General features: G+C 56.4%; 52 protein-coding genes and 1 other annotated feature (2 of these 53 only partly in view). Of the genes, 43 read left to right on the plus strand and 9 right to left on the minus strand.

Annotated features, from left to right (window positions below):
- From aroA to ptsP, 3 genes are all read left to right on the plus strand, one after another.
- Positions 1 to 420 carry the 3' portion of a 3-phosphoshikimate 1-carboxyvinyltransferase gene (gene aroA, locus ACQ4N8_RS04275; protein ID WP_430703103.1) on the plus strand. 873 nt of this gene lie to the left of the window's left edge, so only the last 420 of its 1,293 coding nucleotides appear in the window; the start codon falls outside the window, past its left edge; the stop codon is at positions 418 to 420.
- A gap of 55 nt (positions 421 to 475) precedes the next feature.
- On the plus strand, positions 476 to 904 hold the full coding sequence (locus ACQ4N8_RS04280; protein ID WP_430703104.1) for a CoA-binding protein: 429 nt from the start codon (positions 476 to 478) through the stop codon (positions 902 to 904).
- Positions 905 to 1,088: 184 nt separating this feature from the next.
- Positions 1,089 to 2,831, plus strand: coding sequence for a phosphoenolpyruvate--protein phosphotransferase (ptsP, locus tag ACQ4N8_RS04285; protein ID WP_430703105.1), 1,743 nt, complete (start codon positions 1,089 to 1,091; stop codon positions 2,829 to 2,831).
- 117 nt (positions 2,832 to 2,948) lie between these two features.
- On the opposite strand, the gene ACQ4N8_RS04290 is transcribed toward ptsP, so the two are convergent.
- Positions 2,949 to 3,482, minus strand: coding sequence for a type 1 glutamine amidotransferase domain-containing protein (locus ACQ4N8_RS04290; protein ID WP_430703106.1), 534 nt, complete (start codon positions 3,480 to 3,482; stop codon positions 2,949 to 2,951).
- A gap of 299 nt (positions 3,483 to 3,781) precedes the next feature.
- Between ACQ4N8_RS04290 and ACQ4N8_RS04295 the strand changes: the two genes are divergently transcribed.
- From ACQ4N8_RS04295 to ACQ4N8_RS04310, 4 genes are all read left to right on the plus strand, one after another.
- Positions 3,782 to 4,225 (plus strand): hypothetical protein, encoded by a 444-nt coding sequence (locus ACQ4N8_RS04295; RefSeq protein WP_430703107.1) that lies wholly within the window; start codon positions 3,782 to 3,784, stop codon positions 4,223 to 4,225.
- A gap of 121 nt (positions 4,226 to 4,346) precedes the next feature.
- Entirely contained in the window at positions 4,347 to 4,688 is a 342-nt protein-coding gene (gene ytxJ, locus ACQ4N8_RS04300) for a bacillithiol system redox-active protein YtxJ (RefSeq protein WP_430703108.1), read from the plus strand.
- A 112-nt stretch (positions 4,689 to 4,800) separates the two neighbouring features.
- Positions 4,801 to 5,805 carry a catabolite control protein A gene (ccpA, locus tag ACQ4N8_RS04305; RefSeq protein WP_430703109.1) on the plus strand — a complete coding sequence of 335 codons (1,005 nt, stop codon included), beginning with the start codon at positions 4,801 to 4,803 and terminating at the stop codon, positions 5,803 to 5,805.
- A gap of 172 nt (positions 5,806 to 5,977) precedes the next feature.
- Complete coding sequence (locus tag ACQ4N8_RS04310; protein WP_430703110.1) at positions 5,978 to 6,688, plus strand: 5'-methylthioadenosine/adenosylhomocysteine nucleosidase; 711 nt, start codon at positions 5,978 to 5,980, stop codon at positions 6,686 to 6,688.
- Positions 6,689 to 6,699: 11 nt separating this feature from the next.
- Here the strand turns inward: ACQ4N8_RS04310 and ACQ4N8_RS04315 are convergent, their stop codons facing one another.
- A complete protein-coding gene (locus ACQ4N8_RS04315; protein ID WP_430703111.1) occupies positions 6,700 to 7,878 on the minus strand; it encodes an acetoin utilization protein AcuC in 1,179 nt (392 codons plus the stop codon).
- A 60-nt stretch (positions 7,879 to 7,938) separates the two neighbouring features.
- Entirely contained in the window at positions 7,939 to 8,571 is a 633-nt protein-coding gene (locus ACQ4N8_RS04320; protein ID WP_430703112.1) for a GNAT family N-acetyltransferase, read from the minus strand.
- A gap of 311 nt (positions 8,572 to 8,882) precedes the next feature.
- Between ACQ4N8_RS04320 and acsA the strand changes: the two genes are divergently transcribed.
- From acsA to ACQ4N8_RS04340, 4 genes are all read left to right on the plus strand, one after another.
- On the plus strand, positions 8,883 to 10,607 hold the full coding sequence (gene acsA / locus ACQ4N8_RS04325) for an acetate--CoA ligase (RefSeq protein ID WP_430703113.1): 1,725 nt from the start codon (positions 8,883 to 8,885) through the stop codon (positions 10,605 to 10,607).
- Between the two features lie 460 nt (positions 10,608 to 11,067).
- Entirely contained in the window at positions 11,068 to 11,580 is a 513-nt protein-coding gene (locus tag ACQ4N8_RS04330) for a hypothetical protein (RefSeq protein WP_430703114.1), read from the plus strand.
- A 33-nt stretch (positions 11,581 to 11,613) separates the two neighbouring features.
- Positions 11,614 to 11,772, plus strand: coding sequence for a hypothetical protein (locus tag ACQ4N8_RS04335; protein ID WP_430703115.1), 159 nt, complete (start codon positions 11,614 to 11,616; stop codon positions 11,770 to 11,772).
- A gap of 607 nt (positions 11,773 to 12,379) precedes the next feature.
- Entirely contained in the window at positions 12,380 to 12,706 is a 327-nt protein-coding gene (locus ACQ4N8_RS04340) for a MazG-like protein (RefSeq protein WP_430703116.1), read from the plus strand.
- Between the two features lie 116 nt (positions 12,707 to 12,822).
- Here ACQ4N8_RS04340 and ACQ4N8_RS04345 read toward each other — a convergent pair whose 3' ends face one another.
- Positions 12,823 to 15,930: a transglycosylase domain-containing protein gene (locus ACQ4N8_RS04345; RefSeq protein WP_430703117.1), complete on the minus strand. Its 3,108-nt coding sequence runs from the start codon at positions 15,928 to 15,930 to the stop codon at positions 12,823 to 12,825.
- A 216-nt stretch (positions 15,931 to 16,146) separates the two neighbouring features.
- Positions 16,147 to 16,420, plus strand: a binding site (T-box leader).
- A 67-nt stretch (positions 16,421 to 16,487) separates the two neighbouring features.
- On the opposite strand from ACQ4N8_RS04345, the gene tyrS reads away from it, so the two are divergent.
- The 3 genes from tyrS to ACQ4N8_RS04360 all read left to right on the plus strand — a co-directional run bounded on the left by tyrS (position 16,488) and on the right by ACQ4N8_RS04360 (position 19,056).
- Positions 16,488 to 17,744, plus strand: coding sequence for a tyrosine--tRNA ligase (tyrS, locus tag ACQ4N8_RS04350; protein WP_430703118.1), 1,257 nt, complete (start codon positions 16,488 to 16,490; stop codon positions 17,742 to 17,744).
- A 144-nt stretch (positions 17,745 to 17,888) separates the two neighbouring features.
- Positions 17,889 to 18,560 carry a 7-cyano-7-deazaguanine synthase gene (locus ACQ4N8_RS04355; protein ID WP_430703119.1) on the plus strand — a complete coding sequence of 224 codons (672 nt, stop codon included), beginning with the start codon at positions 17,889 to 17,891 and terminating at the stop codon, positions 18,558 to 18,560.
- Positions 18,561 to 18,615: 55 nt separating this feature from the next.
- Positions 18,616 to 19,056: an HIT family protein gene (locus tag ACQ4N8_RS04360; RefSeq protein ID WP_430703120.1), complete on the plus strand. Its 441-nt coding sequence runs from the start codon at positions 18,616 to 18,618 to the stop codon at positions 19,054 to 19,056.
- A 28-nt stretch (positions 19,057 to 19,084) separates the two neighbouring features.
- Here ACQ4N8_RS04360 and rpsD read toward each other — a convergent pair whose 3' ends face one another.
- Entirely contained in the window at positions 19,085 to 19,684 is a 600-nt protein-coding gene (gene rpsD / locus ACQ4N8_RS04365) for a 30S ribosomal protein S4 (RefSeq protein WP_430703121.1), read from the minus strand.
- Between the two features lie 497 nt (positions 19,685 to 20,181).
- On the opposite strand from rpsD, the gene ACQ4N8_RS04370 reads away from it, so the two are divergent.
- The 5 genes from ACQ4N8_RS04370 (at position 20,182) to ACQ4N8_RS04390 (ending at position 25,242) form a co-directional block, all read left to right on the plus strand.
- Positions 20,182 to 22,143 (plus strand): diguanylate cyclase, encoded by a 1,962-nt coding sequence (locus tag ACQ4N8_RS04370; protein WP_430703122.1) that lies wholly within the window; start codon positions 20,182 to 20,184, stop codon positions 22,141 to 22,143.
- A 179-nt stretch (positions 22,144 to 22,322) separates the two neighbouring features.
- Positions 22,323 to 23,189, plus strand: coding sequence for a hypothetical protein (locus ACQ4N8_RS04375; RefSeq protein WP_430703123.1), 867 nt, complete (start codon positions 22,323 to 22,325; stop codon positions 23,187 to 23,189).
- 138 nt (positions 23,190 to 23,327) lie between these two features.
- Entirely contained in the window at positions 23,328 to 24,443 is a 1,116-nt protein-coding gene (locus ACQ4N8_RS04380) for an aminopeptidase (protein ID WP_430703124.1), read from the plus strand.
- 82 nt (positions 24,444 to 24,525) lie between these two features.
- Positions 24,526 to 24,771: an HPr family phosphocarrier protein gene (locus tag ACQ4N8_RS04385; RefSeq protein ID WP_430703125.1), complete on the plus strand. Its 246-nt coding sequence runs from the start codon at positions 24,526 to 24,528 to the stop codon at positions 24,769 to 24,771.
- Between the two features lie 183 nt (positions 24,772 to 24,954).
- Complete coding sequence (locus ACQ4N8_RS04390) at positions 24,955 to 25,242, plus strand: DUF1507 family protein (RefSeq protein WP_430703126.1); 288 nt, start codon at positions 24,955 to 24,957, stop codon at positions 25,240 to 25,242.
- Positions 25,243 to 25,314: 72 nt separating this feature from the next.
- On the opposite strand, the gene cax is transcribed toward ACQ4N8_RS04390, so the two are convergent.
- The gene (cax, locus tag ACQ4N8_RS04395; protein WP_430703127.1) at positions 25,315 to 26,385 is read right to left on the minus strand and encodes a calcium/proton exchanger; all 1,071 of its coding nucleotides are present in this window, start codon (positions 26,383 to 26,385) and stop codon (positions 25,315 to 25,317) included.
- A gap of 137 nt (positions 26,386 to 26,522) precedes the next feature.
- Between cax and ACQ4N8_RS04400 the strand changes: the two genes are divergently transcribed.
- A complete protein-coding gene (locus tag ACQ4N8_RS04400; protein ID WP_430703128.1) occupies positions 26,523 to 26,885 on the plus strand; it encodes an Asp23/Gls24 family envelope stress response protein in 363 nt (120 codons plus the stop codon).
- A gap of 115 nt (positions 26,886 to 27,000) precedes the next feature.
- On the opposite strand, the gene ftsW is transcribed toward ACQ4N8_RS04400, so the two are convergent.
- Both ftsW and ACQ4N8_RS04410 read right to left on the minus strand, forming a co-directional pair.
- Positions 27,001 to 28,251 (minus strand): putative lipid II flippase FtsW, encoded by a 1,251-nt coding sequence (gene ftsW, locus ACQ4N8_RS04405; protein WP_430703129.1) that lies wholly within the window; start codon positions 28,249 to 28,251, stop codon positions 27,001 to 27,003.
- Positions 28,252 to 28,262: 11 nt separating this feature from the next.
- Positions 28,263 to 28,604, minus strand: a complete 342-nt coding sequence (locus ACQ4N8_RS04410) for a YugN family protein (RefSeq protein WP_430703130.1) — start codon at positions 28,602 to 28,604, stop codon at positions 28,263 to 28,265.
- A gap of 424 nt (positions 28,605 to 29,028) precedes the next feature.
- On the opposite strand from ACQ4N8_RS04410, the gene ACQ4N8_RS04415 reads away from it, so the two are divergent.
- From ACQ4N8_RS04415 to ACQ4N8_RS04455, 9 genes are all read left to right on the plus strand, one after another.
- Positions 29,029 to 30,198, plus strand: coding sequence for a M20 family metallopeptidase (locus ACQ4N8_RS04415; protein WP_430703131.1), 1,170 nt, complete (start codon positions 29,029 to 29,031; stop codon positions 30,196 to 30,198).
- A gap of 46 nt (positions 30,199 to 30,244) precedes the next feature.
- Positions 30,245 to 30,667, plus strand: a complete 423-nt coding sequence (locus ACQ4N8_RS04420; RefSeq protein WP_430703132.1) for a CBS domain-containing protein — start codon at positions 30,245 to 30,247, stop codon at positions 30,665 to 30,667.
- Between the two features lie 95 nt (positions 30,668 to 30,762).
- Positions 30,763 to 32,460, plus strand: coding sequence for a DNA repair helicase XPB (locus ACQ4N8_RS04425; RefSeq protein ID WP_430703133.1), 1,698 nt, complete (start codon positions 30,763 to 30,765; stop codon positions 32,458 to 32,460).
- Positions 32,457 to 34,436 (plus strand): helicase-associated domain-containing protein, encoded by a 1,980-nt coding sequence (locus ACQ4N8_RS04430; RefSeq protein WP_430703134.1) that lies wholly within the window; start codon positions 32,457 to 32,459, stop codon positions 34,434 to 34,436. The genes ACQ4N8_RS04425 and ACQ4N8_RS04430 overlap by 4 nt, the downstream gene beginning before the upstream one ends.
- 110 nt (positions 34,437 to 34,546) lie before the next feature.
- Positions 34,547 to 34,984: a YlbF family regulator gene (locus ACQ4N8_RS04435; RefSeq protein WP_430703180.1), complete on the plus strand. Its 438-nt coding sequence runs from the start codon at positions 34,547 to 34,549 to the stop codon at positions 34,982 to 34,984.
- Positions 34,985 to 35,039: 55 nt separating this feature from the next.
- The gene (locus ACQ4N8_RS04440; protein WP_430703135.1) at positions 35,040 to 35,303 is read left to right on the plus strand and encodes a YlbG family protein; all 264 of its coding nucleotides are present in this window, start codon (positions 35,040 to 35,042) and stop codon (positions 35,301 to 35,303) included.
- A 246-nt stretch (positions 35,304 to 35,549) separates the two neighbouring features.
- Positions 35,550 to 35,987 carry a hypothetical protein gene (locus ACQ4N8_RS04445; protein ID WP_430703136.1) on the plus strand — a complete coding sequence of 146 codons (438 nt, stop codon included), beginning with the start codon at positions 35,550 to 35,552 and terminating at the stop codon, positions 35,985 to 35,987.
- A gap of 119 nt (positions 35,988 to 36,106) precedes the next feature.
- Positions 36,107 to 37,012, plus strand: a complete 906-nt coding sequence (locus tag ACQ4N8_RS04450) for a selenium metabolism-associated LysR family transcriptional regulator (protein ID WP_430703137.1) — start codon at positions 36,107 to 36,109, stop codon at positions 37,010 to 37,012.
- A 30-nt stretch (positions 37,013 to 37,042) separates the two neighbouring features.
- A complete protein-coding gene (locus tag ACQ4N8_RS04455; protein ID WP_430703138.1) occupies positions 37,043 to 37,918 on the plus strand; it encodes a PHP domain-containing protein in 876 nt (291 codons plus the stop codon).
- A 170-nt stretch (positions 37,919 to 38,088) separates the two neighbouring features.
- Here ACQ4N8_RS04455 and ACQ4N8_RS04460 read toward each other — a convergent pair whose 3' ends face one another.
- Positions 38,089 to 39,852: an Rqc2 family fibronectin-binding protein gene (locus ACQ4N8_RS04460; protein WP_430703139.1), complete on the minus strand. Its 1,764-nt coding sequence runs from the start codon at positions 39,850 to 39,852 to the stop codon at positions 38,089 to 38,091.
- 333 nt (positions 39,853 to 40,185) lie between these two features.
- On the opposite strand from ACQ4N8_RS04460, the gene ACQ4N8_RS04465 reads away from it, so the two are divergent.
- The 14 genes from ACQ4N8_RS04465 to ACQ4N8_RS04530 form a co-directional block, all read left to right on the plus strand.
- On the plus strand, positions 40,186 to 42,984 hold the full coding sequence (locus tag ACQ4N8_RS04465) for a calcium-translocating P-type ATPase, SERCA-type (protein WP_430703140.1): 2,799 nt from the start codon (positions 40,186 to 40,188) through the stop codon (positions 42,982 to 42,984).
- A gap of 299 nt (positions 42,985 to 43,283) precedes the next feature.
- Positions 43,284 to 44,120, plus strand: coding sequence for a diaminopimelate epimerase (dapF, locus tag ACQ4N8_RS04470; protein ID WP_430703141.1), 837 nt, complete (start codon positions 43,284 to 43,286; stop codon positions 44,118 to 44,120).
- A gap of 181 nt (positions 44,121 to 44,301) precedes the next feature.
- Positions 44,302 to 46,227, plus strand: coding sequence for a bifunctional homocysteine S-methyltransferase/methylenetetrahydrofolate reductase (locus ACQ4N8_RS04475; RefSeq protein ID WP_430703142.1), 1,926 nt, complete (start codon positions 44,302 to 44,304; stop codon positions 46,225 to 46,227).
- 32 nt (positions 46,228 to 46,259) lie between these two features.
- Entirely contained in the window at positions 46,260 to 47,147 is an 888-nt protein-coding gene (locus ACQ4N8_RS04480) for a YicC/YloC family endoribonuclease (protein ID WP_430703143.1), read from the plus strand.
- A gap of 56 nt (positions 47,148 to 47,203) precedes the next feature.
- On the plus strand, positions 47,204 to 47,464 hold the full coding sequence (gene remA / locus ACQ4N8_RS04485; protein ID WP_018751582.1) for an extracellular matrix/biofilm regulator RemA: 261 nt from the start codon (positions 47,204 to 47,206) through the stop codon (positions 47,462 to 47,464).
- A 13-nt stretch (positions 47,465 to 47,477) separates the two neighbouring features.
- Positions 47,478 to 48,062 carry a guanylate kinase gene (gene gmk, locus ACQ4N8_RS04490; protein ID WP_430703144.1) on the plus strand — a complete coding sequence of 195 codons (585 nt, stop codon included), beginning with the start codon at positions 47,478 to 47,480 and terminating at the stop codon, positions 48,060 to 48,062.
- 36 nt (positions 48,063 to 48,098) lie between these two features.
- A complete protein-coding gene (rpoZ, locus tag ACQ4N8_RS04495; RefSeq protein WP_430703145.1) occupies positions 48,099 to 48,326 on the plus strand; it encodes a DNA-directed RNA polymerase subunit omega in 228 nt (75 codons plus the stop codon).
- Between the two features lie 80 nt (positions 48,327 to 48,406).
- On the plus strand, positions 48,407 to 49,627 hold the full coding sequence (gene coaBC / locus ACQ4N8_RS04500; protein WP_430703146.1) for a bifunctional phosphopantothenoylcysteine decarboxylase/phosphopantothenate--cysteine ligase CoaBC: 1,221 nt from the start codon (positions 48,407 to 48,409) through the stop codon (positions 49,625 to 49,627).
- Positions 49,624 to 52,206 (plus strand): primosomal protein N', encoded by a 2,583-nt coding sequence (gene priA / locus ACQ4N8_RS04505; RefSeq protein WP_430703147.1) that lies wholly within the window; start codon positions 49,624 to 49,626, stop codon positions 52,204 to 52,206. The genes coaBC and priA overlap by 4 nt, the downstream gene beginning before the upstream one ends.
- 107 nt (positions 52,207 to 52,313) lie before the next feature.
- Entirely contained in the window at positions 52,314 to 52,796 is a 483-nt protein-coding gene (def, locus tag ACQ4N8_RS04510) for a peptide deformylase (RefSeq protein ID WP_430703148.1), read from the plus strand.
- Between the two features lie 9 nt (positions 52,797 to 52,805).
- Entirely contained in the window at positions 52,806 to 53,765 is a 960-nt protein-coding gene (gene fmt, locus ACQ4N8_RS04515) for a methionyl-tRNA formyltransferase (RefSeq protein ID WP_430703149.1), read from the plus strand.
- On the plus strand, positions 53,762 to 55,252 hold the full coding sequence (gene rsmB / locus ACQ4N8_RS04520) for a 16S rRNA (cytosine(967)-C(5))-methyltransferase RsmB (RefSeq protein ID WP_430703150.1): 1,491 nt from the start codon (positions 53,762 to 53,764) through the stop codon (positions 55,250 to 55,252). Before fmt ends, rsmB begins: the two co-directional genes overlap by 4 nt.
- A gap of 322 nt (positions 55,253 to 55,574) precedes the next feature.
- The gene (gene rlmN, locus ACQ4N8_RS04525; protein ID WP_430703151.1) at positions 55,575 to 56,621 is read left to right on the plus strand and encodes a 23S rRNA (adenine(2503)-C(2))-methyltransferase RlmN; all 1,047 of its coding nucleotides are present in this window, start codon (positions 55,575 to 55,577) and stop codon (positions 56,619 to 56,621) included.
- A 6-nt stretch (positions 56,622 to 56,627) separates the two neighbouring features.
- Positions 56,628 to 57,101, plus strand: the 5' portion of a protein-coding gene (locus ACQ4N8_RS04530) for a Stp1/IreP family PP2C-type Ser/Thr phosphatase (RefSeq protein ID WP_430703152.1). The gene runs 300 nt beyond the window's last position; the window shows 474 of its 774 coding nt (coding positions 1-474); its start codon is at positions 56,628 to 56,630; its stop codon lies off the right edge, out of view.

Here is a 57,101-nt window from a genome sequence, read left to right on the forward strand (position 1 = left end):
CAGGGGAACGGCCGGCTGCGGCCGGTCGAATTCGACGGGGACGCCGCGACGGACGCCGTGCTGGCGATGGTCGCCGCCGCCGTATTTGCCGAAGGCACGTCCCGGTTTTACAATGTGGAAAATTTGCGCTATAAGGAATGCGATCGCATTACCGACTATTTGACGGAACTGAAAAAAGCCGGGGCCGACGTCGAGGAACGCCAGGCGGAAATTATCGTGCACGGCCGTCCGTCCGGGCTGGAAGGCGGCGTGGAGATCAACGCCCATTACGACCACCGGGTCATTATGGCTTTGACCGTCGTGGGGTTGCGCTGCCGTCAGCCGCTGGTGATCAAGGACGCGCATCACGTCGCCAAGTCGTACCCGCAATTTTTCGACCATATCGCCGCGCTTGGCGCATCCGTGGAACGGGTAGAATAAACTTGTTATGAATAGCGAAGCGTAAAAATGTACGCTAGCAAAGGAGGAAATTGAGATGGCATTTGAGAATCCAAGCCGCGAGGAAATCAAGGAAATCCTGCTGAACGCCGGAAACATCGCGGTGGTGGGGTTGTCCGATAAAACCGACCGCACTTCGTATATGGTTGCGCAGGCATTGCAAAACAACGGTTATCGCATCATTCCCGTGAATCCGACGGTGACCGGGGAAATCCTTGGCGAGAAGGTGTATGCCTCCCTGTCGGACATCCCGGAGAAGGTCGATATCGTCAATGTGTTCCGCCGCAGTGAGCAAACGCCGCCGGTGGCGGAGGAAGCGGTGAAGATCGGAGCACGCGTGCTGTGGCTGCAGCTCGGAATCGTCAGCGAGGAAGCGTACGAGATCGCCTCGAAGGGCGGCCTTACGGTCATCATGGACCGATGCATCAAGGTAGAGGACAGCATTCTGATCGGAAAACGGAACTAACATTGCCAAGCCTAGGGGACCCGTCTCGTTTTGTGGGGCCCTTTTTGGCTTGCGCTTTTTCCTTTGACAAATTTGTCGGGCTGGGATTACGATAATGAAATAGATAGAGGGTATCCTAAAAGAGATACATTATAACGGGAACTTCGTAACAGGAACTCATAAGCAGGACATAGGGGGTCAATACATGATACAGGGGATCGGAGCAGCAGCGGGAGTAGCGATCGGCAAAGCTTTCGTACTGCCCGCCTGGGAATGGGACGTACCGGATCGCCGGATGGAGAAGGTGGATCTCGCCAAGGAATTCGAACGGTTATACGAAGGCATTCGCACGTCGAAGACCGAAATCGAAGTAATGAAGAACGAGATCAAGGAAACGGTAGGCGCGGAGGAGTCGGGCATTTTCGACGCCCATCTGGCGATATTGGAGGATCCCGTCTTTATGAGCGAGATCCAGGGGATTATCGAACGCCAGTATAAGGCGGCCGAAGTGGCCGTTAAGGAAGCGATCGATCATTTTGTGACGATGTTCGACCTGCTGGACGATGAATATATGAAAGAACGCGCGCTCGACATCAAGGATGTCGGCAACCGGTTGCTGAAGCATTTGCTGGGCACGCCGGACATCACGCTGCCTGCGGACACCCAGCCTTATATCCTGGTCGCCAAGGAGCTGTCGCCATCCCAGCTGGTCCATTTGAACCCGGACAACGTGCTGGGCATGGTGACGATGGCCGGCGGCAAAACGTCGCACTCCGCCATCATGGCCCGGGCGCTGGGCATTCCGCTGGTCTCCGGCTTGGAGCATAAACTGGCGGAGCCGCTGCAGACCGGAGACTTCTTGGTCATTGACGGCGACGAAGGCCTTGTGTATTTGTACCCCGAGCCGGCCGTGGTGACGCGGTATACGGAGCTCGCCGAGAAGCAGCGCCGCCGGAAAGAGCAGCTGCAGTTGCTGGCCGCGGTCGAAGCGGTCACCAAGGACGGCGTGCGCCTGCGGCTCGCGGGCAACATCAGCTCCGTTAAAGACTTGGAGCTGGCCGTCAAGCACGGGGCGGAAGGCGTCGGCCTGTTCCGGACGGAATTTTTGTATATGGACCGGGCCACGTTTCCCGGGGAAGACGAGCAATTCGAGGTGTATCGGCAGGTTGCGGAGAAGGCCGGAGGTCATCCCGTCGTCATCCGGACTTTGGATATCGGCGGCGATAAGCAGCTGGAGTATTTCGAATTGCAGGAAGAGGATAACCCGGTGCTGGGTTACCGGGGGATCCGCATTAGCCTGGACAGCCGGGAGCTGTTCCAGACCCAGCTGAGCGCGATTTTGCGCGCCAGCGCGTACGGCAAAATGAAAATCCTGTACCCGATGATCTCTTCGCTGGAGGAAATCCGCGCGGCCAACGCTATTTTGGAGGACGCCAAACGGGATTTGATGTCGCGGGGGCTCCGCTATGATCCCGAGATCCAGGTCGGCATCATGATCGAGATTCCCGCGGCGGCGGCGATCGCCGATCTGTTGGCTCAGGAAGCCGACTTCTTCAGCATCGGGACCAACGATTTGGTCCAATACGTGCTGGCCGTCGACCGGATGAACGAGAAGATCGCGCACATGTACCACCCGTTCCATCCGGCCGTGCTGCGCTTGCTGCGGCAGACGGTGCTGGCCGCGAAAGAAGCGGGCATTCCGGTGAGCGTATGCGGGGAGATGGCCGGGGACGAGAAGGCCGTCCCGCTGTGGCTGCACCTGGGTGTTACCGACTTGAGCATGTCGCCGCAGGCACTGCTGCGCGTCAAGCACCGGATCCTGAACTCTGACGCGCAAGAGAGCAAGGGGATCGGCGCGGCGTGCTACCGCCTGTCGACCAGCGACCAGGTCGAATCCGAGCTGGTGCGTTTCGGGCACGAGCTGGAGCAGGAGCGTCTGGGCAAATAGGCGCGGGATTACAAAAAAACAGGCCGTCCCCAAGGTCAGAAAATGACCGGGGACGGCCTGTTTCGTTAAAGCGGTAGCCATGCTACCGCAAATGCAAATGTGCATTTGATTTGCCGGTTAGCCCTCCTTGGCGACCGCGTCGACAAACGCCTTGCCGTAAGGCGGCAGGTCCGGCGGACGGCGGGCGGAGACGATGTGCCCGTCCACGACGACGGGTTCGTCCTTCCAGATCGCCCCGGCATTTTGCATATCGTCGCGGATGCCCGGCGTGGAGGTGACGGTTACGCCTTGGAGAATTCCGGCGGAGATCAACACCCAACCGGCATGGCAAATTTGCCCGATCGGTTTCTTCGCTTCGTGCAGCTCGCGAACGATCTCGAGCACTTTGCCGTAACGCCGGAGCTTGTCCGGAGCCCAGCCTCCGGGAACGAGAATGCCGTCGTAGCGGCTGGCATCGATTTCCTCGAAGGCGTACTGCGCTTCGGCGGGCACGCCGTACTTGCCGATGTATTTTTTCCCTTTCTCCGGACCGGCCAAATGCACCTCGGCCCCCTCCTCGCGAACGCGGTAGATCGGGTACCACAGCTCCAAATCCTCGAATTCTTCATCGACCAGAGCGATGATCTTTTTACCAGTAAGTCTCAAATCCATCTCCTCCTTGCTTTTGCGGCTCTTGACGAAAAGCCGTTTCAATATTTTAATTGTATCAAAAATGATAACTATTTCTATGTCCTGCGGTTTTGGCATCCTTTCCAAACGTGGTAATTTTAAGTATCTTTCTCTAATAGAAGGAGAACTCCGCAGGCAGGTCGAATAGAACTATTATTCATGTAAACATGTAAAAGAAACTAATAGAAACGTCTATAATTCTATAATCATCAAAAATCATCGAAATCAAACTAAAGAAATTGAACGAACTATAACGTTGAGGACTAAGATGAGGTGGTACTGTGCGAAAGCACTGTCATTGCGGGGAAACAATGAACCTTGGCTTCAGGCTGGTTATTTTTGAAGGAATCTACGAAATCGACCGCGTTCCTATTTACGAGTGCGAGGATTGCAGCTATTACGAGGTGCTTCCCGAGGTGAAAACGGATCTGACGGACATCCTGGCCGAGCTGAAGAAAGAGCAGCCTAACGGACGAATTTACTTCACCGAGATAAACGAACTGGCCGATCTGATTTTCGGAATTTACCGCCAGTGGAACCGAACCGAAAACGCTTCCTTCGAAAGCATGCTGGAGCAGCAATGCCAAGAAAGAATCAACCTGCTGCTGGATTTGTACGGCGGGGCCAAAAGCATCGGCGATGTGGATTGGATGGACGAGATTTCCAAACGTTTATCCCAATTGTCTAAATACGTAAAAAATCGGCAGCTTTCCAAAGCCAATTGACGCATTTGCCCGTATTTTGAAAATGTTTTTGCAAATGATGTTGTATTTTCATTTCGCTTTTTGTTAAGATATCTACAGAACATCTGGAGATTCTTATTCGAAATTAAGGGGATGAAACGTCATGTCCGAATTGATAAGAATACAATCGATCCAGGAGCTCCATGCCGCATTGGAACGCTCCGCAAGCCAGCCGCTCCTGCTCTTCAAGCACAGCACCCGATGCCCGATCAGCGCCGGGGCGCACAGGGAAGTCGAGGCTTATTTGAACGGGACTCCGCGTGAAGACGTTACATACGGACTGATTTACGTCATTGAGGACAGAGACGTGTCGAATGAGACGGCGGACCGGCTTGGCGTAAAGCACGAATCGCCTCAGGCGATTCTGGTCAAGGGCGGACAACCCGTCTGGCACACCTCCCATTCAAAGATTAAGAAGACGGCGCTGCAGGAGATTTTGGCCTGATTGAAGCGTTATCATTGCATAAAGTAGTATTTTGTCGTATCATAAATTTAATTGGAGCTCTGGAACTTTACCGGATGAACGAGTGAAAATCTATGGCAATGGAGAGAAGAATGTGACGGTTACCATTTACGATGTGGCACGTGAAGCAGGCGTCTCGATGGCCACGGTTTCCCGGGTTGTCAACAACAATCCGAATGTGAAGCCGCAGACCCGGAAAAAGGTTTACGAAGCGATTGAACGGTTAGGCTATCGGCCTAATGCTGTGGCTAGGGGTCTTGCCAGCAAGAAGACCACCACGGTTGGCGTGGTGATCCCCGATATTTCGAATTCGATTTTTGCGGAAATCGCCCGGGGCATCGAAGATATTGCGAACATGTATCACTATAACATTATTTTGTGTAACGCCGACAAACGCAAAGAGAAGGAGATCCGCGTCATTAACACGCTGCTGGAGAAGCAGGTGGACGGGCTTCTGTTCATGGGCGGCACCGTAACCGAGGAGCATATTCAAGCGTTCCAGACGTCCGCGGTACCCATCGTGCTTTGCGCAACGAGCGACGAGAACGGACTTTACCCATCGGTAGATATCGACCATGAGGCAGCGGCTTTCGATGCCGTCAGTACGTTGATTCGCCATGGGCATCGCGAGATTGCGATGATCAGCGGAACGCTGCAGGATCCGGCGAACGGCTATGCCCGGTTCCAAGGCTACAAACGCGCTTTGGAAACGGCGGGAATTCAGTATCAGGAGGATCTGGTACGGATCGGGAATTACCGCTACGAATCCGGCGTGGAAGCGATGAAGTATTTCCTGGGGCTGAAGAAGCGCCCGACGGCGATTTTTGCGGCGACGGACGAAATGGCGATCGGCGCGATCCACAGCATTCAGGACGAAGGCTTGAAAGTGCCTGACGACTTCTCGATCATCAGCGTCGATAACATTCGCATGGCCTCGATGGTGCGTCCGCAGCTGACGACGGTGGCTCAGCCGATGTACGACCTCGGCGCGGTAGCGATGCGCTTGCTGACGAAGCTGATGAAGAAGGAAGCGGTCGAGAACCCGCGGGTCATTTTGCCGCATGAGACGATTTTGCGCTTGTCCGTAAGCCACGTTTGATCGGGTACAAGGGGCATACGGAAGAGCCGATAGAGAGATAATGTACACATAGAAAAATATATATGAAAAAGGTTATACAACGGAAAAAGCTCCTTCTCAGGAGCTTTTTTGAGTATTCGGGGACCCGATATCTTGCCCCTTCGTTATGGGGAGAACAGGAGTGAGCGAAACCATGATCAAAACGATTGGCTTGATGGGAGCGATGGATGAGGAAATTGCGTTGCTGCTGGAGAAGGTGGAGCGGCAGGAGCCGGTCATCGTCGCCGGAATCCGGTTCGTCAAAGGCGTGCTGCATGGCCGGGAGGTGGTCGTATGCAAATCGGGCGTCGGCAAAGTCAACGCGGCGGCGACCGCGCAAATTTTGATCGGCCGATTCGGCGTAGACGCGGTGTGGTTTACCGGGGTAGCCGGTGCAGTCCATCCGGATTTGGACGTGGGCGACGTCGTTATCTCCTCGTCCTGCCGGCAGCACGACATGGACGTCAGGCCGCTGGGGTTCCCGCGCGGCGTAACTCCGTATCAGGAGGTATCCGATTACCCGGCGGAACCGGCGTTCATCCGCTTGGCGGAGAGCGCCTGTGCCCGCCAGGGCACCGATCACAAGCATATGATCGGCCGGGTGCTGTCCGGCGATCAATTTATCGCCGATCATGGCTTTGTAGCCTCGGTGCTGCATGGGGAGCTGGGCGGCGCTTGCGTCGAAATGGAAGGGGCTGCGCTGGCCCAGGTTTGCCATATGAACCAGGTGCCGTTTATCGTCCTTCGTTCGATCTCGGATAAAGCCGACGGTTCGGCGGACGTGAATTTCGCCGAATTTACCGTGCTGGCTTCGCAGCGCTCGTTTGCGATTTTGAACGATATGATCGAGCATTTAGAACGATGAGACCAGGCTAATTAAGGATAATCCTGCAAGGCGACCGCGAGACTCTCGCGGTTTTTTGCCGTGATTTCGACCCGGCGGGGAATCCCCTCCCAATGCGAGAGGTCGTCGAGCCAGGCTTCAGGCAGGGAGAAGGGCGTTTGCGGCTGCCAACGATCGATCCAGGCTTTGGGGAGAGGCAGCTGCGGATTTTTCCGCAGGCTTTCCTTCAAAGGGTGGTCGCTCATCTCCAGCCACAACAAGCTCCAGGCGCGGGGAACGACCCGCCAGAAATCATATCCGCCGCCGCCCATGGCAACCCATCGTCCCTCGCAGTAAGTATGGGCCAGCTCGTGCAGGATCGCTGGCATTTCCCGGAAAATCGCCATGCTGCAATGCATGTGGGATAACGGGTCCAGGGCATGGGCATCGCAGCCGTGCAGGCTGACGATCAGGTCCGGCTGATAATAGGCCGTCAGCCGCCGTATCGACTCCTCGAAGCATTCCAGCCAGGAATCGTCTTCGGTATAAGGCTGCAGCGGCAGGTTCATGCAGGCGCCGTAGCCCTGATGCTCGCCGCGCTCCGGCAAAAATCCGGTCCCTGGGAACAGGTATTTGCCCGTTTCGTGAATGGAATAGGTGCATACGTCCGGGTCCGAATAGAAGCTCCACTGAACCCCGTCTCCGTGGTGCACATCCGTGTCCACGTACAAGACGCGCGCGCCGTAGCGGCGGCGGGCATAATCGATCGCCACCGCGGCGTCGTTGTAAATGCAGAAGCCGGCCGCTTTCGCCGACAAAGCGTGATGCAGCCCGCCGCCCAGATGCAGGGCGTGGGTGCTGGCGCCGGAGAGGACCGTTTCCACCGCCGTAATCGTCCCGCCGACGACCCAGGAGGCCGCCTCGTGCATGCCGGGAAAATACGGGGTATCTTCATCCAGCAGCCCGAATTGCTCGCCCCGGTTGATCCACTCCGGTTCCGGAGCCGGAGCGCTGAGCCGCTTGACGGCTTCAAGGTATGCCGGCTGATGGATCCACAGCAGCTCTTCGTCGGTCGCCGGCCGCGACGGGAGCATTTGATGCGGCGCTAGCGCGCCGAGCTCCCGCAGCAAATCCATCGTCAATTCCAGCCGGATCGGGTGAAACGGATGGCTGTCATGGAAGCGATAGTTCATCGCTTGCTCATGGTGGACGAATAAAGCGCTTCCAGGCACGGGATCACCCGCCTTTCTTTCTTGATCGCTCACAGCGAACGGCCACGAACGGTTTGAGATTCAATACATAAATCGCTGCTGGAAGCGGATTCGGTCAAACTGCTCCTCGGAGGAGAGGGGAACCTCTTTACCGATCCGCACCATCAGGCAATTGGCCGGATGGGAGCAAATTTCCGGGTCGTCGGTGGCATACCAGACCATGTCGACCGTTTTCATCAGGCGCTCCATCATGTTACGGTAATCCCAAACGGACAAGCCGCTGTTTTTCAAATCCCAATGCCAGTAATATTCGGTCGTAAACACGATATATCTCTCCATCTGGCCGCCCTCGAACGCCGTCCGGATCATCTTCGACCCGAGACCCAACGAACGGTAGTCGTCGGCCACCTCAATGGCTCCCAGCTCGATCAGGTCGGACATGCGGCCCTGCGACCAGCGCTCCAGCTCGTCGGGATAATGAAAGGTTACATAACCGACGATGGTCGACTCCTCCCGGGCCAGGATGATGCGGCCCTCCGGGAGCCCGGCGATCTCCACCAGCGCTTCATGCTGATCGGCAGGCTTGCGGAACGCGTCCAGATCCGGGTGCATTTTTAAGGTTTGGAGCTGCGAAGGGGCCACCGGTCCCTCCAAGACGATCTCACGATGCTGATGGGGCAGGGTGTGGCGGATATAGGTTTTAAGGTGTTCCATGGAACCGCCTCCTTTGCTCGTTCCCCTCACTTATAACAGAAAAATGAAAAATTGAAAAGTGTAGCCTGTGCGCGAAAACGTGTGCTATAATGTTCTCCGACATAAAATTTTCACATTTACAAGCCACTTGTGTGATTGTTGTTCTCGAAAAATAGCTTTTTCATCTATCGTTGCTTGCTTTTTCGATCGAAACGGATGCCTTCACCCAATGACGCTGAAAGAAACCTTTCACCTTACACTGCCATGTATCCGTTTTCATAAACTTTGATCTATTGTTAGGGTATTTCCAAAGATTAAGGGAGGATGAAACGATGAGTCAACTGCAAGGGGAAATCATTTCGGCGGGCGTTCCGTCGTCCAACATGAACAGCTATGAAGAGGCTTACGAAAACTTCAATTGGGATGGCGTAGAGAAGCAATTTTCCTGGTACGCCACAGGCAAAGTGAATATGGCTTACGAGGCGATCGACCGCCACGTGGACGCCGGCAAAGGCGATCGTGTAGCGCTGCGCTTCAGCGATCCGGCGCGGGAGGAGACGTACACTTACGAGGAGCTGCAAGGACTGACGGGCCGGTTTGCCAATGTGCTGCGCAAGTACGGGGTCACCAAGGGCGACCGGGTCTTCGTGTTTATGCCGCGGACGCCGGAGTTGTACGTGAGCGTGCTCGGGACGATCAAAGTGGGGGCGGTTGTGGGGCCGCTGTTCGAGGCGTTTATGGAGACGGCGGTCAAGGACCGGCTGGAGGACAGCGGGGCGGTGGCGCTAGTAACGACCCCGGCGTTGCTGCCGCGGGTGAAGCGCGAGGAACTGCCGACGCTGCGGACGATCTTCGTCGTTGGCGACGAGGTCGCTGCAGGGGACGGGATCGTCGATTTCAAAGCGGAGATGGAAGCGGCGTCCCCGGAGGCCGAGATCGAATGGGTGAACCGCGAGGACGGCCTGATTTTGCATTATACGTCCGGCTCCACCGGCAAGCCGAAAGGCGTTTATCATGTGCACAACGCGATGATTCAGCACTACCATACCGGGAACGTCGTGCTGGACCTGAAGGAAGGGGACGTGTATTGGTGCACGGCGGACCCCGGGTGGGTCACCGGGACGTCTTACGGCATCTTTGCCCCGTGGCTGCACGGGGTGACGAACGTCGTGCGCGGCGGACGCTTCAGCCCGGCCGATTGGTACGAGACGATTCAGAAAAACCAGGTGACTATCTGGTACAGCGCGCCAACTGCATTCCGTATGTTGATGGGAGCCGGGCAGGACGTGATCAAGCAATATGATCTCTCCTCGCTGCGCCACGTGATGTCGGTCGGCGAACCGCTGAACCCCGAGGTCGTGCGTTGGGGGATGAAGGTATATAATCATCGCATTCACGATACGTGGTGGATGACCGAAACGGGCGGACAGCTGATCTGCAACTATCCGTCGATGCCGATCAAACCCGGCTCGATGGGCAAGCCGGTGCCCGGCATCCAGGCGGCGATCATCGACGATAACGGCAAGGAGCTGCCGCCGTACCGGATGGGGAACCTGGCCATCCGCACCCCATGGCCGTCGATGATGCGGCTAATCTGGAACAATGCGCCGAAATACGAGGAATATTTCCGCATTCCCGGCTGGTATATCTCCGGCGATACGGCCTATATGGACGAGGACGGGTATTTCTGGTTCCAGGGCCGGATCGACGACGTGATCAACTCCTCCGGCGAGCGCATCGGCCCGTTCGAGGTCGAAAGCAAGCTCGTCGAGCATCCTGCCGTCGCCGAAGCCGGGGTAATCGGGAAACCCGATCCCGTGCGCGGGGAGATCATCAAGGCGTTCATTTCGCTGCGCGAAGGCTTTACGCCGTCCGAAGAACTGAAGGCGGAGATCGCCAAGTTCGTCAAGGAAGGGCTGTCCGCCCACGCTGCCCCGCGCGAAATCGAGTTCAAAGACAAACTGCCCAAAACCCGCTCCGGCAAAATCATGCGCCGCGTGCTCAAAGCCTGGGAGCTCAACCTCCCGGCCGGCGATTTGTCGACGATCGAGGATTAAGGGCGTCGATTTATGGAAGGTAAGGCCCCCTCAAGCGGCAGCTTGAGGGGCCTCTTTTTTGGGGATTTGCCCCCTCTGGGCCACCGGGATCCGATTATATGCGAAAAATCGTACATATTCGCTTATATTTAGCCAATTCACCGCGTTGTATATGAAATATCATACACAATCGTTCCTATGGAGCCTCAACCTTGATATTTTGTGCGAAAAATCGATCATACTCCACCAAACTTTTGGTTCACAGCGGATTATGTTCGAAACATCATATTTAAGCTACTGTCTGTCATTCACACAAACCAGAGATTTGTCAGAATGCGTCTGAAACAACAAGCCCCGCTCCGTGCTACCGCTATAGTTCGATAGTCAAGCTACAATATACCTGTTTTAAACTGTGAAAATTCTCCGAAATTATATAATAAACAAAAATGATATTTTCTCATAAATATAGGCGACAACGGCGATGGTTAAGGGGCAAATTGGCTCGGCATCATATTTTACCGATCAATTATGGGACTTGATCAACAGCGACCGTTTGGATGAAAGAGAGAAAGCCCGATCCGAATGGAGGGCAAATGCGGAGCTTTATGCCCGTGATTATGAGGGTTTGCGAACAAGATTACCACGGGATATTTCTGAATTTTTTCAAAAGAATGATTTTCATGATTATCGAATCGTGGATTTCAAAATAACGCAAACCCAAAACGGTCCGAAGTTCCCGGTTTCGGTGGTACTGATTGTCTCCAATAGCGATGATAAATGGACGATCGCTTATAGCAGGGTTTCGAGAATAAGCCTGGATTTTATCTCGGGGACCTCTTCTTATGAGATCGGAAGAGGTTTGGATCATTGGGGTTATGATGAGTTTGCGGCTGTAGATCACGACACCCTATCGCATGAAATTCTATTCGCATCCGGGGCAACGCTGCTGGTGCATTTTAAGGACAAACATATTTCTTTGAGCAGGCTGAGGTAGCGATGACTGGAGGTAATAGAGAGAGAAGATTGTATGGACTTCAAAGCTTATTCTCTTGACTCTAACCATTATGATGCAACCAGTGTTTTAGGATTGGCTTTGCTTCGAATGAAGGACTATCATGAAGCATTAGCCGCCTTTATAATATCCCATCAAATCGATCCTCAAAATATAGATGCATTAACGATGTAATTTATTGCTATATTAAGCTGAACCAGTTTCAAGATGCGTTCCATTGGGCTCAAAAAGGCTTGATGGTTGACTGCGAAAATAAACGGACCAAGGATTCTGCGCAATAGAGCTCTTATTCGATGATTTAACCCAAAGTGTAGCTATGTCGGGAGAGTTCGAGGTGCTGGAGTGAAGGTGAGAGAGGGATATGGGACATCCAAATTGGCGTTTTCGCCATCAGTCTGATTATCTATCGGGTATGAAACTGCGGTTGGCGGTGTATTCACCAGCAAATCCAAAATGGGACCATGATCATTCGAGTTTTGCTGGGCCAATGTTCCCGAGGAACTCTGCAAAGGATACACGACGGAGGATAAGTATTACTGGATCTGTCCCGACTGCTATGAAGATTTTAAAGACATGTGTAGGTGGAGGGTTCAATCTTAAATCAAGCATGAAAAGTAAGCTGCTATAAAGAAACGGACTCGCTAGCAACGATTCGTTGCCGGGCGAGTCCTTTGTTTTGTTATAGCTCTCTTAATATGACAGACCGTCGTCAAGTTAAGTAGCGTATGATTCCTTGTATGTGCTAACTATAGGGCTAATTAATGAAGGGAAGATCGGATCTATGAATGACATGAAATTTAGTGAAGCCGTTGAGCGTTCCTTACGGATCAGACAACTTTATCATCAGTTGGAGCGACGCTACCATGAACAGGAATGGACGGTGGAAGAGGATGCGTTGGCTTTTCTAACCGATGCCGGGCTGGTCGGCCGTCTGACGATGTCGCAGCAAGGGCGCTGGCCCGTTCCGGGGGAGACGGAATCCGAACTGGAGCATAAGCTTGGCGAGTGTGTATGGTGGCTGATCATTCTGGCAGAGCGCCTGGACATGGATGTCGGCCGAGCAGTAGAGCAGTTTTTGACCAAGACGGAGAATTTGTTGGCCGATTAACAAGGCAGGTCCTTGTATCGATAACAAAGCCGGGACCCTCAGTCGCACAAGTCTTAGTTTGAACATTTGCCCGTTAAAAAAGCAGCAGGCTCTTCTCAGAACCTGCTGCTTTTGCTTTATTTACTGTACTGCACCGGCGATGACGGCGGGGATTCGCCCAGCACGTTGACGGAGGTGACCTGGATCCAGACGGTGCTGGAATCGGTTTTGAACGAATAGTGCGTATCCGAGGTGGAGCCGACCTTCGTGTAGGAGCCGCTTTCGGCATCGGATACGTAGACGTTGTAGCTCGTTACGAGGTCCAAGGCGCCATTGGCCTCCCAGCTCACCGTAAACCCGCGGTCGCCCTTCTGGACGTTCACCCCGGCCGGTGAGGCGGGGAGAGGGCCGTCCGAACCGTTGTCCCCGATCGTGCCGTCTCCATCCGGAGTATTGCCTTGGCTGTCCGGCGTCGATCCGGAGTCGTCCGGTAGCACGCTTCCGCCGAGATAGCTGACGATCGCGCTTGGCGATGATTCATGACCGGCGACATCGACCGCCGTCACATAATAGGCGGTGCTAAAGCCCGCGGAACCGGAATCGGCAATCGAGGCCGGATCCCCGGTTAAGGCCGCTTTCCCGGTGTATTGGAACGTTACGCCGTCGTCCGCGCGGTATAAGCGGTAACCGACGACGTCTTTTTCACGGTTCTCGCTAAACGTGATCGTGACCGCGCCTCCGCCGTTCGACAGGTTGACGCCCTGCGGAGAAGCCGGTGCCTGGCCGTCGTCGGTGCGCGGATCCGGCTTATACGGCGCGTCTTCGCCGGCATCCTTCGGCATGTAGAAGCTCAGCGGTTTATGGCCGCCGGACATACCGGCAAAGGCTTTCTCGAGCTCTTCTTTGAGCACCTGGATCGGCGTCTCGCGGCGAACGACGACCTTCTCCCGCAGCATATCGGACGGCGTCTTCTCCAGCGGCACGTAGTTGATGCCTTCATAGGTAACGTATTTCGCTCGGATCAGGACATCGTCCGGTTCCGTCGGCACGAATTTGGCGTTGAAAATATCCGTAACCAGCTTGCCGGCCTGCTGCGTCAACTGGGTCGGCAGTTTGCCGCTGTAGCCGGACACCGTTTTGGACACGATGCCGTCCGGTTTGGCGAATTCTTTGGTAACGAACAGACCCTGTTCGTTTTCGGTCACCTCGCTCATGACCTGCGCCCAAATTTTGCGGGCCCGCGATTTGCCGGCTTCCGAGAGCGTGTTGACCGGTTCCTTATAGCCGACCCAGACGCCTAGAGTCACGTCCGGCGAATAGCCCATAAACCAGACGTCGGCATAGTTTTGCGTCGTGCCCGTTTTGCCGACGACCGGGATCTTGCCGTAGTTTTTAAAGTCGCTTTTGATCGATTTGCCCGTGCCGTCTTTGATGACGGTGCGCAGCATATCGGTCATCAGGTAAGCCGTTTGCTCGGAGAATACCCGTTGCGGTTTGACTTCATGCTTGTAGACGATATTCCCTTTGGCATCGGCGATTTTCTCGATCATGTACGCGTCGGTGAACTCTCCGCCATTGGGGATCGCGCTGTAGGCATTGGTCAATTCTTCGACCGTCACGCCGTATTTCAAACCGCCGAGCACGCCAGTTTGCGCGCTGTAATCCTCGTCCTCCAGCGTGGTGATGCCCAGCTTCTTGGCGAAGTCCCAGGCCTTGTCGATGCCGACGATATCGTTGAACACCCGCAGCGCCGGAATGTTCCGGGATTCGTTAAGCGCGGTCCGGGCCGTTACGAGGCCCTTGTAGCCGCCGCTCGAGTTCACCGGAATATGGAACCCCTTTTGATAGTCCTTCAAAATGATCGGCGAATCGTCGATGATGCTGGCCGGCTGAATCAAACCGGCGTCGATGGCCGGCAAATAGGCGGCGATCGGCTTCATCGTCGAACCCGGTTGACGTTTCATTTGCGTCGCGTAGTTCATCTGCTCCGTATAGAAATCCCGGCCTTCGATCATGCCGAGAATCGCGCCGGACTTGTTGTCGATCATCATCGCGGCGACCTGTTCCAGGCCTTTTTTCTCGCTGTAAGGGGAGAAATTCTCCTCGTTGTCCGAGACCTTGTGCATCGAATTGTAAACCTGCTTGTCGATGGTCGTGTACACGCGGTAGCCCCCGGTCAACAGCTCCTGCCGGGCTTCCTCCAAAATTTGCGAGTTGGCGGCCACTTCCTCCTTGGTCATCTCCGGATTGTTCAGCATGCCGATGACGATCGCGCCTTGCCGTTCCGTTTCCAGCATCAGGTAAGGGAAGGTGTCGTAAGCCTTTTTGGTCGGCTCGGCCAGCGATCCCTTGATGTCGAAGGCGAGCGCTTCGTTATACTGGGCCGACGTGATTTTGTTCTCTTCCAGCATGCGCTGCAGCACCAACTGCTGGCGTTTTACCGCCCGCCCGAAGGCTTCCTCGTTGAATTCCCCTTTGCCGTTAAAGGCGGAATAGGAGGAGGGCAACTGCGGCAACCCGGCCAAATACGCCGCTTGCGCAATGTTCAGGTCCTCCAGATTGGCGACGTTGAAGATCCCCTTGGCCGCGGCTTTGATGCCGTACACTTGGTACCCGTTGGAGCCGTTGCCGAACGGAACCTTATTCAAATAAGCCGTAATGATTTCTTCCTTGGATAAAAAACGTTCCAGCCGGAGCGCCAGCAGCATCTCCTTGACCTTACGGTCTTCCGTCTTGTCCAGGTTCAGGAACACGCGCCGCGCCAACTGCTGCGTCAGCGTACTGCCGCCGGTCTGAACGTCCTCGTGGAGAAGCCTTTGCTTGACCGCGCGCAGCGTACCCTTAAAGTCGATGCCGATATGCTCCTCGAAATGGTTGTCCTCGATGGCGATCACCGCATCGAGCACCGTCTGGGGAATTTCCTTGTAAGCGACGGGGCGGCGGTCTTCTTCCGAGCGGAGCTGGCCGATGGGCTGTCCGTCGCGGAAATAAGCGAATCCCGTCATCTCGTTATGGTTGATCTTCTCTTCAATGTCGGTACGCGACCGCACCGGATCGTCCTTGACGATGGAGGATACGTATCCGAATACGGCGCCCCCGGCAAACAACGCACCGGCAAAACCCAGCACGACGAGCCAACCTACGATCGCCCAGGCTAAGCGGCCTTTTTTGCGCCGTCGGGCCGGCTTGTCGCTGCGGGTTTTTCGCCCTTGCTTGCCGGAGCTTTTGTCGTTCTCATGAGCCATGAATGATCCTCCTTTTCAAACAGCAACATTATAGCATAAAAAAGGGGATTTGGATGTTGTTTCAGCCTATTTTGGCGTGGTTTGGAGCGTTTTATCGCGAAAATAGGACCGGTGAACCTCCGCGGCGATCCCTCGAAAATGATCCGGCCTTATTAGTTTCGGGAGGTTTGACTTTGGAAATGCATCTATGTTATAAAATAACTTAATCGCATATCGACAAAGGCTTGGAAAGACTAAGTAGAAGGCGGAATCCCGCCGCTCAGAGAATCGGTGGTCGCTGCGAACCGAACGGGCGGATCCCTTTTGAATTACCGTCTGGAGCCGTCCGGGGGAACGCGCGAAGCGATAAGCGCGCCAGTAGTCCGGTACCGGGATAACCCGTTATACGAATGAAGTGAAAACCGTGATGCGGATCGCCGGCAGTTTGCCGTTGCGTCGGCAGGCGGTTTTAATTAGGGTGGTAACGCGAGCGCTCCTTCTCGTCCCTTGGGATGAGAAGGAGCTTTTTTGCGTTTTTCGATAGGCAGCCCGAACATATTGGATGGAGGAATGAGCAAATGAAGTGGGAAGAATTAAGCGCGGCGCAGCAGGCCGAGGTGGAACGCCAGTTGAAGGTGATTTCCCGCGGCGTGGTGGAAATTGTGCCGGAGGACGAATTGAAGCGGAAGGTCATGAAATCGGTCGTGACCGGCAAAGCGTTGAAAGTCAAGCTGGGGCTCGACCCGTCGGCGCCGGATATTCACGTCGGGCATACGGTGGTCATGCAGAAGCTTCGCCAGTTCCAGGAGATGGGCCATCAGGTGCAGTTGATCATCGGCGACTTTACGGGGCGGATCGGCGATCCCACCGGTAAATCGGAAACCCGCAAGCAGCTGACGGAAGAAGACGTGCAGCGGAATGCCGAAACGTACCGCCAGCAAATTTTCAAAATTTTGGACCCTGCCAAAACGCAGGTTAACTTTAACTCCGAATGGCTGGCGCCGATGACGTTTGCCGACGTCGTGAAGCTGTCCGCCAAAGTGACGGTGGCGCGGATGCTCGAGCGTGACGATTTCACGAAGCGCTACACGAGCGGCCAGCCGATCAGCATCCATGAGTTTTTCTACCCGCTGATGCAGGGCATGGATTCGGTGGCGCTGGAGAGCGACATCGAGCTTGGGGGAACGGACCAGAAGTTCAACCTGCTGATGGGACGTACGCTGCAGAAGGAGTACGGCAAGGACACGCAGGTCGCGATCATGACCCCGATCATCGAAGGGCTGGACGGCGTGCAGAAAATGAGCAAAAGCCTCGGCAACTACATCGGCATTAATGAAGCGCCGAATGAAATCTACGGCAAAGCCATGTCCGTGCCGGACGAGCTGATGACGAAATACTACGAGCTCGTGACGGATTTGTCGGGCGAGGAGCTGGCCGTGCTGACGGAAGGGATCCAGTCGGGAGCGGTGCATCCGCGCGATGCCAAAATGAAGCTGGCCTACACGCTGGTCCGGATGTACCACGGGGCGGAAGCGGCCGAAGCGGCTCAAGAGCATTTCGTCACCGTATTTCAGCAGCGGGCGCTGCCGGAGGACATCGAAGAGAAGGAGATTCCTGCCGCTGAGCTGGAGGACGGGAAAATCCGCCTGATCAAGCTGCTGACGCTGATCGACTTCGCCGCCTCCAACGGGGAAGCCAAACGTAGCATCCAGCAAGGCGCGGTCAAACTAAATGAAGAGAAGATCGACGATCCGAACGCCGAAATTTGGCTTGCAGGCGGGGAGATCATCCAGGTAGGCAAGCGCAAATTCGCCAAGCTGTTGGTGAACAAATAAGATGATTGACAAGGTCGGAATATGTGTGTTCCGGCCTTTTTTGTCAGATTAATCAAGAAGTAAGATTATTGAAAAATATTCCATATAATGTTATAATATTACTAATTCACGTAAAGGAGGTTTTATTTTGAAAAAGCAGTTATTATGTTGTCAGGTGGGCCAGATTCAAGTACACTTGCTTATTGGGTAAAACAACAAGGTTACGAGCTTCATTCGCTGACTTTTAATTTCGGTGAAGAGGAAGGGGACGCTGAGAAGCAATGCTCACAATTTATTGCAGATCAAGTTTCCAGTTCTCATAAGTTTGTAGATTTTATATCTCCAATGAAAGATTTGTATGCTTTTGATGACATACCAGATCCCATACACATACTAAGAAAAGTTGCCACCCCATATGAACATGTAAGAGGATTTGGAGCTGGTATAGCTTTGTCTATTGCTGCATCTTATGCAATTGAGCTGGGGGCGAGCGATTTATTCTATGCTGTTCACAAAGATGATACTGTATATAGAGAAAATAATGATGATTTCTTTAAATTAATATCTAAAGCTATTTCTATTGAGTGCGGAAAAGGTTTCAAGATTCATACCCCTTTCTTAGGAAAAAGCAAAGCGGAAGTTTTACGATTAGGTGCTGAATTAGGAGTGCCCCTTCAAAAAACATGGAGTTGTGCTACGAATAGTGAAATACAATGTGGTACATGTGAACCTTGTAAAGATCGAAGAAATGCATTTATTATTAATGGAATTGAGGATCTGACATTGTATAAAGATCCATCCCAATTTTTGCTTATAAACATGCATAATCGGAGTTAAAGAGGAACAGAACTTTACTGTTCCTCTTTTAATCATAGAAAGAAAGGATCCGATGATGACTGATTGTATACTTTGCGAAGTTATAAAATCCCGGGAAGCCGTCATTTTATACGAGTCCACACACGTTCTGTGCATATTCGATCTATATCCGGCTACAAAAGGACATTTGTTGATTTTTCCGAAGTCGCATATTGAACGGTTGCATCTGATCGATGACGATCCCCTGCAAAACGACTTGTTTGATACGTTGGTTACCGTATGTAAGTGGCTTGTGGAGAGTCAATTGTGTACGGACTATAATATTGTTCAATGTAACGGACCGCTAGCGGATCAAGAAATTCAGCATGTTCATTTTCACGTCATTCCGCGTTATGTGGAGGACGGCATCGTAATCGATCTGAACGAACATGCAGAGCGTGCGGATCGGAAAACGTTACAGTCGATTGGCAGCCTGATTACTAGAACCAAACATCAAAAAACCGGCCCAAGTCGATAACGACTTGGGCCGGTTTTGCTTGCGAATCTTAACGGTTGTAGAACTCGACGATTTGTTTCTCGTCGATGTCTTGGGACAGCTCGGAACGTTCAGGCAAACGGATGAATTTGCCTTCCAGAGCCGTATCGTTGAATTCCAGGTAAGCCGGAAGATGCGAACGGTTTTCCAAAGCTTCTTTAACCGAGGAAAGACCGCGGCTTCTTTCGCGAAGGCCGATAACGTCGCCGATGCTAACGCGATAGGAAGCGATGTCCACTTTCTTGCCGTTAACGGTTACGTGGCCATGGGATACGAGCTGACGCGCACCGGCGCGGGAGTTCGCAAAGCCAAGACGGTAAACGAGGTTGTCCAAACGGCTTTCAAGCAGGAACATGAACGTTTCGCCCGCGATACCAGGCATATGTTGCGCTTTCTCGAACAGGGTGCGGAACTGCTTCTCACCCAAACCGTACATGTGGCGGAGCTTTTGTTTCTCGAGCAGCTGTGCGCCGTAGTTGCTGATTTTTCTGCGTTGGTTAGCGCCGTGTTGTCCCGGAGGGAAAGGACGCTTCAAGTCTTTGCCTGTACCGCTCAAGGAAATGCCGAGACGGCGGCTGAGTTTAAATTTAGGACCAGTGTAACGTGCCATTGTATAGGTAGACTCCTTTGTTGGTTAAATTTCGTGTAGGGTTCTACTTGCGCGGGTTTTGTATGGCCGAGCGAAGGATAGAAAAATACGCTCTCTGACAAGAAAGTTCAGCCGCTGTCCTGTCAGCAACAAAAACCGAGAGGGTGCTCGCATGCGTTACGCCCTAATCAAGACTCTATCCAGTCTTTATCAACAATATATATTATATGAATTGGTGGGATAAAGTCAATAAGATGTTTTTGTTTGAAAAGGGGATTTTTTGTCGATAGGGCTTTTGGCCTAAAAAAACGGCTCGAAACTAAGGAATTATAATGCAAAACCACTTGGAAGATAGTAAAATGAAGATAGCAATCAAGAACGGACAAAGCAGAGCAGACAAGCGGTAATTCAGGCAGAGCCGCTTGTCCGTTACGTGTTATCAATTAAGCCGCTGGCTCAAATACTACGCGGTATAAAGGAGCTTTTTTATGGCCAATCAATCCAGGGGGCACCCGACGATGAACTTGAATAACGCTAACCTCCTGCCGCAGCTTGATCATGGCGAGAATTATACGGATTGGCTGCGGCAGATCGATATTACTGCCTACGATTTTCCATACATCGAACCTGTTATTTTAAATGCTTATGCGGAATGGTGCCAGTTGGTCTCGGACATCCCGGAGCTTCGCGATGCTCGTTTTTTTGTTGCGAACCCTGCCGGGAAACTGCTGCTCGCCGATCCGGACATCCCGGAGGAAACGCAGCAAGCCGCGGGTTGTTCGCAGCCGCTGGAGGATGCAGTATCCGCGAGCCTCCATGAGCTCGGTACGGTCACTGTGGCTTCGCCGGAGGGCGTTTATGCGGCGATTCCCGTCTTTACCCGCCTGCATGGGGAATTATTGGCCGTAGTTGCCTGTTGCTTGCCGGCTTATGACGGCCCGGCAGCCGTGTTGTTTATGAAGACGGCGGCGCAGCTTTTTCGGACATGCTTCTATAAATGCTTCGAAGCCATGTTCGTGTCCGATTTGCTGTCCGTCCAGCACCGGGCCAAACGCGAGGAGCAGCGGCGGTCGAAGCTGTTTCAGATCGTGCAAAAGCTGCACGACAAGATCGACGTCGATTCCGTGCTGACGGAGGTGTTTGAACGGGTTTCGGGCATGTACCCCGCAGCCAAGCTGGAACTGCTGATGTCCCAAGACCATCTCAGCCGTGACCCGCGGGTCAAGTCGCTTCAACTGCACGGCCAGGGAGAAGATATTTGCGTCAGGGCTTTCATGGAGGGACGCATGCAGCTCAACCAGTTGCCTGATCCTGAGGGGGGCGGAGCCTCCCAAGTGGAAATCGCCGTCCCGCTTAGCGGGAAGCAAGGCGTGTACGGCGTGTTTCATTTGCTGATTCAGCAGAATTTAATCGACGACGTCGATTTGCAGCTCATCGGCATGCTGGCCGATACGGCCGGCACGGCGTTCGAGAACGCCAAGCTGTACGAGCAGTCCAATTTGCTGATCAACGAGCTAAGGTTGATCAACGAACTGACCAAACGGCTCAATCAGAGCTTGCGGCCCAAGGAAGTATTCCAGTTTGCTACCGACGAACTGCTAAGGATTTTCAACGCCGAGCACTGCTGCATTTCGCAGCTCAACCGGGAACAGGGGATCTTCGAAATCATGTCCAGCAATGTCCCCGGGTTGTCGAAGGAGCAATTTCCGAACAATTACGGCTTCAGCGGACTCGTATATGCCACGCATGAACCGATCATCCTGTCCGACTACCACGCTTACGGGAAGGTATCCTCCCGGTTTATGGATGAGACGGAGTCCCGTTCGCTGATCACGGCTCCTTTAATCGTCCGGGGCGAGGTGATCGGGGCCATTATGCTGGCGCACAAGCAACCTCGTTTTTTTTCTTACGACAATTACAAGCTGCTTCAGGTTCTTTCCTCACATATCGGTCTGGCCATCGCTAACGCTTCGTTGCACGCCGAGGTACGCCGAATGGCAAACCGCGACATGTTGACCGGACTTTACGCACGTCACTACGTAGATGATGCCATCCAGGAATTCCAAAAAAAAGACGCCGGCGGTTCGTTGATCATCGTCGATATCGACCAGTTTAAGCAGGTCAACGACACGTTTGGCCACCAAACCGGAGACAAAATCCTGAAACAGGTCTGTTCCATCGTCAAAAGCTCGATTCGCAAAACCGATATCGCCGCTCGCTGGGGAGGCGAAGAGCTGGCTGTCTATTTGCCCGGCGCGGACGCGAGCAACAGCTATCAAATCGCCGAGACCATCCGGCTGCGTGTGGCGATGGATACCGATCCGGCGGTGACCGTTTCGTGCGGTATCGCCGACTGGGTTCAGGGAGAAGATAAGATCAGCGTGGAATCCTTGTTCTACCAGGCGGATATGGCGTTATACAAAGCCAAGAACAACGGGCGGAACCAAACGCAAATCGGAATGAGGGACGGAACGCCGTGACTTGGTTTCGGGGCCATGCCTTAACAAAAAGAGCGTTTCTCGGCCGGATTGCGTCCGGCAGGGAGCGCTCTTTTTGCATAGATTCGGAACCATGGTGGCAGGCTACTGCTAATGCAGCTTGGATGATCATGGCAGATCGATCTCAACCGGGGACTTCGAAGACGAGGGGCGTTTGCACGATGGGAATGCTACGGATACGGACCAGATATTATCGTAACATCGCAAGGTCGCTACTGCTATTAATCATATTAACTTCCTGTGGTATCAACGAGGCGAAAACCCCCGAGCAGTGGTTCGACTTCACCTGGTCGGGGCTGGCCGGCTGCGACGCCTTGACGTTCCGCGGACTTGCGGCTTTGCAGCGCGGGAGCGAACAAGTTCTGGAGGAGAGCATCAGCTATACCGGACAACTGAAGGAACACCGGGAGCTGAAAATCAAAGCCGAGCCGGACGGCGGCAATCCCGCCGGTCGCTTTCATCGAATGCAGACGCCAGGAACGGGCAAATCCGCCGGTTTCGAGGCTATGCTGCGCTGGGAGGACGGCGATTGGCTGCTGCAATCGCAGGAAAGCGATGCCTTGCTGCAGGGGATGAAGCGACTGAATCCGCTGGATCAGCTGGAGGAAATCCGCAGAATCCCCCCGGCCGCGAAGAAAATCTCCGCGGAAAGCGGCGCCGCGCGCGGAACGAAAGTGCTCCGCATCGAGCTGGATCCCGCCGAAGCCGGAATCCGGCTGAAGGATAAGCTGCTTTCGGAAATGGAGCTGCTGCGCCAGGATTGGGACAAGAAGCTGGCAAATGTTCCCCCGGAGAAGAGAGTGAAGCTGCAAAAGGAGTTGTCGTCGATTTGGACGGCGGGGAACGAGCAGCTTCAGCAGCGGCTCGAATCCATGGAAGCCGGCGTGGTGTATCACTTGACCATTGACCGCAAATCGGGACTGCCGGCAAGGCTGACCTCCGAAACGACGATGGAGTACTGGTCCCCGCAAGGTACGAGACAACGGGAGGTGCTGAGGACGGACAACCGGTTCGTAGACTATAAATAGAGTCCTGCGGGCTGACTTTCCGGCCTCTTTCGTGCTACAATAGTAGAATAATTAACCAATGGTTAAACACGCGGGTTCCTTGGAGCGGACGGTCCGCGAAGGGGAGAGCTCGTTACATTTTTGAGGAGAGTGAGCCAGATGCGAGATCCTAGAGTACAAAAGCTGGCGGAGAACCTGGTCGGTTATTCCGTAAACGTCCAGCCCGGCGAAAACGTCCTGGTCGAAATGATCGGCGACGAACGCGATTTGTTGAAAGCGGTGGTGGAAGAGGTAGGCAAGAAGGGCGGCAACGCCTTCGTTGAAATTACTGACCGCACCGTGCAGCGCTCACAGCTTAAATATGCCACGGCTGAAGGCATGAAAACCTGGGCCGAATACGATTTGAAACGGATGCAACTGATGGATTGCTACATCGGGATTCGCGCGGGTTCCAACGTCAACGACATGTCCGACGTGCCCGAGGATAAGATGAAGCTGTACAATTCGCTTTATTCCCATCCGGTACATAGCGAACAGCGGGTAAAACGCACGAAATGGGTCGTGCTGCGTTACCCGAATGCCAGCATGGCGCAATTGGCCAATACGAGCACCGAGGCGTTCGAGGATTTTTATTTTGACGTCTGCAACCTGGATTACGCCAAAATGGACCGGGCGCAGGACGCGCTTGCCGAACTGATGAATAAGACGGACAAAGTCCGGATTACGGCGCCGGGCACCGATCTGACCTTCTCCATCAAGAACATCGCCGCGATCAAATGCTCCGGCCAGAAGAACATTCCGGACGGCGAGGTGTACACCGCACCGGTTCGCGATTCGGTGAACGGCACGATCAGCTACAACGCGGCGACCTTGTACAACGGCATTACGTTCGAAAACATCAAATTCCGGTTCGAAAACGGGAAAATCGTCGAGGCGACGAGCAACGACACGAAACGGATGAACGATATCCTCGATTCCGACGAGGGGGCAAGACATATCGGGGAGTTCGCGATCGGCTTCAACCCGTATATTTTGCATCCGATGAAGGATATTCTGTTCGACGAGAAGATCGCCGGCAGCCTGCACTTTACGCCGGGCCAAGCCTACGAAGAAGCGGATAACGGGAACCGTTCGTCGATTCACTGGGATCTCGTGCTGATCCAGCGTCCGGATTACGGCGGCGGGGAGATTTATTTCGATGACGTGCTGATCCGCAAAGACGGCATTTTCGTTCTTCCGGAGCTCGCGGGGCTGAATCCGGAAAACCTGAAATAACAAGAAATGTCCTTGCTAGGAAAGCGGATTCAATGTATGATTGAAGTATGTTATTTCCAATGTTAATCACGGAGGGATCCCTATGGCCACGAACAATGAAGCGGTAGTAGAAATCGCCCAAACCGCGGGTAAATTTACTTCTTCCATTGTGCTCCAAGCTGACAACAAGTATATCGACGTAAAAAGCATCCTGGGTCTATTCACCACGCTCGTGAACACGAAGAGCTACGAACTTCACGTTCACGGACCGGATGCGGACGAAGCAAAGAAAGCCGTAAGCGAAGTTTTTGCCAAGCACGGCCTGGATGTTAAAGTCGTCGCCGAATAAACGTTAACGGAGAACGCTCCTGCCCTTATGGCGGGGGCGTTTTTAATGCCGTTCGGATCGTCGGGGGAAGCGGATTCCGCAGGCGGGTTAATTTGCGGAGGTTCTTGTATTGGTCTGCGATTTCGTCTAATATTAAGAATAGAGTAGTTGTGTATCGATATTGGACATAGGGGGGAAAGAAGCATGACTTCATCTGAGTTGCAGGAGGAACTGAACCTGAAAGCACTTAATCTTCTGAAAGAAGATGCAGATAAAATAGAAAAGCTGATCGAAGTACAGATGGAGAACTTGGCCACACGTTACTGTCCTCTCTATGAGGAAGTGCTGGATACCCAGATGTACGGTTTCTCCAGGCAGGTAGACTACGCAGTTCGCGTCGGACTTATTCAAGAAACGGTAGGCAAACAAATCCTCAGCAGACTTGAACGGAATTTGGCCTCGCTCTATGAAGCCATGAACAATAAACAGTAATCGAACTGTTGCGCCTTAATAATACAAGCGTATGCATCCGGAGGCTCCGGATCATACGCTTGTTTTGTGTTGTTAGACGAGATAGAAGGAAACGCCGAGGATGGCGTAGACCGCAAGCAGCAGCAAACCCTCGTACCAGTTGGTCTGGCCGTCCTGCGTAATCGATTTGGCGATGAATACGGAGACGCCGATCGCGGCTAGCTCGATCACGGTAAAGACGATATCCATCGGTCTGCCGAACAGATGGCTGACGAAAATCAGTACCGGGGCTACGAACAAGGCGATTTGCAAACTGCTGCCGACGGCGATTTCCACGGCGGCGCCGATTTTGTTCTTCATGGCCAGAAGGACGGCGGCGCTATGTTCGGCGGCATTGCCCACGATGGCAACGACAAAGGCGCCGACGAATATTTCGCTGAGCCCGAACTTGGCGGTAAACGTATCAAGCGTATGTACAAGCCATTCGCTGACGAACGCCACCATTACGGTAGCGAGCACCAGGTAGAGGATCGATTTGCCTTTGGACCAGGCCGGTGCATGTTCGTGCGGCAGTTCTTCTTCCTCGGCATCGGTGATGTCGGCCAAATGGTTCTTGTGGGTGATCATGGAGAAGACCAGCCACAGCAGGTAAGCCGCGATAAGAATCCCCGCGACGACCAAGCTTAAGGAGGTCCGGTCACCGTCTTGAAGCACGTGGGTTTGCAGGAAAATCGCCGGGACGAACAAGGCGATGATGGCTACGATCATCAGCGAGCCGTTCATGCCGGCCAGCGCAACGTTGTATTTCTGTACTTTGAATTTGAGGCCCCCGACGAACAAGCTTAGCCCGAGCACGAGCAGCAGGTTGCCGATAATGGATCCGGTGATGCTCGCCTTCACCATGTCGAATAGGCCCTCCCTGACGAGCAGGATGCCGATGATCAGCTCGGCCGCATTGCCGAACGTGGCGTTCAGGAAGCCGCCCAGCCGTTGGCCCGCGTAATGGGCCACGCTTTCCGTCGCCTTGCCGAGAAAGCCGGCTACGAAAATGACGGCGATGGCGGAGATGATGAATTGCAGCGTCGCCGACCAATGCGCGAAATGCCCGATGGCACTTAGTGCAAAGAAAATCAGCAGCAATGCGGGGGAAATAACCTTTTTCATGGAACACCTCGGGTCAGTAATTTTTTGGCAAAAGCCGAATGTAACAATTTTACTCAAAAATAAACGAAAGGTCTATATTTGCTTTAAATCGACTTACGATTTACAATGAAATTAATGAGGTTGAAGGAGGAATGACCATGACCGAACAACTGCAGTTGGATAGTGGGCTGATTCGGATTTCAGACGATGTCGTTGCGAAAATCGCCGGAATGGCAGCTCTGGAGACACCGGGAATTGCAGCGATGTCCGGCGGGCTGTCCGAAGGCTGGGCAAAACGGTTAAGCGGCAAAAATGTGCAAAAGGGCGTCACGGTAGAAGTCGGTCAATTGGAGGCGGCGATTGATCTGCGCATCATCGTATTGTACGAAACGCCGATCCACGAAGTTTGCCGGATGCTTCAGCAGAACGTTCGCGAAGCGGTAGAGAGCATGACGGGGCTTAAAATTGTAGAAGTAAACGTGAAAGTCGAGGGTGTCGCGTTTAAGGACGACGAGGTCTGATCGATCCTTGGCCTTCTGCAGTGATATAGAAGTTTCGCTTTCGGCCTCGGGTAGACCGGACAGCTGGCATAAGAAAAAGACTACGGAATTCGTTCCGTAGTCTTTTTTTGGCTTCCTAGAGCTGCCGTCTTCCCTGGCTTCTCATTTCAAACGGCGTCGATTCCCGGACCACCACCGACTTGGTGCGTTCCTGCTTGGCCGGCAGCGCCGATTCCCGGGAGATGCTCAGCACGATCCCCATGGAGGCCATCATGACAAGCAAGGAGGAACCGCCCGCGCTAATAAACGGCAGGGTGACCCCGGTAACCGGAATCGTGTTCGTGACGCCGCCGATATTGACGAAAGCCTGAATCGCGATCAGGCCCATGATGCCGACCCCGGTCAACGTGCCAAACATGCTGGAGCAGCGCAGCGATACCAGCAGTCCCCGCCAGATAAAGTAAACGTAAAATAGCAGGAAGATGAGCGTGCCGATAAAACCGAATTCTTCGCCGATCACGGAAAAAATAAAGTCGTTGTAGGCATTCGGCAAATAATGCAGCTTTTGGATGCCTTGTCCAAACCCGGTGCCCGTGATCCCCCCGTGACCGATCGCGGTCAGCGATTGGATGAGGTTATAGCCGATACCTTGCGTATCCTCCCAGGGATTGAGATAAGCCTGAATGCGGCCCATCCGGTAGTTGCTGTCGGCCGCGGCCACGTCGGGCGGGTTAATCTTCTCCAACAGGGTACCGACGCCGATTACGATGCTTGCGCCGACCACGAGCAAGGCGATCGAACCCAGGATATGCTTCAGGTTGGCCCCTCCGGCGAAAATGATCAGACCGGCGGTGGCCACGAGAATCAGGCAGGAACCGAGGTCCGGCTGGAGCATGATCAATCCGGCGACGAAGCCGACGATTACCATGACCGGGATGTACCCGGTCCGCAAATCCCGAAACCGTTCGCCTTTCTTCGAGATCAAGGCCGACAGGTACAAAATCGTCGTGATTTTGGCCAGCTCCGTCGGCTGAATGCCGAGCGTGCCGATGGTGAACCAACTGGCCGCGCCGTTGATGTTCCCGCCCACGTAAGGTACGAGCAGCAGCAAGACGATAGCCAGGATAAAGACGGGAACGAACAGCTTTTTATATTTTTCGAAAGGGATATTCATCGTAATGAACATACCGATCAGGCCGATGAAGCCGAAGATGATCTGCTTCTTCGTAAAGAACATCGGGTCATTTCCGAAACTGCTGTTGACCAAAGTGATGCTGGAACTGGAACTGAACACCATGACGATCCCGAAACCGACCATCAGCAAAGTCAGGATGAGCAATTGGAAATCGGGGGCTCCGCGTCTTGGCTTCTCTGTTTCTTCTCTCATGGCGTTCCCGCTTAGGCCTCGAGAAGTTCCTTCAATTCCGTCAATTTGTGATTGGCGGTTTTCATGACCAGCGCCGGAATTTCCGATTCATACTCCAGCCCGTGTGGAAAAGTGGCCCGCCCCATGTAGACCGCTTCGATCGCCAGTACGGTATCCGGACGCTCCAGTTTGCCTTCCACCGCGCGCGTGTTGATGCGCAGGAAATACTCGCTGTTATTGTATTCGATTTTATAATCGTATGTAGCGCGGTAATACTCCCATTGCCAGCGTACGAAACCCAGCTTTTCCGCAGATTCGTCCAAATAAGCCAAATCGCTTTTCAATCCGTCCAACCCGGTGTTTTCCACGATCATCGTAAGAATGCCCCCTTATAAATGTGTGTTCAAAAAGTCAGGTTTTCAGCACCGAGAAGGTTGCATGAAGCCGGGGACTGAGTAGCGCAGCGTAGGTAGAGCCTACGTGAGCAACGGAAAGGCCCGGCTGAATTCAAGATTCGATGTCGAATCCGCTTCTTGACCTGCTTCGTGATCAAAAGATGACTTTTTGAACTTCCTCTCAAAATGTGAATTTTCATCAAACCTATCGGTCTCTTCCCCATGATATTATGTTTCCAGCGCTTGTGCAAGCAGGGGGAAGGCTTGAAAAAGGCGGCTTTTTGCGCCAACTCCCGGTTATTCTCGATTCCTTTTTTCTGCTACAATAAAGAGAAAAGGATTTCGGCCGGGCTATGCATTTCGTCGAAAGACGCTCCCGGAGGCGAGAAAAGGAGTGGAGACGATGGAACAGGAGAAGCTTCGCGAATTGTTTCCGTCCATGGTGGAACGCCGGCGGCATTTTCACCGTTATCCGGAGCTGAGCTTTATGGAGAAGGAAACGTCGGCGTTCATTGCGGGGAAATTGCGGGAACTGGGGGTCGAAGCCACGGTCAATGTGGGCGGGTTCGGCTTGGTGGGCTCTATCCGCGGGGACCTGCCGGGGAAAACGGTGGCGCTTAGGGCCGATATGGACGCCCTGCCGATTCAGGACGAGAAGAGCTGCGAATATGCCTCGCAAAACCCCGGAGTCATGCATGCCTGCGGGCATGACGGGCATACCGCAACGCTGCTGGCGGTGGCCGAATATTTTAGCGCGAGGAAATCGCAGCTGCAAGGGGAAATTCGCCTGATCTTTCAGCCGGCCGAGGAGGTTTGCCCCGGCGGGGCGCAATCGATGATCGAAGAAGGGGCGCTGGATGGCGTCGATGTGATCTACGGCGTGCATCTGTGGACGCCGGTTCCGATCGGGACCGTGGCCAGCGCTCCGGGACCGCTGATGGCCTCGACCGATGAATTTTTCATCGAGATTCAGGGGCGCGGAGGGCATGGGGGAATGCCGCACAAAACCGTCGACAGCGTCGTAGCGGCGTCGGCGTTGGTGCTGCAGCTGCAGAGCGTGGTGAGCCGCTCGGTCGATCCGCTGGACCCGGCCGTCGTGACGATCGGCGCGATTCAGGGCGGGACGGCGCAGAACATCATCGCCGACCGCTGCAAACTGTCCGGGACAGTCCGTTGCTTTTGCGAGGAGACGCGGTCGTTGATCCGCAGCCGCATTCACGCGCTTGCCGAAGGCACGGCTGCGGCGTATGGCGCGGAGGCGAACATCAACTATATGATGGGCTACCCAAGCCTGGTGAACGATGAAGCGGAGTACGGCCGCTTTCTGCGGGAAGCGCCGAGCGTATTCGGGCTTCGGGCCGTGCTGTCGCCCAAAATCATGCCGGCGGAGGACTTCGCCTATTATTTGCGGAAGGTGCCGGGCTGCTTCATGTTCGTAGGCGCGGGCAACCCCGACAAGGGAGCCGTTTATCCGCACCATCATCCGAAATTCGATATCGACGAGGATGCGATGCTGCATGCGGCCGGGCTTCTGATCGCGATGGCGGAGTCGTACCAGCAGGAACACGCATAATAATCTGCCTTCCTTGGAATTCTATGTCCGAAGGAGGGATTCTCAGTTGAAAAAAGTCAGCGAGATCATGACCAAAGATGTGGTAACCGTTACGCCGCAGGATAATGTATTTGAAGTAGCCGTCAAAATGAAAGAGAACGATACGGGATTCATCCCGGTGGTGGAGAGCGGCGACAAGCTGATCGGCGTCATTACCGACCGGGATTTGGTGATTCGCGGCATCGCCGAGAAGCGCCCCGGCTCCACGGCGGTCGATGAAATCATGACCAAGGGGATCAAAACGGCCTCCCGAGATACCTCGGTGGATGAAGCGGCGGACCTGATGGCCCAGCAGCAAATCCGCCGGCTGCCGGTATGCGAAGGCGATCGGCTCATCGGCATCGTGTCGATCGGCGACATGGCCGTGCGGAACATCTTTGCGGACAATGCGGGCGAAGCGTTATCCGAAATTTCGGAGCAGGTGCATTAATCGGAGCCGAAAAACAGGCGAAGGAGAAGTTCGCGGCAGCTGCGGCGGACTTCTCTTTTTGCTAAAGGTGCGTAAACGGAAGGAGGGCGAAATCCATGAACGAAACGGGTGCATGCATCGTACAACGCGATTTGACGCTGCTGCTGGAAAAGGAGCATCCCGGTTTTGAAACGGCGCGGGAGCGGGTGTCCTCCATTGCCGAGCTGGTGAAAAGCCCGGCTTTCTATCATACATATCGGATCACGCCGCTCACGTTATGGAATGCGGCGGCCGGCGGGATGGACGCGGAGACGATTCTGGATCGGCTTCGCTCCGTAGCGCGTTACGGGCTCCCCAGCGGCGTCGCGGAAGACATCCGCAAATGGGTGGGACGGTACGGTCAGCTTCAGTTGCACCCGCTTCCGGACGAACCGGACAAGCTGGAGTTGGAGAGCGCAAGCCTTGATCCGTTGCTGTTGAAGCGGCTGGCCGAACAGGTTTCGCTGCCGGGCGGGAAACTGGAGGCGGCGGGCGAGCGGCGGCTTCGGCTGCCGGCTCGTTGCCGTGGCATCCTGAAGCAGGAACTGGCCCGTCTCGGTTATCCCGTGCTTGACGAAGCCGGGTATCACAGCGGGCGGGCGCTCGCTTTCGGGCTGCGGGACGCGTTGGCCGACGGCGACGGGCGGGCATTTGGGCTGAGACCGTATCAACAGGAAGCGGTCGAGTCCTTTGCGGGCCGCAGGGGAGACGGCGGCAGCGGCGTGGTGGTGCTGCCCTGCGGAGCGGGCAAGACGGTCGTCGGGCTGGCCGCAATGCAGCGATTCCAATGCGAGACGCTCATATTGACCTCCAATGTGACCTCGGTACGGCAGTGGTTGTCCGAAATCGCCGCCAAGACGACGCTGCCGGAGGAAGCGATCGGGGAGTATTCGGGGGAGAAGAAGCAGGTCAAGCCCGTTACGGTTTCCACCTACCAGATCCTGACCCATCGGTCGCGAAAGGAAGAAGGATTTAAGCATATGTCCCTGTTCAACGAAAGAGACTGGGGATTGATCATTTACGATGAGGTGCATCTGCTCCCGGCGCCGATCTTTCGGGCGACGGCCGATATCCAGGCGACGCGCCGGTTGGGACTGACCGCTACATTGGTCCGGGAGGACGGCTGCGAACGGGACGTCTTCTCGCTGATCGGGCCCAAACGCTACGATGTGCCCTGGAGAAATCTCGAGGAGAGCGGCTTTATCGCCCAGGTCGATTGCCAGGAAATCCGCGTAACGATGCCGCTTCCCCATCAGGATAAATACGTCCGGGCCGAGGGGAAAGACAAGTTCCGGATCGCCGCCGAGAACCCGTACAAGAACGAAATCGTGCGGCGGCTGCTCCAGCGCCATCCGGACCGGCAGGTGCTGATCATCGGGCAGTACCTGGATCAGTTGCAAAGCGTTGCCGACGACATCGGCGTCCCGCTCATCACCGGGAGTATGCCGCAGGCGGAGCGGGGCAAGCTGTTCCAGGCTTTCCGGGAGAGGAAACTGCCGGTGCTGGCCGTCTCCAAGGTGGCGAACTTCGCCGTGGATTTGCCGGACGCCTCGGTGGCCATCCAGATATCCGGCAGCTTTGGCTCGCGCCAAGAGGAGGCCCAGCGCCTCGGCCGGATTTTGCGGCCGAAAACGGGCGGCAGCCGGGCGTATTTCTATACGCTGGTGTCCGAAAATACCCGGGAACAGGACTTTGCCCTGCGGCGGCAGCTGTTTCTGCTTGAGCAAGGGTACGAATACGCGGTCCAGCGGGATCGGGAGGTGTGGGAGGCATGAGCAAGGGAACGGGCATGCAAGCTTGGGAAACCGCCGGCTGGCCGGAGAAGCCTGCCGGACTCCAGCTGGAGCCGATCGAGCTGTCGGCGCTGAAACAGCTGTTCCGCCGCTTCGCGGGGCAGCCGTTTAAGCTGGAGCAGGCGAACGCCGCCGCTGCCGGGTCCGTCAGCGGCGCCGACATCCGCGCAGCGATCCCGGCGTTGCTAGGCAGCGGCCATGCGGCCGCGGTTCGCAAGGCCTGGGGCGAGAAGCTGTATTATTTGCCGCTGAACCAGCTCCTGCGGCAGCAGACGTGGGAATACGCGGAGCTGCATGCGCAGGATTCGGAGCGAATCACGCTGCGCCGAGAGGCGAAGCCCGGTTTGGCGCTCGATCTGTTCCGAGCGGCGTGCTGGATCGCCGGAAACGGATTGCGTCTCACCGCCAAAGGCACGATTCACCAGAAGGAACGCAGCAAACTGGAAACCCGGATTCGGCTCAGCGAACGGGACGTTGCCGGGCTCGACCTGAATTATCCCCATCCGGACGTCTATTCGCCGGCATTGGCGATCGTGTTGGATTTGCTGCTGGCACGGGGACTGATCGCCAAAGACCGCTCGCTATGGCGGCTGAATCCCGCAGCGTTGGCCTCGTGGCTGGCGCTGGATATTCAGGCGATGAATCTGGCGCTGCTGCGGGAGCTGCTGCAGCGGTACGTGCCGGCCGACGCTCCGCTTCAGCACGTAGCGTTGCGTCTCGCTGCCGCGGACATCCGGGCCGGCTTCTGGTATTCGCTGGAGGAGCTGATCGGCGCGCTTCAGGAGCAGGGGCTGCTGGAGAGCGGCATGCCGGAGGATCGCGGGCGCTGGATCGCCGCCTGGCTGGAAGCGCTTTGCGGCTGCGGTTGGTTGGAGCTCGGGGATCATCCGGAGGACGGGATGATGTTTCGCTGGCTGATCGACCGGGAAGGGCTGGCGGCTTTGTCCGGAGAAGGAACGGAAGGCGGCGATCCGGGCGCCTTGGACGCGGATCCCGGGTCTTCGTTTGGCCGGCCGATAGCATCGCACCCGGCCGGCCGGGTGATCGTCCAGCCCGACTTCGAACTGCTCGTTCCGCCGGACGTGCCGTTTACGGTGCGCTTCGAGTTAGAGGCCTGCGCCGAACATGTCGCATCGGACGTCATGAGCGTATACCGGCTCAGCCGGGCCAGCGTGGATCAGGCCTCCCGGTACGGCCGTACGCCGCAGGATATCCTCGCTTGGCTTACGGAGCATGCCGCCGGCGTACCTGAGCCCGTTCGCAGCGCGCTGGAGCAATGGGGGCGCGAAATCGGCCGCACGTCGTTAACCGAAGCGCTGCTGCTGAGCTGCGCCGACCCGGAGGCGGCTGACCGCATCGCCTCCATCGCCGCCTTGCGCGATAAGCTGGAGCGGATCGGGCCGCGTCACTTTCTCGTGGACGCGGAGCGCGCAACGGAGGTTTATAAAGCGCTGGACAACGAAAGATTAGCGCCCCCTAACCGGCGCACGGCCGCTGACGCAGAGGTGGAGTATCCCAAGCCCGCGGAGTTGGCCCAATCCGCCGGGGACGGCTCCGGGCTTCGTATGGAACAGGCTGCCGGGAATCAAGGCTGGATATACAAGGGAGCGGATCTGCATTTTTACGAGCCGGATCGCGAAGCGCCCAGCCGGGAAGAGCTCTTTCCGGATTGCTCCGGTGTGCCGGCCATGTGGTGGAAAGAGATGCGTTCTTATCACAGTTCTACCGCCCGCCAGCTTGTGGACAAAGCGCTCGAATGGCGAACGAAGCTGGCGTTGCAAATCGGCGGGGATACGGTCGTCTGCGTGCCCCTTGATGTAGAAGGTGAAACCGTTTGGCGTTTGAGGATGCGCGTTCTCCCGTCGGCTTCCGCGGTTGCCGAACCGCAAGGGGAAATGTGGCTCGCTCCCGGCGATTGGCAGGGGATACGCCTGATTCTGCCGGCCGGATGGCGTTAAGCAGGGAGTTTAGGAAGGATGAACCTCTTCTGCTTGCTAAAGGATTGTGATATGATAATGACGTCTACCTTCCGGTGGAACATTTAAGCAGAAGCGAGTTGAATAAATTCATGAGCGTCGTCGAGAAGAACACGGTCGATATGGCCGAAGTGCTGATAAACGCCTATGAATTGGGCGATATGATAAATCAATCCGCCGCGGTTTCCGAGTACTTGTACTGGAAACAACGCGTGGAGGAGAATGGCGACATTCAAACTTTGGTGAAGAAGCTGGAAGCTCAGAAAGAGCTGTTCCGCGAAACCGAACGTTTCGGGCATTTCCATCCGAATTACCACGAGGCCAAGGACAAGGTAGCCGAGGTTGAGCGGGAGCTGGAGCAGTTCGAGGCGGTTCGCAAATTCAAGGAAGCCGAAGTCGAGCTGGACGATATCCTGCACCAGATGTCGGAAATGATCGCTTATGCCGTCTCCGATTCGATCAAAGTGCCGAGCAACGATCCGAATCCGGCAGGCGGGTGCGGCAGCGGCGGCAAATGCAGCTGCGGCTAACAGGATGACTTTTTGAATAACTTCTAATCGTTGATGAGAGCGGGAGGGGGAAGCTATGTTCCCGGAGCGTACAGGCTATATCATTTGGGTAAGCGATTTAAAAGCGGCAAGGAACTTGGACAAATACGGAAGCGTGCACTATTTATCCCGCCGGATGCATTATGTAGTGATGTATGTGAATGCCGACCGGGCGGAGGATATTATGCGGAACATTCGCAAGCTTTCCTATGTGCGCAAAATCGAAAGGTCCTACCGCGGGGAGATCAAGACGGAATACAGTAAGGACGTTCCGGACAAAACCCGTTATTACGGATTGTAAGCGGATCAATAGCCATCTTGGAGAACGGAAGCGCTCCGGCCGCGAAAGCGGCTGCGGAACGCTTCTTTTTTTGCGGAAAACGGTCGAAACCGTTTTAAAGGCGTACCTCGGACATAGGACCGGAGTTGCTGTTTATATTATATTCTCCTGAATTGGCAGCGCTTGCCTTGTAGAAAATTGGGGGATGTTGTAATATAATAGGCAAAAGTGCTTAGTTAAAAAGACCTATTTAATGTGAGGTGCGGCATGAGAGATAGGGCGACGGAACGTTGGGGAACCTATGAAGCTTTCCACATTGCGCTAGGGGACAAAAGAGTTGCCGACATCGTAGTAACGAACCATGCCAAGCTCAGATATCACGACAGAATCGACCGGGACAACATAGGGTATGAGCAGATCGCCGGTTGGGCATGGGAATGTTTGAAGCAGGGCCGGATAACGCCTTATTACCGGAAAGAAGAAGACGTTTATCTGATCGATGACGATCTTGTGATGGTCGCCGAGTTTGCGGAAATCCCCGGGGAATACGATCTTGCGGGCCGGCCGATGCATCGCATGATCATCGTAACTTTCCTTGGACGCATGTCGGAGACGATTGAACTGCGCGACTTGAAATCCTATTATTCTTGGCTTCGCCATTCCCGGCGGATGACGCTGATGAAGAACAGTCGGAAACGCAGATAACCGCGTGCGGCAAACCAAGAAGGGTTGAGGCAGTTCAGGACAAGCATGCCAGCGAGGCATGCTTTTTTTGTTTGCCCGGGCATGATATTGTAAGGAAAAGAAAGGGGAGTGGCCGGACTATGGCGTTAAACTACCATCAGCTCCATATTTTTTACACGGTTGCGCAGCGGGGCAGCTTTTCGGCCGCGGCTCAGGCGCTCCATATGACGCAGCCGGCGGTCACGATGCAAGTCCAGTCGCTGGAGGACTATTTCGGCAGCAAGCTGCTCGTGCGGTCCACCAAAAAAATCGAATTGACCGAAGCGGGCCAAACCCTGCTTCCGTTTGCCCGGCAAAGTGTCGAACTGATCCGGGAGACCGAGCAGGCGATGTCCCGGTATACTTCCATGCTTGATGGCCGGCTGCAGCTCGGCTCGAGCCTGACGATCGGGGAATATGTGCTCCCGCGCTTGCTGGGGCCTTTCGGGCAACGTTACCCGCATATTTCGATCGTCATGAAGGTCATTAACACGACGCAAATTATTGAAGAGATCGTGGGCCACCAGCTCAATTTCGGGCTGGTTGAAGCGCCGGTCCAGCATCCGGATATGGTATCCGAACCGGTGATGGAGGATGAGCTGAAGCTGATCGTGCCGGCGGGCCACCCGCTGTCGGGCAAGCCATCCGCGACGCTGGAGGAAGTGATCGCGTATCCGTTCGTCCTGCGTGAGAAAGGTTCGGGAACCCGCCAGGTGATGGAGGAGGAATTCCGGCGGCGGGGCGTCGATTCCGGCCGGCTTCAAACCGTCATGGAGCTCGGCAGTACGGGGGCGGTCAAATCCGCGGTCGAAGCGGGGATCGGGATCACGATCATTTCGCCGTCTTCCGTCAAGCACGAGCAGGCCTTAGGCTTGCTGGAGGTGCTGGACATCGAAGGGATTTCGTTCAAACGGATGTTTTATTCGATCCACTTGAAATCGACGCTTCTTCCGGTGACGGCGGTCACGTTCCTGACGTTTTTGCGGGAATTTCAAGAGACGCTTTAAGAGCTACTGATATCAAAGGAAGTGAATGATTTGGAACAAGAACGGCAACCAGCGCTTGAGCGGTACGATCTGCATACGCATACGCAAGCTTCGGACGGGATGAACAAGCCGGCGGACAATGTCAGGTTGGCCAAGGACAAGGGCTTGGCCGGCCTGGCCATTACCGACCATGACACGGTCGCCGGCGTCGCCGAAGCGCAGGAGGCCGGGGCCGAGCTTGGCCTTGCGGTCGTTCAGGGCATCGAAATCAGCACCCGTGCGGGCGGGAAGGACATCCACGTGCTGGGTTATTTCCTGAATACGGAGGACGAACGGCTGCTGGAGCGTCTGGCCCGGCTGCGGTCGGTGCGCGATGAGCGGAACGGGCTGATTATCGCCAAGCTGCAGCAGTTGAATATTCCGATCACGCTGGAAGAGGTGAAGGCGGGATTGGCACGGCCGCTGCGTCCGGACGAAAGTCTGGGCCGGCCCCATATCGCCGATCTTCTGGTCCGTAAAGGTTATGCCTCGGATATGCGCGACGCCTTTGACCGCTATTTGGCCGAAGGGAAGCCGGGCTACGCCTCCCTGCCGCGCATCGCGCCGGGGGAAGCGATGGTTTGGATTCGCGAGGCCGGAGGAGCGCCGGTGCTGGCTCATCCCGGGTTATACGGGGATGACGACTTGGTGCGAGAGATCGTTGCGCGCGGCAAACCGGCCGGCATTGAGGTGTATCATTCGGATCACGGTCCGGAGGAGGAGCGCCGTTATATGGCGATGGCCGAACAATATGGCCTGATTGCTACAGGAGGCTCCGATTACCACGGGGTGCGGCAGGGCGTCGTTTTCCACGGAGACCTCGGCAGCCGCACCGCTCCGCCGGGCGCAGTGGACCGGCTCAGGCAAGCTGCGCTCGCCGGGCGGTAAGGGGGCGGTTTAGGATAAAAAAGCGGTGACTCCGACAAGCCTGTGGCAGTCGGTTGGTCACCGCTTTTTTTTGAAAGATCAAATGCAATAGCTTTTGCATTTCGAAGCAGGCTGCAGCCAGACAGCGAAGGCCCGCGGCAAAAAGCCCCGAGCCTCTCGTGTTCGCAAGCTCAACCGTTTTTCACGGCATTCGGCAGCGCCTTGATGAGCTGTTCATCCGGCGTGACGAACAGCGTTCGCTGATGGTCGTAGATCACGAAGCCGGGCTTGGCGCCGCTTGGCTTGCGGACATGGCGGATAAGCGTGCAGTCGACCGGCACGCTGCTGGACTGCTTCGCTTGGCTGAAATAGGCGGCCAACTGGGCGGCTTCGTTTAAAGTGGCTTCGCCGAACGATTCGCTGCGGATCAGTACATGCGAGCCCGGGATGTCTTTGGTATGCAGCCAGGTATCGTTCGGCTTGCCGAGCCGATTGGTGACATATTCGTTTTGCAGGTTGTTTTTGCCGACGTAAATCTCGATGCCCTCCGACGAAGTATAGACGTGCAGCGTGGGGCGGTCGTTTTTTTTCTTCTTCTTGCCCTTTTTTCCCCGATCCCGCAAATATCCCTGCTGGGTCAGCTCCTCGCGGATTTCGTCGATGTCGCTTAAGGTCGCATCGTTCAACTGCTGGAGCAATCCTTCGAGATAAACGATTTCCCCCTTGGCCAATTCCTTCTGTTCGTCGATGACGGCGAGGCTGTTTTTGAATTTATTGTATCGCTTGAAATAACGCTGGGCGTTCTCCGAAGGGGTGAGCAGCGGATCTAGCGGGATCGTTTCGCTTCTTTGCTCCTTGTCGTAGTAATTGACCAGCTCCGCGGAGAGGTCCCCTTTCCGGATCGCATGCAGGGAAGGCAGCAGCAGCTCGCCCCAGATCCGGTAGCGTTCGGCGTCCTCCGCCTCGTTTAAATCCTTCTCGAGGTTAGCCAGCTTCTTGATGTTCTTGCTGCGTTCGTTTTGCAGAAATCGCAGCAGGTCGCTCGTTTTTTGCTTGACGGTATCCCGTAGCGCTTTATCCCCGTAGTAATCCTCCATGCATTCGCTGATCGACGGGTACGTGCGGACATCCCCCCGGATCGACGTCAGCCGGACGGCGGAGAAGACGCTTTTGCCTTTGGCGTTCTCGCCGGTGACGGGGGTGTAGGCGTGCGTGCGGATTTCCCCCATCAGTCCGGAAAAAGCCTGCCATAGCCGCTCCGCTTCGTCCGGGTTCAAGCCGACTTGGACCGCCTGGGTCCCCAATCCCGCCCGGGCATAAATTTCGCCGGCGATCAACGGGCTCAGGCCGTTAAAGGCCTCGACCAGCCAACCGGTTCCCTTCGCTTCCGCCTCGGCTTCGCGCCAGGTTTCCATAAACGCCCCCCGGTCCGTTTCCAGCGGATTGCGCTTATGCTGCTCCGGCGGCTCCGTGTACGCGAAACCGGGCATGACGATCCGGAAGCTGGAGATGGCCGGCGTGACGTGGTGAATGCCGTCGAGCTGAATCCCGGTGGCCGGATCCATTAAAATCAGGTTGCTGTGGCGCCCCATCATTTCGACAATGATCCGTTTGCTGGAAAGATCGCCAAGTTCGTCGCGAGAGCGAATATCGATATGGATGATCCGCTCCATGCCGACCTGGACGACGGATTCGATCGTCCCGCCTTCGCAGTGCTTGCGCAGAAGCATGCAGAACATCGGCGCCTCCAGCGGATTGGGGAAGGACTCCTCCGTGAAATGAATGCGCGGGTACGTGGGATTCGCCGAGAGCAGCAGCCGCTTGTTGCCGGCTTGCGCCCGCAGGTGAAAGACGATGTCGCTGGCCGCGGGCTGATGTATTTTGCTGATGCGACCGCCGATGCAGGCTTGCAGTTCATGTACGATCGCTCTTGTTACGATGCCGTCGAGTGCCATGTTCAGAAATCTCCTGTTCTGTCTTTAATCGATAATATGAGGCTAATCATAACGGTTGGAGCCGGTGCCGTCAAAAGGCGGCGCTTCCTCTATGATGCCATACTTCGGGCAAAAACTTAAGGGTGCCCATGTGATAATTTGGGACTGGCCGGAATACATTTACCCTAGGTGGAAAAGCCTTCACGCCGAAACTGCATGAGAAAAACTTCTGTCGGCATACGTTCAAAAGAGACAGGCCGCGGAGAGCGGCGGTTTTTCTTGCGATATCAGACAGCAGATGTTTCGGGAGCTTCACTTTCTGATATCTAAACCAACGGGAGGGGAATAAGGAGGATGGAACAAAAAAACTGGCACCAGTGGAGTAGTGAAGCGCTTCTGGAACGCTTCGGCGTCACGCGTGAGCAGGGCCTGACCGACGAAGAAGCGGAGCGAAGACGCGAGGAGTCCGGCTGGAACGAGCTGCAGGAAGGGGAGCGGATATCGCCGATCCTGCTGTTTTTGAATCAGTTCAAGGATTTTATGATGCTGGTGCTGATGGGCGCTACGCTAATTTCCGGTTTTCTGGGCGAATATTTGGATGCGGTCACGATCATCGCGATCGTGATTCTGAACGGGGTCCTCGGGTTCATCCAGGAATTCCGGGCGGAACGTTCCCTGCGCGCCCTTAAGCAACTGTCCGCGCCGCATGCCAACGTGCTTAGGCAAGGGGCCGTCAAGCATGTTCCGGCCAGGGACCTCGTACCGGGGGATATCGTCGTGCTGGAGAGCGGCGACCGTATTCCGGCCGATATTCGCTGGCTGTCCACCAACAGTTTGGACGTCGAAGAATCGGCGTTAACCGGCGAGTCGCATCCGGTCGGCAAACATGCAGGCGTTCTGAACGAAGGCGTCGTGCCGCTGGGCGACCAGAAGAACATCGGGTTCATGGGCACGATGATTACGCGCGGGACGGGCCGGGGGATCGTCATCCGCACGGGCATGGATACCGAAATGGGGAAAATCGCCGACCTCATCCAAAACACCGAAGTGCAGGAAACGCCGCTGCAGCGCCGCTTGGAACAGCTCGGCAAAATCCTGATTTATATGGCGCTCGGCTTGACCGTGGTCGTGGTGCTGCTGGGGATTCTCCAGGGGCAGCCGGCCAGCAGCATGTTTTTTGCCGGGGTCAGCTTGGCGGTCGCCGCGATTCCGGAAGGCCTGCCGGCGATCGTCACGATTGCCCTGGCGCTCGGCGTGCAGCGCATGATCAAACGCAAGGCGATCGTCCGCAAGCTGCCGTCGGTCGAGACGCTGGGCTGCGCTTCGGTCATCTGCTCGGATAAAACCGGCACGCTGACGCAGAACAAAATGACCGTCACCCGTTTATGGCTGGAAGGACGGGCTTTGCAGGTCACGGGCGAGGGTTATGAACCGGTGGGCAACATCATGGACCAACAAGGGCCCGTCGATCTGCGCAAGGACCAAAGCTTGCGCCGCCTGCTGCAGATCAGCGCCTTGTGCAGCAACGCCGTCATTTATGATGACGATCCGGAAAAACGCGGACGGCGCAAGACGAAAGAGGAAACCGTGGCCGGTCCCGTGTGGAAACTGAAGGGCGATCCGACCGAAGGCGCGCTGGTGACGCTGGCCTCGAAGATGGGCTTATCCCCCGCTTCGTTAAGCGGCATGTACGTACGCGAACAGGAATTTCCTTTCGACTCCAAACGCAAGGCGATGTCCGTCGTCGTATCCCACCAAGGTGGAAAGATGGCCCTGGTGAAGGGGGCGCCGGATATGCTGCTGGAGCGCTGCACGTATATTTTATGGGAAGGCAAAGTGGTGCCGTTTACCGGTACGTTAAGACAGAGGGTCCAAGCGGCCAACGAGCAGATGGCCCGCAGCGCGCTGCGCGTGCTGGGCATGGCCTACCGCGACCTCAAGCCGCATGAAAACGCGGAGCATGAAGAAGGCGTGGAAGCGCAGTTGATCTTCGTCGGATTGGCCGGGATGATCGATCCGCCGCGCCGCGAAGCGCGGGACGCGATTACCGTATGCCGCCGGGCGGGCATCAAAACGGTGATGATCACCGGCGACCACGGGCTGACCGCCGAAGCGATCGCCACGGATCTCGGCATCCTGCCGCGGGGCGGCTCCTCCATGTCGGGGCAGCAACTGGAGGCGCTTAGCGATGAGGAGCTGGAAAAGCAGGTCGAAAACATCTACGTTTATTCCCGGGTTTCTCCGGAGCATAAGCTGCGGATCATCAAGGCGCTGCAGCGGAACGGGCATGTCGTGGCGATGACCGGCGACGGCGTCAACGACGCGCCGGCGATCAAGGCGGCCGACATCGGCATCGCCATGGGGATAACGGGCACGGACGTGTCCAAAGAAGCCTCCTCGCTTATCCTGAGCGACGACAACTTCACGTCGATCGTGGCGGCGATCGAGGAAGGGCGCAACATTTACGAGAACATCCGCAAGTTTATCCGCTATTTGCTGGCGTCCAACGTCGGGGAGATTTTGACCATGTTCTTCGCCATGCTGGCCGGCTTGCCGCTGCCGCTGCTGCCGATCCAGATTTTGTGGGTCAATCTCGTGACGGACGGCCTGCCGGCGATGGCGCTAGGCGTCGATCAGCCGGAGAAAGACTTGATGGAGCATAAGCCGCGCGGCGCGAACGAGAATATTTTCGCCCGGCGGCTGGGCTGGAAGATCATCAGCCGCGGCGTGTTGATCGGTTTGTGCACGCTGGGCGCGTTCTGGCTGACGCTGCAATCCGCGCCGGATGATCCGGCCCAGCTGGTCAAAGCGCAATCGGTCGCATTCGCCACGCTGGTCATGGCGCAGCTGATCCACGTCTTCGACTGCCGCAGTTCCCGGTCGATTTTCCACCGCAATATTTTGCAGAACAAGTATCTGGTGGCCGCGGTTTTGTCATCGATCGTGCTGCTGCTCGGGGTGATGTACATCGAGCCGCTGCAGCCGATATTCAAGACCGTTCCGCTCGGCACGCGCGAATGGGCGATCACGCTGGTGGCCGCAGGCATTCCGACGTTCCTGATGGGGGCCGGCAGCGTCTGGTCGGGCAAACGCCGCCGGACGGGCGGACCGCGTCCGCTCGTCACCGCGAAAAGTACAAATATTCGTGCATAAAATCAATAGCTTTTCGGCCCGGCAAACTATAGACTAACCCCATAGGCAAGCCTATATAAGAGGTAGTTCAAAAAGTCATCTTTTGATCACGATGCAGGTCATGATGTGGATTCGACATCGAATCTTGAATTCAGCCGGGCCTTCCGTTGCTCACGTAGCTCCAACTACGCTGCGCTACTCAGTCCCTAGCGCTTCATCCAACCTTCTCAGTGCTGAAAACCTGTCTTTTTGAACACACATTTATAAGGGGGCGTTTCCGCCCCCTTGACATAGACTGAGGATGCGGGAGTGGGGTTAACATGGATTTTACGAAAATGCATGGGCTGGGCAATGATTTTCTGGTGTTTTATGGTGAAAAGGAGCTGCCGGAGAACGTTTCCGAGCTGGCGATCCGCTGGTGCGACCGGTATTTCGGCGTAGGCGGGGACGGACTGGTGTTCATCCTGCCGTCGGAGCAGGCCGATTTCAAAATGCGCATCATCAACTCGGACGGCACGGAGGCCGAGCAATGCGGCAATGCCATTCGCTGCGTGTCCAAATACGTGTACGATAACGGGTTGGTCGATAAAGAGAACGTGACGATCGAAACGCTGGGCGCGGGCGTACAGCAGGTCTCCTTGCAGGTGGAGGACGGCATCGTGCGGACGGTCCGGGTCGATATGGGCGAGCCGATCCTGGACGGTCTGGCGGTGCCGACCACGTTGTCCGGCAATCCGGTGCTGAATCAACCGATCGATGCCGGCGGCAGGGAGTTCGCATTTACCGCCGTCTCGATGGGCAACCCGCACTGCGTCATTTACGTCGACGACGCGCCGAATTTCGATTTGACGACGTGGGGGCCCAAGCTGGAGGTGCATCCGTATTTCCCGCGCAAAATCAACGTCGAGTTTGCTACCGTTACTCGCCGGGACCGGGTGGAAATGCGGGTGTGGGAACGCGGAGCGGGACCGACGCTCGCCTGCGGCACGGGCGCTTGCGCCACGCTGGTCTCCTCCGTGCTGAACGGGATGACGGACCGCGCGGCCTGGATCGGCCTGAAGGGCGGAGACCTGTTCATCGAATGGGATGAGCGGGACAATCACGTGTACATGACCGGGCCGGCGGCCGCGGTGTATAAAGGAAGCGTGGAAATCTAATTTGCCAGGAAGCAGCGAAAGCCGGGGAACCCGTGGTTTGGGGGCCCCGGCTTTATTTGCATCTAGGGCGGGGCGAGATACCTTATCAATCAGAGCGATTTATGGTACATTAATACGATAATAGTTTGCACCGGATATACACGGGGCGGAAGACATTACAGGCAGTCAGGGGGGCATAAGCATGAAACCGGATTTGCGTACTACTTGGGAGCAAGAAATCATCGTCGGCGACGGAGCCATGGGCACGTATCTGTATCATTTGGGTTTTCCGGTCGGCATCTCTTACGAAGAATTCAATTTGCTGCGCCCGGACGTGATCGGTGACATCCACCGCCGGTACATCGAGGCCGGGGCCCGGCTGATCGAGACCAACACGTTTTCGGCGAATTACTATAAATTGTCCAAATTCGGCCTCGAGGCGAAGGTGGAGGAGATTAACCGGGCTGCCGTGCGGATTGCGCGGGAAGCGGCGGGGAGCGAGGCGTTCGTCGCCGGCGCGGTCGGCTCGATCCGCGGCGGGAAGCGGGTGAACGTGACCGCTGCGGAGCTGAGCGACTATTTCGAGCGGCAGATTGCCGCGCTATTGGCCGAAGACGTCGATGCGCTGCTGTTCGAGACGTTTTACGATCTGGAGGAGATGCGGATCGCCTTGCAGCGGGCCCGCAAGCTGAGCGGCGTTCCGGTGATCTGCCAGTTCGCCGTCGATCAGGTCGGGCGCACGCTCGACGGGTTTACGGTGCCGGAAGCGTTCGGGGTGCTTCGTCAGGAAGGCGCCGACGTGCTTGGCTTTAACTGTCATTCCGGTCCTAAAGGGATCATGAGCGTGATGGCCAGCCTGAACGGTCCGCTGGACGTTCCGATGTCCGTGTTCCCGAACGCAGGTTTGGCGGACTATGTGGATGGGGAATATGTATATGGGGCTACCCCGGAGTATTTCGGCGAATGCGCCAAATCGTTTGCCGATTTGGGGGCAAGGCTGATCGGCGGCTGCTGCGGCACGACGCCGGAGCACATCGCGGCGACGGCCCAAGCGCTGCACGGGTACGCCGTGCCGCCGCTGTCCCGGGAGCGGAAGCTGCCGGAACCGCGGCCGTCCGTGACCGTGGCGGCGGGGCAGAACGAGAGAACGGACGCGCCGGAAGGCGGGGCCGAAGCGGATCGCTCCTCCGGCGGCCGCGGCCAGGCCCGCCCGAGCTTGACCGAACTGGCGAAGGAGCGCCATACGGTCATCGTTGAGCTTGATCCGCCGCGCGACCTCGATATCGGCAAGTTCATGGAAGGCGCGGCCGCTTTGAAAGAGGCGGGCGTCGACGCACTGACGCTGGCGGATAATTCGCTCGCCGTGACGCGGATGAGCAATATGGCGCTGGGGCATCTTGTGCAGTCGGAGCTGGGATTGCGCCCGCTCGTGCACATCGCCTGCCGGGACCGGAACCTGATCGGGACGCAATCGCACATGATGGGGTTCGATGCGCTGGGAATCGACCACGTGCTGGCGGTGACGGGGGACCCGGCCCGTTTCGGGGATCTGCCGGGAGCGAGCTCGGTCTACGATTTGACTTCGTTCGAAATCATTCGCATGATCAAGCAGTTGAACGACGGGGTGTCTTTTTCCGGAAAACCGCTGAAGCAAAAGGCCAAATTCGTCGTCGGCGCGGCATTCAACCCCAATGTGAAGCATTTGCACAAGGCGGTGGAGCGGCTGGAGAAGAAAATCGCCTCCGGGGCCGATTACATCATGACCCAACCGGTGTACGACCCGGAGCTGATCGTGGCGGTCAAGCGGGCGACGGCGCATCTGGACATTCCGATCTTTATCGGCATCATGCCGCTCGCCAGCGGCAAAAACGCCGAGTATTTGCACAACGAGGTGCCGGGAATCCAACTGTCCGAGGAGGTTCGCAAGCGGATGGAAGGACTTCAAGGCGCCGAGGGCCGGGCCATGGGCGTGGAGATCGCCAAGGAGCTGCTGGATACGGCGATGGAGCATTTTAACGGGATATACCTGATGACGCCGTTTATGTTTTACGAAATGAATGTCGCATTATTGAATTATGTCCGGGAGAAGTCGAAACGGGGCTCGGCCCACTTGTCTCGCTCCACATAATCAATTACAATAGGGTAACGGATGTGATGCCTTTGTCGCACAGTATGACAGGATACGGTAGTGCCGTCAGGTCTTATGGCGGTTATATCATGCAATTTGAAATGAAGTCCGTCAATCACCGGTATGCCGAGATCGTTCTGCGGATGCCGCGGGAATGGACGTGCTATGAAGACGGGCTAAGGCGTCTGGTTCAGCGTCATATCAAACGGGGACGCATCGATGTCTTTATCAGTAAAGAACGCGACGAATCCAGCGCCCTGCCGTTGGTATTGAACCGCCCCGTAGCGGAATCGTATCTGCGGGCTGCCGAGGAGCTTGGCAAGCGATATGGCTTGGACGCCAATATCACTGCCATGGATTTGCTTTCCCTGCCGGACGCAATGACGGCTCCCGAGCTATTGTCGCCGGTCACCGGCGCGGAGCCCGAATGGGAGCAGGTGTTAACGGAAGGGTTGGAAGAAGCGGTGATCGGGCTGCTGGGCATGCGGGAGCGCGAAGGCCAGCATTTGGTCTCCGATCTAAATCAGCGATTAACCCGGCTGGAGGCGATTCACGGCGAACTGGTCCGTTTGGCGCCGGAGGTCGTGAACGAGTACAGAAGCCGGCTAAAAGGGCGGCTTGCCGAACTGCTTGAGGGAAGTTATGACGAGCAGAGATTTGCGATGGAAGTGGCGGTGTTTGCCGACCGCTCCAATATCGACGAAGAGCTGATTCGGCTAAAGAGTCACTTCGAGCAGTGCCGCAGTCTGCTGCAAGCCTTTGAACCGGTGGGCCGCAAGCTGGATTTTCTTATACAGGAAATGAACCGGGAAACCAATACGATTGGATCTAAAGCAAATCATTTGGCTCTAGTCAACCTGGTCGTCGAGATGAAGGCGGAATTGGAGAAGATTCGTGAGCAAGCGGCGAATCTTGAATGAAAGCCGGGACTTTTGACGTTGGGTGAGTCAAGCAAATTAGGGGGAACTACCTGAACATGGCAATCAAACTTATTAACATCGGCTTCGGAAATATCGTATCGGCCAACCGAATCATTTCGATCGTCAGCCCCGAATCCGCGCCGATCAAGCGGATCATCCAAGAGGCAAGGGACCGTCATATGCTGATCGATGCTACATACGGGCGACGGACGCGCGCCGTGATCATCACGGACAGCGACCATGTTATTTTGTCGGCGGTGCAACCGGAGACAGTCGCTCATCGTCTGTCCACCAAAGATGAAGACAACGACGAATAAAATGGAGAGAGATATGTCAAAAGGGTTACTTATCGTTTTATCGGGACCGTCGGGCGTCGGCAAAGGAACGGTGTGCACCGAGCTGCGCAAGCGGATGCCGGAGCTGGTCTATTCCGTCTCCGCCACGACGCGGCAGCCTCGTTTGGGAGAAGAGAACGGCGTCAACTATTTTTTCAAAAGCCGCGAACAGTTTCTCGAGATGATCGAAAAGGATCAACTCTTGGAATACGCGGAATACGTCGGCAATTTTTACGGCACTCCCCGCGACTTCGTCGAAGAGACGCTTGCCGGCGGGCGTGATATCATTTTGGAAATCGAGGTTCAGGGCGCCCTGAAGGTCAAGGACAAATTTCCCGAAGGCGTGTTCGTGTTCCTGCTTCCGCCGTCGCTGGATGAGCTGAAGGGCCGGATTCAAGGCCGGGGCACGGAGAATCAGGCGACGATCGATCATCGCATGACCGTGGCGGCACACGAGATCGGACTGATGGAAAATTATGATTATGCCGTCGTCAATGACGAGATCGATTTAGCTTGCAAAAGAATACAATCCATTATCATCGCCGAACACTGCAAAATCAGAAAAGAGTGTCAGAATTGATTGAGCGATGATTCTAATAAGAAGAGGTGTTACTGAATGCTGTATCCATCGATTGACAAGATGCTCGGCAAGGTCGGCAGTAAATATTCCCTGGTCGTAGCCGCCTCCCGGCGCGCCAGACAGCTGCGCGAAGGCGACAAGAGCGAACTGAAGCAGCCAAGATCGCATAAGCAGGTCGGCGTAGCCTTGGAAGAGATCTACGGCGATTACATCAAGCTTAAGCAAGGCGGGGAACCGGCCCCGGAGAACGATAAAGACAAATAATTTTTTTGGCCTCCGGGCTTCTTATTCTGACAACCGCGAGGTTGTTATTTTTTTCTGTTTGGGGAAAGCGAGGGGTAGCGATGTTATCCGGAAAAAAGATTCTATTAGGCGTTACCGGCGGCATAGCCGCATTTAAGGCGGCGTCCTTGTGCAGCAAGCTGGTAAAGGAGGGGGCGGAGGTTCGCGTCATCATGACGCAGTCCGCCACGAAATTCATTACCGAGTTGACGTTGCAGGCGTTATCGAAAAATTTCGTGTATACCGACACCTTTGACGAGAAGCATCCCGAGTCGATCGCGCACATCAATCTGGCCGATTGGGCCGATCTGGTGCTGGTTGCGCCGGCAACGGCGAACATCATCGGCAAAATGGCGGCGGGAATCGCCGATGACATGCTGTCAACGACGTTGCTGGCAACGCAGGCGCCGATTATGGTGGCTCCGGCCATGAACGTGCATATGTATGATCACCCGGCCGTTACACGGAATTTGGCCGATCTGGCGGCGCGCGGCGTCATGATGATTGAGCCCGGCGAAGGCTTGCTGGCGTGCGGATATACGGGGAAAGGCCGGATGGAGGAGCCGGAGACGATCGTCGCGGTCGTTAACGATTATTATGCGCGGCAAGCCCGATTGGCGGAGAAACCATTGGCCGGCAAGAGAGTCGTTGTAACCGCCGGCGGCACCGTGGAGCGGATCGACCCCGTGCGATATATTACCAACGATTCTTCGGGGAAAATGGGTTTTGCCGTCGCCAGAGCGGCGAGGCAGCTGGGGGCCGAGGTGACGCTGATCGCCGGCAACACGCAGGTTCAGCCCCCTTCGGGCATTCCCGTCACCCGCGTAGCTTCGGCTCAGGACATGTACGAGGCGGTGCTGGCGGTATGGGCCGACACCGACATCATGGTGAAGGCGGCGGCCGTCGCGGACTACCGCCCGAAGGAGACCGCACCGCAAAAAATCAAGAAAACCGGGGATTCCCTCGTCTTGGAACTGGTGAAAAACATCGATATCCTCGAAACGCTGGGCCGCCGGAAAACATCCCAGTTTCTGATCGGTTTCGCCGCCGAAACGGAGAATCTGGAGCAGCACGCGATGGATAAGCTGAAGCGCAAAAACTGCGATCTGCTCGTCGCCAATGACGTTACGGCGCAGGGGGCGGGCTTTGGCTCGGAAACCAACGTCGTCAACATTTACGATGCGTCCGGACGGGTTCAGTCGCTGCCGCAGCTGGCCAAGGAGGAAGTGGCCTTGCGGATCATGGAGCTGGCCGCGTCGCGTTTGGCGGGAACGAACCGATGACATACCGAATGGCCAAAGTAATCGTGGATGTGCCGAGCCGGGAGACCGATCGGCCTTTTGATTATTTGATCCCTGAATCGCTGGCCGGCTGGATCGAAGTCGGAAGCCGGGTCGGCGTTCCGTTCGGGCGCCGTACGGTTCAGGGATTTGTCGTTTCTTTGCATGAGCGGCCGGAAATGGAGACGTCGCGGATGAAGCCGGTTCAGGAGCTGCTCGATATGCTGCCGCCCCTGCCGCCGGACTTGGTCGAGCTGGCGGAATGGATGAGCCGCAAGTATGCCTGCAGCATGATTTCGGCGCTGCAGGCGATGATCCCGGCAGCGCTGAAGGGCAAGGCGGAGCGTTATATCCAGGCTGCGCAGTCCGGTGAAGAAGAAGCTGCCGTTGGCGGAGCGGCGTTGCCGTCTGGAGGCGGGGAATGGCCGGGGAGCGGTGACGGCCTGTTTGCGCTGACGGGACTGCTTACGCCGGAAGAAGAGGAGATCGTGGGTTATATTCGCGCTTCCGGCACGGTTACAATGACTCATCTCGGCGTTAAATATCCGGAAGCCGCCGGGCTGATCAAAGATTTGCTCAGCCGGGGCGTGTTGACGGAAAGCCAGGCGATCAAGGACAAGATCCGCAAGAAGACGGTGAAAAGCGTCGAGGCCGCGGTCAGCGGCCAAGCGGCGCAGGATGCGCTCGCTTCCTTCGGCCCGCAAGCCCGCCGGCAAAAGGAAGTGCTGCAGTTCCTGCTTGAGGTCGGCGCGCCGCTTCCGCTGCAGGAGGTATTAACCACGCTTCAGGTCACGGCGGGAACGGTGAAGAAGCTGGCGGAGAAGGGGTATGCCCTCATCGAGGACGTGGAAGTGTTCCGCGATCCTTATCAGGACCGGCGCTTTCGAAGCAGCGAGCCGCTGGTGCGGACGCCGGAGCAGGAGGTCGTGTACCGCCGGCTGACGGAGTCGCTGGACGCGGGGCGGCATGAGGTGTTTTTGCTGCACGGGGTAACCGGAAGCGGTAAAACCGAGGTTTATTTGCAGACGATTGAACGCTGCATCGCCTCGGGACGGCAGGCGATCGTGCTGGTGCCGGAGATTTCGCTGACTCCGCAGATGGTCGAGCGTTTCAAGGGGCGTTTTGGCGGCAAGGTCGCGGTGATGCACAGCCGCCTATCCACCGGCGAGCGCTACGACGAATGGCGCAAAATTCGCGAAGGCCGCGTCGAGGTGGCGATCGGCGCCCGATCGGCGATCTTTGCCCCCTTCCATCGGTTGGGGCTGATCGTCATGGATGAGGAGCACGAGACCTCCTACAAGCAGGAGGAGACGCCCAAATACCACGCGCGCGACGTCGCTGTCCGGCGGGCTCGCCAGCACGGGGCGGCCGTGATTTTAGGCTCGGCCACGCCGTCGCTCGAGAGCTACCACGCCTCGCGTTCGGCGGGCGGGGATCAAGGAGAATTCGCGCCGGTGCTGCTGGAAATGAAGCAGCGTCCGTCCGGCAGCCGGTTGCCCGGGGTTCAGATCGTCGATATGCGGGAAGAACTGAAGGAAGGCAACCGCTCGATGTTCAGCCGCGGGCTGCATCAAGGGATTGCCGCCCGGCTGGAACGCGGGGAGCAGACGGTGTTGTTCCTGAACCGGCGCGGATACTCGACGTTCGTGATGTGCCGGACTTGCGGTTACGTGGCCGGGTGTCCGGACTGCGACATTTCGCTGACTTATCATCAGAAGTCGAACAATTTGCGCTGCCATTACTGCGGTTATGCCGAGGCGGCGCCGGCGGTATGCCCGGAATGCGGCAGCGAGCATATCCGCTATTTCGGGACGGGCACGCAGCGGGTGGAAGGCGAACTGGCCAAGCTGTTTCCGGGCATCCGCGTCATTCGCATGGATGTGGATACGACGAGCGAGAAAGGCTCCCACGAGAAGCTGCTTCAGGCCTTCCGCGAGAAGAAAGGCGACGTGCTGCTGGGCACGCAAATGGTCGCCAAGGGCTTGGATTTCCCCGACGTGACCTTGGTTGGCGTCATCGCCGCGGATACGGCGCTGAATTTTCCCGATTTCCGTTCGGCGGAGAAGACGTTCCAACTGCTGACGCAGGTGGCCGGAAGGGCGGGCCGGCATCAATTGCCGGGGGAAGTGTTCATTCAATCGTACATGCCGGAGCATTACTCGATTATTCATGCGAGCGGCCATGATTATTTTTCCTTTGTGCGCGAGGAATTGAAGCACCGGAAGGCGCTGCATTACCCGCCATACAGCAAGCTGGTTCTGATTACGCTCTCGCATGAGAAGCTGCCGCTGCTGCTGCGGATGGCGGAGAACTTCGCCGGGGATTTGCGGGCCAAGGCCCAGCGCCAAGGCTGGTTTGGCAGCCTGGACCGGTTCGCGCCGGCGGCGCTCGACATTCTCGGGCCGGTGGCTTCGCCGATTCCGCGGATCAAGAACCGTTACCGGTTCCAATGCATGGTGAAATACCGCGGCGACCTGGATGCGGTTGCGCTGGTCCGGGAGACGGCTGCCGCGACCCTCGACCAATTGCGCGACGCCACGCTGCAGATCAGCATCGACGTCGACCCGCAAATGCTGATGTAGCAGCAGGTCAATAATCAAAACAGGATATCGCGACATATATTTTTGATAAATAGGCTAAGCTGGATATTCATATTAAACGGATGCAAGACGGGAAGGGGAGTGCCATGATGGCAATTCGCATTATTGTTCATGAACCCGATGAGGTGCTGCACCAAGTAGCGAAGGAAGTTAGAAAAATTACGCCAAACGTGCAAAAGCTGCTTTCCGATATGGCGGATACGATGTACGACGCGGAGGGAGTGGGGCTTGCCGCGCCGCAGGTCGGCATTCTGAAACGGCTTATCGTGGTCGACGTGGGCGACGAGAACGGGCTGATCGAGCTGATCAATCCGGAGATCGTATCCACGGAAGGCGAGCAGTTCGGACCGGAAGGTTGCCTTAGCATTCCCGGATACCGCGGGGATGTCCGCCGGGCGATGACGGTGACGGTCAAGGGACTGGACCGAAACGGAAAAGAAGTGTCGTACACGGGCTCCGAGCTGCTGGCGAGAGCTTTTCAGCACGAAATCGATCATTTGAACGGCGTTCTCTATACGGATGTCGCGGAAAGAGTGTACGAAATAACCCCTGAGGGTGAAGAGAAGGAGTGACCTCGCTCGATGAATATCGTATTTATGGGAACGCCGGCGTTTGCGGTGCCTTCGCTGGAGGCTTTGCTGAGCGAAGGCTATAACGTGGTGGGCGTCGTGACCCAGCCGGATCGTCCGCAAGGGCGGAAGAAAGTGCTGACGCCGACGCCGGTGAAGGAGGCTGCTTTGCGGCACGGGCTTCCCGTCTTGCAGCCGGCGCGGATGCGTGCTCCGGAAGCGGTGGCGGAAGTGGCGGCGCTGCGCCCCGATTTGATCGTGACCGCGGCGTATGGCCAAATCCTGCCGAAAGGCGTGCTTGAGATGCCGCAGTACGGCTGTTTGAACGTGCACGGCTCGCTGCTGCCGAAATACCGCGGCGGCGCGCCGATTCAGCGGGCGATCATTAACGGCGAGAAAGAAACCGGCATTACCTTGATGTACATGGCCGAGGGTCTCGATACCGGCGACATGATCGCCAAGTCGGTCGTTCCGATCGAGGATGAGGATACGTCAGGCACGTTGTTCGAGAAGCTGAGCGAAGCCGGGGCGAAGCTGCTGCTTACGCAGCTTCCGCTGATCCTGGCCGGCACGGCGGCACGGATTCCGCAGAACGATGCGGAATCGACGTATGCCTCCAATCTGAAGCGCGAGGACGAGCGCATCGATTGGTCGGCCGGCTCGCGGTCGATTTATGACCGCGTGCGGGGGCTGGTGCCGTTCGCCGGCGGCTTTACGACCTGGAACGGCGAAGTGTTCAAGATCTGGGCGGTCGCGAAGCCTTTGGAGGGCGGGGCCGCCGCGAACGCGGACGGAGGCGCGTCCGGACAAGCGCCGGGGACGGTGCTTGATCTTTCGCCGCAAGGCATCGAGGTGAAGACCGGAGACGGCTCCGTGCGGCTGACCCGGGTTCAGCCGGCCGGGAAAAAGGCGATGGAGGCCGAGGAATTCATCCGCGGCGGCGTGATGAAGAAAGGAACGGTCCTGTCATGAACCGCGGCGGAAGCGGTCAAGGCGGACAAGGACCCGGGGGAACGGCGCGTGCCGGAGGAAAAAGCGATGGGGGACGCCAAGGCCATAAGCCGGCGGCATCATCTCCGCAGGGGGGCGGTCGCGGCCCGGCAAAACCGTCGGCGCGGAATGTGGCGCTGCAGGTATTGACCGCCGTCGAGCAGGAAGGCGCCTACAGCAACCTCCTGCTGAACGGGGCGCTGCAGAAATCGGGCCTGTCCGGGCCGGATGCGGGGCTGGCCACCGAGCTGGTGTACGGGACGATCCAGCGGCTTAACACGATCGACTATTTTTTGGAACCGTTCGTGACAAAGGGGTTGGCCAAGCTGGCTCCCTGGGTTCGCAATTTGCTGCGGCTGAGCTTCTACCAGCTGTATTACCTCGACCGGATTCCTCCGCACGCGGTCGTCAACGAGGCGGTGAACATCGCCAAAAAGCGGGGCCACCAAGGAATTTCCGGCATGGTAAACGGCGTGCTCCGCAGCGTGCTGCGCCGCAAGGAGGAGCTGCATTTGCCGGAGAATCTGGAGCCGGTAACGCGGATCGCTCTCGAGCACTCGCATCCGGAGTGGCTGGTATCACGCTGGATCGGGCAATACGGCGAAGCTTCGGCCGAGGCGATGTGCCGGGCCAACAACGAGCCGCCTTCGGTCAGCGTCCGGGTGAACCGGGCGAAGACAAGCCGCGGGGAGGTGCTGCGGCTGATGGAGACGCAGGGCCTGGAGGCGTCGGCTTCGCCAATCTCTCCCGACGGCATCGTCGTACATAGCGGCGGGAATATGGCGCTTACTCCTTGGTACCGGGAAGGGCTTATTTCCGTGCAGGATGAAAGTTCGATGCTGGTGGGCGAAGCCGTCGACCCGCAGCCGGGAATGTCCGTGCTGGACTGCTGCGCGGCGCCCGGAGGGAAAACATGCCATATCGCCGAGATCATGGGCGGAAGCGGGCAGGTGGTTGCCAATGACATCCATCCGCATAAGGCCAAGCTGATCGAGGATCACGCCGACCGGTTGGGATTGGGTAAGGTTGTCAGCACCATGACGGGGGATGCGCTAAAGTTGAACGAGCGTCTTCCCGCCTCCTTCGACCGGATTTTGCTGGACGCTCCATGCTCGGGACTTGGCGTCATTCGTCGCAAGCCGGATTTGAAGTGGGCGAAAACCCCAGGCGACGTGGCGGAAATCGCCGGCGTGCAGCGGGTGCTTCTGGATGCGGTCAGCGGGCTGTTGAAGCCCGGCGGGTTGCTTGTATACAGTACCTGCACGGTCGAGCCGAGCGAAAATGCCGAAATGGTCGCCGGGTTCTTGAGCCGCCATCCGGAGTTCGAGCCGGCGGAGGATGAGCCGGCCAGGGGACCTTTGGCCGGAACCGCGGGAAGATCGGCCATCGGCCTGCAAATTTTGCCGCAGGATGCCCATTCCGACGGTTTTTTCATCGCCCGTTTGCGTAAGAAGGCCGCGGACGCATAAACGTTTGGAGGAGGTCAAGCGACCGCCGTTACGACGGCGGGCTTGGCCTTTTTGGCGCGTATGGCAGTGGCTGCAAGTCGCGGCAACAGTCGAGAAATGGCCATAAGAGGCACTAGCTTCCCGCGGCGGAGAGCGGTGCGGTTTATCGTCCTGCCTCCAAATTATGGCCCTTGGATGTGGCGGGTTACCGTACGGTTTACCGGCGTAGGATATCAAAAACACGCCTTGATCCGCACAGGCTTTAGTAGTATGGCGATTTATGATAAAATGGGAAGAATGAGTTGGCATGATTCGAAATAAAAATTAGGACAGGTGTGTGAACATGAAACCTTTTATATATGACTATACGTTGGAAGAGTTGCAGGATTGGGCCGTCCGGCAGGGAGAACCGGCCTTCCGCGGCGGGCAAATCTTCGACTGGCTGTACGCGAAGCGCGCCTCCTCTTTCGAGGAGATGACCAACCTGTCCAAGGCGATGCGGCAGAAGCTGGACGAGCAATTCGCGTTCGTCACCTTGCATGAGATCACGAAGCTGGAATCGAAGGACGGAACGGTGAAGTTCCTGTTCGGGCTGCACGACGATCACGCGATCGAAACGGTCATCATGAAGCATAACTACGGGAACAGCATCTGCGTGACGACCCAGGTCGGCTGCAAAGTGGGCTGTACGTTCTGCGCCTCGACGCTCGGCGGCCTGAAGCGCAATCTGACGCCCGGCGAAATCGTCGCCCAAGTCGTGCAGGCGCAGAAAATCCTCGATCCCCGCGGCGAACGCGTCAGCAGCATCGTCATCATGGGGACCGGGGAGCCCTTCGAAAACTACGAGGCCACGATGAAATTTTTGCGCATTATGATCCATGAGAAGGGCTTGAACATCGGGCAACGGCATATTACTGTATCAACGAGCGGGATTGTCCCGAACATTTACCGCTTTGCCGACGAGAACACGCAAATCAATCTGGCGATTTCGATCCATGCGCCGAACGATGCGCTGCGTTCCAAGCTCATGCCGGTCAACCGCCGCTTCCCGTTTGACGACGTAATGGAGTCGCTGCGGTATTACATCGCCAAAACCGGCCGCCGGATTACGTTCGAGTATGCCTTGATCGGCGGCGTCAACGACCAGCCGGAGCATGCGGAGGAACTGGCCGGCGTCTTGAAGGATATGCTTTGCCATGTCAATTTGATTCCGGTAAACTATGTGCCGGAGCGAAAGTACGTAAGAACGTCGCGAAACGATATTTTTCAATTTCAGCGCATTTTGGCGGATAAAGGCGTCAACGTGACGATTCGACGGGAGCAAGGCCATGATATTGCCGCTGCCTGCGGTCAACTGCGGGCGAAGCACATGGAGTCTGGTGCGAGGTGAGCGAATTTGATTAAAACGGTATATGTTAGTGATGTGGGACGAGTCCGTTCCGTGAACGAGGACTGCACTTGGGTAGCCCGGCTCGAGCAGGGTTACACGCTGGGGATCGTCGCCGACGGAATGGGCGGCCATCAGGCCGGGGAAATTGCCAGCCGATTGGCGGTAGACACGATTACGCACGACCTGGAGGCGCTGCCGGCGGGATTGCCGGCGACAGCTTGCGGCGAGGAGTTGAAGAAAGCGATTCTCCACGCCAATGAAGTGGTGTTCCGCAAAGCGTCGGAGCATACCGAGTATCACAGTATGGGGACCACCGTCGTGGCGGCTATCCTGGCCGACCGCGAAGGGATGATCGCCCATATCGGCGACAGCCGGGCTTACAAGTTCCACCAAGGGGAACTGGTGCAACTGACCGACGACCATTCGCTGGTGAACGAACTGCTGAAGAACAAGCAGATCAGCGAGGAAGAAGCCAACGTC

Origin of the sequence: Paenibacillus macerans, from assembly GCF_050565405.1 — a bacterium.
GTDB classification, from domain to species: domain Bacteria; phylum Bacillota; class Bacilli; order Paenibacillales; family Paenibacillaceae; genus Fontibacillus; species Fontibacillus macerans_B.

What these genes read in the sequence shown, in the direction of transcription:
- ACQ4N8_RS04280 (WP_430703104.1), top strand. Translation starts at nt 476, where the DNA reads ATGGCATTTGAGAATCCAAGCCGCGAGGAAATCAAGGAAATCCTGCTG.
- ptsP (WP_430703105.1), top strand. Translation starts at nt 1,089, where the DNA reads ATGATACAGGGGATCGGAGCAGCAGCGGGAGTAGCGATCGGCAAAGCT.
- ACQ4N8_RS04290 (WP_430703106.1), bottom strand. Translation starts at nt 3,482, where the DNA reads ATGGATTTGAGACTTACTGGTAAAAAGATCATCGCTCTGGTCGATGAA.
- ytxJ (WP_430703108.1), top strand. Translation starts at nt 4,347, where the DNA reads ATGTCCGAATTGATAAGAATACAATCGATCCAGGAGCTCCATGCCGCA.
- ACQ4N8_RS04310 (WP_430703110.1), top strand. Translation starts at nt 5,978, where the DNA reads ATGATCAAAACGATTGGCTTGATGGGAGCGATGGATGAGGAAATTGCG.
- ACQ4N8_RS04320 (WP_430703112.1), bottom strand. Translation starts at nt 8,571, where the DNA reads ATGGAACACCTTAAAACCTATATCCGCCACACCCTGCCCCATCAGCAT.
- acsA (WP_430703113.1), top strand. Translation starts at nt 8,883, where the DNA reads ATGAGTCAACTGCAAGGGGAAATCATTTCGGCGGGCGTTCCGTCGTCC.
- ACQ4N8_RS04330 (WP_430703114.1), top strand. Translation starts at nt 11,068, where the DNA reads ATGGTTAAGGGGCAAATTGGCTCGGCATCATATTTTACCGATCAATTA.
- ACQ4N8_RS04335 (WP_430703115.1), top strand. Translation starts at nt 11,614, where the DNA reads ATGGACTTCAAAGCTTATTCTCTTGACTCTAACCATTATGATGCAACC.
- ACQ4N8_RS04340 (WP_430703116.1), top strand. Translation starts at nt 12,380, where the DNA reads ATGAATGACATGAAATTTAGTGAAGCCGTTGAGCGTTCCTTACGGATC.
- ACQ4N8_RS04345 (WP_430703117.1), bottom strand. Translation starts at nt 15,930, where the DNA reads ATGGCTCATGAGAACGACAAAAGCTCCGGCAAGCAAGGGCGAAAAACC.
- tyrS (WP_430703118.1), top strand. Translation starts at nt 16,488, where the DNA reads ATGAAGTGGGAAGAATTAAGCGCGGCGCAGCAGGCCGAGGTGGAACGC.
- ACQ4N8_RS04355 (WP_430703119.1), top strand. Translation starts at nt 17,889, where the DNA reads ATGTTGTCAGGTGGGCCAGATTCAAGTACACTTGCTTATTGGGTAAAA.
- ACQ4N8_RS04360 (WP_430703120.1), top strand. Translation starts at nt 18,616, where the DNA reads ATGACTGATTGTATACTTTGCGAAGTTATAAAATCCCGGGAAGCCGTC.
- rpsD (WP_430703121.1), bottom strand. Translation starts at nt 19,684, where the DNA reads ATGGCACGTTACACTGGTCCTAAATTTAAACTCAGCCGCCGTCTCGGC.
- ACQ4N8_RS04370 (WP_430703122.1), top strand. Translation starts at nt 20,182, where the DNA reads ATGAACTTGAATAACGCTAACCTCCTGCCGCAGCTTGATCATGGCGAG.
- ACQ4N8_RS04375 (WP_430703123.1), top strand. Translation starts at nt 22,323, where the DNA reads ATGGGAATGCTACGGATACGGACCAGATATTATCGTAACATCGCAAGG.
- ACQ4N8_RS04380 (WP_430703124.1), top strand. Translation starts at nt 23,328, where the DNA reads ATGCGAGATCCTAGAGTACAAAAGCTGGCGGAGAACCTGGTCGGTTAT.
- ACQ4N8_RS04385 (WP_430703125.1), top strand. Translation starts at nt 24,526, where the DNA reads ATGGCCACGAACAATGAAGCGGTAGTAGAAATCGCCCAAACCGCGGGT.
- ACQ4N8_RS04390 (WP_430703126.1), top strand. Translation starts at nt 24,955, where the DNA reads ATGACTTCATCTGAGTTGCAGGAGGAACTGAACCTGAAAGCACTTAAT.
- cax (WP_430703127.1), bottom strand. Translation starts at nt 26,385, where the DNA reads ATGAAAAAGGTTATTTCCCCCGCATTGCTGCTGATTTTCTTTGCACTA.
- ACQ4N8_RS04400 (WP_430703128.1), top strand. Translation starts at nt 26,523, where the DNA reads ATGACCGAACAACTGCAGTTGGATAGTGGGCTGATTCGGATTTCAGAC.
- ftsW (WP_430703129.1), bottom strand. Translation starts at nt 28,251, where the DNA reads ATGAGAGAAGAAACAGAGAAGCCAAGACGCGGAGCCCCCGATTTCCAA.
- ACQ4N8_RS04410 (WP_430703130.1), bottom strand. Translation starts at nt 28,604, where the DNA reads ATGATCGTGGAAAACACCGGGTTGGACGGATTGAAAAGCGATTTGGCT.
- ACQ4N8_RS04415 (WP_430703131.1), top strand. Translation starts at nt 29,029, where the DNA reads ATGGAACAGGAGAAGCTTCGCGAATTGTTTCCGTCCATGGTGGAACGC.
- ACQ4N8_RS04425 (WP_430703133.1), top strand. Translation starts at nt 30,763, where the DNA reads ATGAACGAAACGGGTGCATGCATCGTACAACGCGATTTGACGCTGCTG.
- ACQ4N8_RS04430 (WP_430703134.1), top strand. Translation starts at nt 32,457, where the DNA reads ATGAGCAAGGGAACGGGCATGCAAGCTTGGGAAACCGCCGGCTGGCCG.
- ACQ4N8_RS04435 (WP_430703180.1), top strand. Translation starts at nt 34,547, where the DNA reads ATGAGCGTCGTCGAGAAGAACACGGTCGATATGGCCGAAGTGCTGATA.
- ACQ4N8_RS04440 (WP_430703135.1), top strand. Translation starts at nt 35,040, where the DNA reads ATGTTCCCGGAGCGTACAGGCTATATCATTTGGGTAAGCGATTTAAAA.
- ACQ4N8_RS04445 (WP_430703136.1), top strand. Translation starts at nt 35,550, where the DNA reads ATGAGAGATAGGGCGACGGAACGTTGGGGAACCTATGAAGCTTTCCAC.
- ACQ4N8_RS04450 (WP_430703137.1), top strand. Translation starts at nt 36,107, where the DNA reads ATGGCGTTAAACTACCATCAGCTCCATATTTTTTACACGGTTGCGCAG.
- ACQ4N8_RS04460 (WP_430703139.1), bottom strand. Translation starts at nt 39,852, where the DNA reads ATGGCACTCGACGGCATCGTAACAAGAGCGATCGTACATGAACTGCAA.
- ACQ4N8_RS04465 (WP_430703140.1), top strand. Translation starts at nt 40,186, where the DNA reads ATGGAACAAAAAAACTGGCACCAGTGGAGTAGTGAAGCGCTTCTGGAA.
- dapF (WP_430703141.1), top strand. Translation starts at nt 43,284, where the DNA reads ATGGATTTTACGAAAATGCATGGGCTGGGCAATGATTTTCTGGTGTTT.
- ACQ4N8_RS04475 (WP_430703142.1), top strand. Translation starts at nt 44,302, where the DNA reads ATGAAACCGGATTTGCGTACTACTTGGGAGCAAGAAATCATCGTCGGC.
- remA (WP_018751582.1), top strand. Translation starts at nt 47,204, where the DNA reads ATGGCAATCAAACTTATTAACATCGGCTTCGGAAATATCGTATCGGCC.
- gmk (WP_430703144.1), top strand. Translation starts at nt 47,478, where the DNA reads ATGTCAAAAGGGTTACTTATCGTTTTATCGGGACCGTCGGGCGTCGGC.
- rpoZ (WP_430703145.1), top strand. Translation starts at nt 48,099, where the DNA reads ATGCTGTATCCATCGATTGACAAGATGCTCGGCAAGGTCGGCAGTAAA.
- coaBC (WP_430703146.1), top strand. Translation starts at nt 48,407, where the DNA reads ATGTTATCCGGAAAAAAGATTCTATTAGGCGTTACCGGCGGCATAGCC.
- priA (WP_430703147.1), top strand. Translation starts at nt 49,624, where the DNA reads ATGACATACCGAATGGCCAAAGTAATCGTGGATGTGCCGAGCCGGGAG.
- def (WP_430703148.1), top strand. Translation starts at nt 52,314, where the DNA reads ATGGCAATTCGCATTATTGTTCATGAACCCGATGAGGTGCTGCACCAA.
- fmt (WP_430703149.1), top strand. Translation starts at nt 52,806, where the DNA reads ATGAATATCGTATTTATGGGAACGCCGGCGTTTGCGGTGCCTTCGCTG.
- rsmB (WP_430703150.1), top strand. Translation starts at nt 53,762, where the DNA reads ATGAACCGCGGCGGAAGCGGTCAAGGCGGACAAGGACCCGGGGGAACG.
- rlmN (WP_430703151.1), top strand. Translation starts at nt 55,575, where the DNA reads ATGAAACCTTTTATATATGACTATACGTTGGAAGAGTTGCAGGATTGG.